Below are 57,671 nucleotides of genomic sequence, written 5' to 3' on the forward strand. Positions count from 1 at the left end.
CAAGAACAAGTTCTTAAGAATCTCAGGAATAAAGCTCATGCTCTCGGCCTTGAACTTGTGCCAATTTCGCAAGATACGCAAAATACTCCATTCTTTTCAACCCTTGCTACATAAGCCTTACGCAAAGTGTTTCTTCAGAGATGAGAAAAGTATACTTTTGTAACATTTATCGAGGGTTTGTGTAAAAGTTCCGCTTTCTAAGCGAGAGAAATAGGGATTCGCAACCAAGTGCGATGATATTCGAGGTCTTTTATGACTAACGACTCGTCGAGAAAGCAGCTAGACAAACAACTTAAAGAATTAGCGCTTTTTGCTCAACTACACTCACAGTTAAGCAAAGAGCGACGCATGTCTTTAACACAATTGATCGATACCATTTGGCTGTCAGGTAAACTTTGCCGTCCCTATAGCGGTCAATTTCAAACAATTTATGAAGATATTTATGAAGAAGCAATACAAAACCTATTTTTTTATATTTGTCAAGATAACAATATTAGCAAATATGACCCTAAGCGCGGCGAATTTTTAACCTGGGTAAATGTATTGCTAACTAAACGTTTTTTTCCAGAGGCTATACCTAAAATTATTGGGAAAGAAAATGAAATATCTTTAGAAAAGTCTCATATAGAAAATATTGCCTGCTCTGAATCTGTATCTTTGTACGATCAAATAATTCAATGTATAGAAGACGATCCAGAAGGTATTTTTATCAAAGAGTATATAAAAAATCGTCCAGAAGTAAATTTTCAAGCAATCGCGAGAAAAAGGTATTCTGGGATTCCCTGGAAAGATATATCGGTCGAATGGGGAATCGGAATTACAACATTAAATACTTTTTTCCAAAGATGTCTAAAAAAATTTGCTCCTTTATTACAAGAGTACTTATAGATTTTATATCATTTCATCAAATAGTCAAAAACTATGGGTAACCAAACAGCTTTTTTAACATTTTCAGGAATTATATCTCCAAGCGCAAGGCAGTTCGCTGAACAATTATGTAGGCAACAAGCTACACCAAAAAAGGGCGAACAAGTTCGTCTCAATACCTTAGCTGTATCGTTTGTGAATTCATATCTACAATACATGAGTGTTGAGACAGATTTAGAAGCGAGTGACTGCTGGAATCCAGTACAGCAGTTACTTATGGATGTTGCTGATTTATCAATAAAAAATATAGGCTCTTTAGAATGTCGCCCAGTTTTGGAAGGAGAAGAGTTTGTCTATGTGCCACCCGAAGCACAATCAAACCGAATTGGCTATGTAGCTGTGCAGATTAGTAAATCTTATCGAGAAGCAAAGTTATTAGGGTTTATTAAAGAAGTATCAACTGATATATTAGCGATTAGCCAATTGAGTTCGTTGGAGAAGTTACTAGAGTATTTAACTCAATTAAATACAGCAAAATTAACCGTTCAATCTCAGATAAGTAATAGTTTGATACAACTAACACAATGGTTTGACAATATTATTGATAATAGTTGGCAAGAAATTGAAGCCCTATTAAGTACTCAAGCAATTTATGCAGATAGCAGTCTCAGAAATACAAAACATGCTTTTATTAGTAGGGGTAAGTTAATTGAATTGAGACAACGAAAGACTGAGCAAACAGTAGTTTTAGTTGTTACTCTCACTCCAGAAAACGAGTCAGAGATGGACGTAATTGTAGAAATACATCCCACAAAAGGAGAAATTTATTTACCCCAAAATCTACAACTCAAGATACTAGACCTGGAGGGAGCATGTGTGATGGAAGCCCAAACGAGAAGTACTAATAAAAATATTCAATTACAGTTTAGCGGCGAAATCGGAGAACATTTCAGCGTTAAACTAGTGCTGGGAGATAGTAGCACAATAGAAAGTTTTGCCATCTAAAGCGAATATAAAGGTTCTGCCAATGAGAAAGTTAGTTGTGCTGAAGCTAGATGGCGATTTAGAAATGGGAGTGCGGGTGACGCTGGAAATTGGCCAAGAAGGTTTTCGTCCCACGACAGAAATCTCTGGATACTTGCCTGCAAATCCAGACATAGCAACAGTAATTGACCAGTGGCAGTCAACTTATAGTAGTCTGTGGAAATTTACCCGCATCAAAGCCAAAAAAATTGTTTACGATGGTTCAATTTCCCAGCGACGGGAGGACTGTTATAACTTAACTAATGAATTGCGATCGCATCTCAATAATTGGTTACTCTCAGAGTCTTTTCGTCCCGTGCGAGAAAAATGGCTCAAACACTTAATGCCAGAAGACGAAGTCAGGATCTTGATTCGCACTGCTTGTTTGCAACTCAAGAAACTTCCTTGGCATTTATGGGATTTAGTGGATCGGGATTACCCAAATGCTGAAGTTGCTTTGAGCGTTCCAGAATCAGAACAAATAGCAACTACATTGCACTCAGCTTCTGATAAAAAGAAAATCAGAATTTTAGCGATTTTGGGCGATAGCGAAGGTATTGATGTCGAACAAGACCGTCAATTACTAGAAAAATTACCCGGTGCTGCTACAACTTTTTTAGTAGAGCCTCAACTTCCAGACCTCAACGATGAGTTGTGGAAACAACCCTGGAATATTTTATTTTTTGCCGGTCATAGTCAGACCGAAGGTGACAATGGTCGCATCTATATTAATGCAACAGACAGCATCACGATCGCCGACCTCAAGTATGCTTTAAAAAAAGCCGTTGCTCAAGGCTTGCAGTTAGCAATTTTCAACTCCTGTGATGGATTAGGATTAGCAAAAGAGTTACAAGATTTGCAGATTCCGCAAATCATTGTGATGCGCGAGCCAGTGCCAGACTTAGTGGCTCAAAAATTTTTAAAGCATTTTCTAGAGGCTTTTTCTTCAGGAACTTCTATATATGCCGCAGTTCGCACTGCCAGAGAAAGGCTGGCAGGCATAGAAAAGGAATATCCAGGTGCTACTTGGTTGCCAGTTATTTGCGAACATCCTGCCGTAGTGCCCATAAATTGGTCAAAGTCCCAACGGTTTTTTAATATTCGTCGCTTCCGGACTTTGCTAATTTTGAGTTTGTTGGCGACCCTTGGCGTACTGGGAATAAGACACCAAGGAGGATTGCAGACATGGGAATTGCAAGCTTACGACCAATTCATGCGATCGCGTCCCCAGGAAAAGCAAGATTCGCGGCTGTTGATAGTTACCGTCACCGAAGAAGATTTTCAACTGCCAGAGCAAAAGCAAAGAAGAGGATCGCTATCTGATTTAGCACTAGCTCGACTACTAGAGAAACTTACACCATTAAAACCACGAACTATTGCCTTAGACATCTATCGCGATGAGCCATCTAAATCTAACCAAGCTGCTTTAGCAGATAACAAATTGTTTGCGATTTGCAAAGTTAAAGAACTCGTACAAGAGCGTCCCGGAATTTCACCGCCTTTAGGAGTGCCGCCAGAACGCCAAGGGTTTAGTGATATTGTCTTAGATGCTGACGGCGTTGTGCGTCGCCATTTATTAGCAATGCAACCAGCAGAACCTACATCCTCTTGTACTGCACGCTACGCTCTTAACGCTCAACTGGCATTTCACTATCTGGAGCAGGAAGGGATTTCTGCCAAATATACCAAATCTGGGGATTTGCAGATAGGTAACACTGTTTTTGTGCGACTGCGATCGCACAGAGGTGGCTATCAACAAGCAGATACAGGAGGCTATCAAATATTGCTCAATTATCGGTCTTCTCAAGGTTCTCCATTAGCAATTGCCCCCAAAGTCACGCTGACAGATGTGCTGAGAGGTAAAGTAAATCCCACTCAAGTCAAAGACCGAATTGTTCTAATTGGGACTACCGCTCAAAGCTTCCGCGATTACATTCCTACCTCTTACATAACTGAGGATGGTTCTCATCAGGAAATACCAGGGGTGATTTTGCAAGCACAGATGGTCAGTCAAATTGTGAGTGCAGTCAAAGATGGACGACCTTTATTATTCATTTTGCCTGTTTGGGGCGAAGTGTTATGGATTGGCAGTTGGTCTTTGATTGGTGGCATAATTGCGTGGCGCGATCGCTCAGGTATACGTCTGTTAATAGTTGGTAGCGGCGTAATCGGCGTTTTATACTTGCTCTGTTTTATTCTTTTTTGCTCTGGTGTTTGGGTTCCTCTTGTCCCGTCAACATTAGTTTTAGTAGTCGCTGGCAGTACTATGGCGATTTACCTTAATTCCCAACCAAGTCAGCGACAACTGATTGCTACAGCGTAAAAGGATTGGGTAAAAAAGTCGAGGTAGAAATAACAATGAAATTATCTATTTATAAGATTCAACTTTTTCTTGCTATCAGTTGCATACTTCTTAGCCATACACAAGTACATGCACAACTTAACCAATCGTTGATATTTGCTGCACCACCTCCACCAGCAGACATTGGCGAACCAGGTAAGCGAGCAGAAGCAGGTAGTCGCGGTTGCGGACAAAACATTAATCAGTCCTCAGTTGCTGTTCCTGCAAAGCAACTTACAGCCTTAGTGCCTGTTTATTCAAAGTCAGAATTGGTATTTGCAACTGCGATCGCGGAACATCCTAGTTTTTGGTTCTATGTTCCTTACTCCTCGTCCTTTGCATATGGAGAGTTTGTCCTAGAAGATGAAGCACAAAATCAGTCTATTTACAAAACTTCTTTAACAAGCACACCAGGAGTAGTTAGCCTTGGCTTGCCAGCAAAAGCAGCACCTTTGGAAATAGGTAAACGATACCGTTGGTATTTCAATATTTACTGTAAAAAAGATAACCAAATTATTGCGAATGTTGAAGGATACGTAAAACGAGATCAATTGAATTCTACTCTGAAAACTCAACTGGCAAAAGCGACACCAAGCCAGCGTGTAACTCTTTATGCTGCTAATGGTATTTGGTATGATGCGTTGAGCGCTGCTGGAGAACTACGTCGCACCAATCCGCAAGAGCAATCTTGGACGGCGCTGTTGCAAGCTATTGGTTTAAATGATGTGGCAACTGAACCAAAAGTCGAGTGCTGCAACCTAGAAAGTTAGCATTAAAGGGCGATCGCATAACTTGATGTTAGACAAGAATGTTTAGTGTTGTATCCGCTACAGTTACCAAAACTGCAACAGTTATGAAATCTCAAGCTGCTCAGGACTATTCTAGGTAAGTGGAAACTTCAAATGTTAGCAACCCAGTCTAAAGAGATAGGGCTTCCACATATTCCACGAGGTTTTGAACCGATACACAAATTTAGTGTGAGGATTTAGCCATGTCTTACCCGATTCCATCCAAAATGTGGCAGCGAGCTAGTATTGTAACACTGTTATTATTGATACCGTCAGTAGGAATTGCTGTTTTACGTCAGTCTGCTACAGTTGCGGTTCCAGCCAATCAGACTCCTCTTAGTTCTAGCCCAGCAACATCCATTCTACCCAATCACCCTGACTACCAAGCACTCCAGGCATTGGTACAAAAGTATAGTTGTGTCGTCTCCGTCCAAAACTTTGGCACTCTTCCTGTAAGCCGAACTGAGTTTGCCACAGTCTTGAATGCCTGTGTGAATCGGAGCAATGAGCTAATAGCGACTAACCCCAAGATAGTTACCCAAGGGGATATGAAAACCCTACAACGCTTGCAGGAACAATTCGCACCAGAGTTAGCAATCCTAAGAAGTCCGATAGATGAATTAGAAGCTTCTACTCCGACTCAGACTCCTAGAGAACGTACTCAAGCCGAGTCTACCCGAAATACTCAACTCTTACCCACGGCTCCACCCCTTAGTATTCCGTCTGATTCATCTGTGCAGGATCGAGTTGTTAACCGTGCGAATATGCCCAAACTCCAAGCTGGTAGCAGTATTGGAAGGGCTGCCCCTGAAGCCCAAACAGGTAGCAGATTCAATACAGAAAACTACAATCGGATTGAGGATAATCCTTTTCATCGCGTCAGTAATGACCCTCTTTCCACTTTTTCCATTGATGTAGATACAGCATCCTACAGCAACGTGCGACGGTTTGTTACTCAAGGGGAATTACCACCCAAGGATGCAGTGCGAATTGAGGAACTGATCAACTATTTTACCTACAATTATCCCCAGCCAAAAGGCGATCGCCCTTTTTCTGTCACCACTGAAGTTGCTGCTGCTCCCTGGAATCCTCAACACAAGCTGGTACAGGTGGGTTTGCAAGGTAAACGCCTAGAGAGCGCAACCTTACCACCCAGCAACCTAGTATTTCTGATTGATGTCTCCGGTTCTATGGATGACCCCAACAAATTACCCTTGGTGCAACAGTCCCTGAAATTACTGGTGAATAAACTGCGTCCTGAAGACCGGGTAAGTTTGGTAGTCTATGCTGGAAATGCTGGATTAGTGTTACCTGCTACTCCTGGTAGTCAGAAATCCAAAATTCTAGCGGCGATCGATCGCCTGGAGGCTGGAGGCTCTACTGCTGGTGGTCAGGGCATTGAACTTGCCTACAAGATAGCTAAACAAAGCTTCCTCAAGTCTGGTAATAATAGAGTAATTTTAGCTACCGATGGAGACTTTAACGTCGGGGTTTCCAGTGATGCCGACCTGACGCGATTAATTGAACAGAAGCGAGACCAGGGAATTTTCCTGACGGTGTTGGGATTTGGCACCGGCAATTATAAGGATGGAAAAATGGAGCAATTGGCTGATAAGGGTAACGGCAACTACGCTTACATCGATACTCTATTGGAAGCCAAAAAGGTTTTAGTTAACGATCTCAGGGGAACTCTGTTTACCATTGCCAAGGATGTAAAAATTCAGGTGGAATTTAATCCAGCGAAAGTTCAGGCATATCGCTTGATTGGCTACGAAAACCGCCTGCTGCAAAATCAGGATTTCAATGACGACAAGAAAGATGCAGGGGATATTGGCGCTGGTCATTCTGTGACAGCGCTTTATGAAATAATTCCCATCGGCACAAAAAGCGATGTGAAACTACCGAAAGTAGACCCCTTGCGGTATCAGCGTTCTGGTGTAACTGCGCCGGATGCTGCTGGCAATGAGTTGATGCAGGTGAAACTGCGCTATAAATTGCCCAAAGACAGCACCAGTCAACTAATTACCCAAACGATCCAAGATGATGATTTGAGAACTGACCAGATACCCTCCACAAACCTGAGATTTGCTGCTGCGGTAGCTACCTTTGGGATGGTGCTGCGTGACTCTGAGTATAAGGGGAACGCTAACTATGATTTGGTGATGAAATTGGCGACTCAAGCGAAGGGGGAAGACCAAGAGGGCTATCGGGGTGAGTTTATTCGTCTGGTGGAGCAATCTAGGGGGTTGATTACCAGGAAATGATTTGGATTGGAATACGGTACGAAAAGGCGTTTTAAAACCCACACAAAAGAGCGATCGCCAACAGTGTACCGCAGGCGATCGCTCTTTCTCAATCGGCAGCGTGACTAAAAAATCTGTCTTCTCTTGCGGAATGTCCAAGGCAAGCAAACTCTCTAGTCAACTAAGACACTTTTGGTTGTTGCCATAAGATAAGGTTCAATTCCGAGCAGTAGCAAGCCCCATTACTAATTTGTGGTTCGTGTTCAGCTATCCAATCATAAATTTGTGTAGCTTTTGCTAATGCCACTTTTTCTGAACGATAAAGCTGAGGAGTAGGGCAATAGGCTTGGCCATTGATATGTATAGCTGCAATCTGCCAATAGTCGCTGTCTTCACCCTCTGGTACAACGTCTAAAAACCCGTTACTGTAAGGCTCGATTATTCCTATGTTCATCTACAACCATCGAACTCTAAACCAAAGCCGATGCCAGCCAATTCTTGCGAATCAAAGCTGGAATCATCAGGGAATGCAGTAGCAACCCCTGCTAATGATTTTGTGTTCATAACCAATGGAAATCTGAATTCTTGGTCACTTTTTAGCTTGATTCCGTTATTGGCAGTAATAATGTTAAGAGCAACAAAGCAATCGAATAGCGGATAGTCTGCCCACATCAGTAGCGGCAAAATTCTGTGCGATTGAAGATTTGACCATTGATGTCTAATATCAAGTTCGGATAAATACTTATAATAAAACTGGAATCGTTGCAGTGTATCTATATTACGTCTGATGCTCAAACGGATTGCGATCGCAATCCACATTCGTACTGAAGAACTGTTGGTTCGTTATCCTCAAGCAAAAGAACTGAATATCATAATTACAGCCAATTACCTAGCAGAATGTATGGTGCCCAAAACCTAGGACGCTTGTACTTTGGACTCTGTAAAAGAGCCAATTGAGCGCTACGGAGTGCTTCAGCTTTAGTTAACTTTTTATCTGCTAACTCTTGGTAAAACTTACTCATCAATACGGCAGTAGACTCATCATCCAAATTCCACAGAGAAGCGATCGTACTCCGCGCTCCTGCTTGAAAAGCGACACCAGCAATCCCCAGTGCGGCTCGCGTGTCCCCAGCAGCTGTTTGACAGGCACTTAAGACAAGCAATTCAATCGCTTCTGGTTTGTTTTGCTCTATAGTTCGCACTAAATTACTCAACTCATTGACATAAATGCGATCGTCCCAAGCGACGATAAATGTCTCCTCAGCTTTGGAACTAAATTGACCATGAGTTGCCAGATGAACGACAGAGAAAGGTAGAGAATTAATGCGGTTTTGTAAAGACTTGCTGGTAAATTCTTGATTGAGAAGAATACTGCTGGGTAACTCAGAACTGATTTCCCTGAGTTCTTGCTTGACGTTTGGTAGTGCAGAAAATCCAGCACGTGGTTCGCTCAAGCCTGCGGCTATTGCCCTTAATTCTTTTTGCAATGGTTTAGGTTCAATTAGTTGCAGACTAGGAGTCAGTGCAATATTATACTTCTCAACTAAATACTGTTTACCATCGTAAAGAGCCGCCATTGGAATATTTCGCAACCAACCATCCAGCACAAACACTAAAGTTGGAGCCTTAGTTTCAGCTAAGGCAACTTCAGCAGGTTGAATCAGCCAGTTGTATACTTTTTCGGATAAAGACTGAACTTGTCGCAGTGTGTGGGGTTTGGGTAAATCTTGCTGTAGTTGTTTTAAAGTAGTTTCTACTTCTTGTTGACTCACATTGGTAGCGTAGTGCAACCAACGCTGTTGCGGCAAGCGTAAGATTACTTCTAGTCGATTTGGCAAAATAAATGGATAGATGACTGCTGCTGTTGGATCTTGTTTTTTACTCTGCAATCTTAAATTCAAGCAATTGTTGCGAAAGAAGTTGTTTAGTTCGGCTATTTGTAACGATTCTATTGTCTGGCTTGCTTGTGCTATGGACTGTTGACTGGGTTGGGAGTTTTGCCCTGGTTGCAGAAGTAATTCTACTAACTGTCGGTACACTGGTTCGACTTCATCTTGAAAGGAAAACTTCACCTGTGAATTGACGCTAAATAAGTCATTACGTAGGTCTTGGAGGTTGTTAACTGCTTCAGTGTAAGCGGCGATCGCTCCTTTATTATCTCCCCTGACTTCGAGCAAACGTCCCAATTGCCATTGCCATCGATAGGCAATATCTTTAGCATCAATAGTTTGAGCCATGAGCAAGGCTTGTTGAGTGAGGTTTTGGGCATCACTCCACTGTTTGGTTTGTTCGTACACTCCACCCAAAACACCAATAGCATAGGATTGTGTTCGTTGGTCTTGCAGATTTCTTGCTTGCTCGATAGCAACTGACAGTAGTTGGGCAATATTCAACCATGAAGGAGTATCGGTGGCGATCGTCTTTTTGGATTGCGTGAGAGTTTGGGCAAAGTTGATGCGGGCAAAGATAGCTGTACGACTAGCAGGTAAGTCGCTAAGTTGAGTTTGGATTTGAGACGACAACGCTGTAAAAGCTGGGAATTGTTTGGTTTCTAGTAGCAGTCTTAGTTGATTAACTTGAGCTTGAATGCGAGTAGTTGCTGAGGTGGCAGTATTAGCAGCTTGTCGGTAAAACTCTATAGCTGCTGGCACATCTTGCTGGGCGCGGGCTGTGTTGCCTAAACTGAGTAAAATATCACCTACTGCTTGCTTATCTGGCAACGATGAAGCTACTGCCAAACTTTGCTGCAATATTTGCCGTGATGTTTTTAAATCTCCCGTAACTTGCACGACGTTACCGAGACTACGCAACCCCGTGACTTTCAGAGGTGAGTTGGGTTGCTTTTGCAGAATCTGGATACTTTCTTTTAAAGTCTTCTCAGCTTGACGATAAAATCCCAACGTTTGTAAAGCTTGAGCTTGGTTGATGCGATTGCGAAGAATCAAGTTAGTATCATCTATTTTTTGATAAATACTAGCTGCCTGTTGCCAAGTATTGAGGGCATCTTCAGCTTTGCTTTGAGCCAATAGTAAGCGACCTTTAATATCTAATACTTGAGCCAAGATTTGGGAGTTATCTTTTTGATGTAATAAATTCAGACTTTGAGCGCGAAGCAAAGCGATCGCATTACGAATCGCATCTTCTGCCTCAGCCCAACGTCCTAGTTGTTGATAAGCTAATGATAAATTGCCCCAAGTCATAGCTTGTCTCAATTCATCTCCCTTGGCTTTAAACGCAGAGATAGCTTGTTGCCAAGAAGTAGCCGCTTGGGCAAAGCGTTCCGCTTCATAATCTTTTCTTCCTTGTTCTACCAAGTTTTGGGCATCAGGTAAGCTTTGAACAATAAAATTTGCTGTTGTCTTATGGGCGAAAGTGGGCGGCAAAAACCCTGCCCCCAAAAGCATAGCCAAAAACAGCAATACACTTACAAGGTGTTTTATTTTACGGAATCTCGATTTTTTTCTTACCATCTTCTTGCCTCCATCCACCCTTACTTCTGGCAACTAACAGTGTGGGGAGTATTGGCTGTGAGAGTCACATTGCCATTGGCATCAATCACCCAACCCTGAGCTTCTACGATAGAATTTGGTGTTGGGCTAGTAGTACTTGGGGAAACTGCTGCTGTAGAGTGTTGAGCAACTTCTGGGTTGAGAGTTACCAAATCTACCTGTACTGCATCAGTGTTGAGAGCTTCACCTGGGTTAGGGGGCAAGCCGCCGCGACCAATAATGTTAAATTCGCTCTTAGCTACAGTTCCACCCGCAGTACAACCTTGTACGATTTCAGTATCAACTGTTATATCTGGCAAGTTAACTAATCCTTGGTTGGGATCGACATCAGGTGTGTTAATTTCTACGAAACCGTTTATCCCAAACTCAGAACTAGCAGTTATGTCACTTAAAGAAGTTAAGTCAGAGCGGGGCTGAATACCAAAAATACCCCTAGCTGTAATGTCAACTCTGCCACCTCTACCTGTGAAAGCATTGGCGCTGATGTCGCTATCTTCACTAGGGACAGCAACAATAAAGCCGTTAGGAGTATTAATTTGGATATTTCCGCCATCTCCGCCCTGCTGGGCAGTGCCCGCAGTGGTAGAAATTTCACTGCCTTGACGCATCACTAAGAAGTCTGCAATATTCAGCGTTAGATTGCCACCATTGCCAGAGAAAGTTTGTCCTGTGATTCTTCCATTGTTGAGTTCCACAGAGTTAGCAGTGATATCGAGGTTGCCTGCTACTCCTGTTGCTAGGCTGCTGACTGTAGCTTGTCCACCATTAAATATTAGTAATTGCGGTGTATTGATGCTCATATCTCCTGCTTTTCCTGTCCCTTGAGTTTGAGCAGACAAGACACTAATAGACTGACCGCCAGCTGAAGTGCCAATCACTTGCACTGTTTTAGAAGCATTGATATCTAAACTTCCTCCCTCACCCGAACCAAAGGTACTTGCATCAACCTGTCCTCCATCAAGGACAAATAACTCAGGAGTATTTATTGTTAAAGTACCCGCCTTTCCCATACCCTGAGTTCTGGTAGTCAAAACGCTAGCAGATTGACCATCGGCTGAAATGCCATTCACTTGCACCGATTGTGAGGCATTGATATTCAAACTTCCTCCCTCACCTGCACCAAAGGTACTAGCATCGACCTGTCCTCCATCAAGGACAAGTAATTCCGGAGTGTTAATTGTTAAAGTCCCCGCCTTTCCTATTGCTGTCTGGCTAGCTTGAGTAGACAAGGTACTGACAGCCCGACCATTGACTGATTCTCCGATCGCTAGCACCGATTTGGAAGCATTAATATTTAAATTTCCTCCTTCACCTAAGCTACGAGTACCAGCTGAGATTAATCCTCCATTTGAGACAACTAACTCAGGAGTATTAATCGTCAAAGAACCCGCCTTTCCCATACCTTCAGTTTCAGTGAATAAGCCGCTAGGGGATCTTTCATTGAATGAAGTGCCAAACACTGACACTGATTCTGAGGCATTGATATTCAAACTTCCCCCCTCGCCTGCACCTTCGGTACTAGCATCAATCTGTCCTCCATCAAAGACAAACAAATTGGGAGTGTTTATCGTTAAGGAACCCGCCTTTCCTGTTGCTGTCTTTTCAGCTTGAGTAGTCAAGGTGCTGACATTTGTACGATTGACTGATTCTCCAAACACTAACACTGATTCTGAGGCATTAATATTTAAATTGCCTCCCTGACCTGAACTGGAAGTACCGGCATCAATCTGTGCCCCATCATAGACAGACAACTCAGGAGTGGTAATTGTTAAAGAACCTGCTGTACCTGCGCCTTCGGTTCTAGTAAATAAGCCGCTACCAGACTTACCATTGACTGAAGTGCCAAATATTTGTACCCATTGGGAGGCATTGATATTCAAACTCCCTCCCTCACCTGTACCAACTGTACTAGCGTCAATCTGCGCCCCATCAGCAAGGAGTAGCACAGGAGAGGTAATTGTCAAAGAACCTGCCTTTCCGGAACCTGTGGTTCTGGTAGACAAGCCAGTGGTGAAATTCTCATCGGTGGAGATGCCAGACATCAGTACAGATTCGGAAGCATTAACATTTAAACTTCCTCCTTCACCTGGGCCAAGGGTAGCTGTACTCACCTGTGCGCCATCAGACATGAGTAATATGGGAGTGGTAATCGTTAAGGAACCTGCCTTTCCTATACCCGCAGTTGCAGTGGATAAACCGCTGGAGTATCCATTTGAACTGACTCCAAAGATACTAACTAACTCAGAAGCATTAATTTGAATAGTTCCTCCTTGTCCTCTTCCCGCAGGAAGATTGTTACGTGAATTCTCAACATTTGCTCGGATTTGCGAGCCATCTTTTAATTGCAGCGATCGCGTTTGTATATTAATATCTCCTCCATCTCCTTGAGATCCTGGTGCGACGGCGCTGGTAATCTGGCTATTGTTTGCCACAGTTGAAAAGTTGTTAATTTGCAAAAATATATCTCCAGCATCCCCTTTTCCACTCGTAGCAGTAGTCAAAACCGTATCATCTAAAGCCAGCGAATCAGCAATAATACTGATGTTACCGCCTTTACCTTCTGCTTCCGATTCTCCGAACCCTAAAAATTTTAAGCTAGTACTAGCACTCAAAATACTGCTGTCACCAGCAAAGGAAACGTAACCACTGGCATTGATAGATACATTACCTGCATCTCCCCATCCATAAGTACTACTACTGAGTCCAGATTCATCGTTTAAGAAAAGCGACCCAGTCAGAATATTAATGTCTCCTGCATTGCCCGCTAATTCTCCGATATTTGGATCGAAGATTTCGCCGTTACTATCACTATCAATGTCGCTATTAACCAGCGAAATGGAGTCACTTGCTTGAATGAATACGTTGCCAGCATCTCCTTGTCCGCTCGTACTAGCCCTCACTCGAGAGTCATAAACAGACAGCGAGTTAGCTTTAATTTCAATATTGCCTGCATTTCCCCGTCCAGAAATGTCAGCATTTAATGAAGCATTGTCTGTCAACAACAATGATGTGGCTTGGATACTGATGTCTCCTCCATTACCTACAGCCTCTCTTCTCACAGTGCTATCGATCGAGCTATTAGCGAGAAACACTGAGTCTCTGGCTTGCACAGATATCTTACCGCCGTTTCCTCGTCCATCAGTACTCGCATCCAGTCGCGCTTGATTTTCTAAGGAAAGCGACCCAGTTTGGATATTGATATCACCGCCCTTTGGCACTGCTCCCTCTACTACAGCGGGAAAGTTGCCCAAAATTGTGCTGTTAACGCCACTATCAATAAATGCAACCGAATCATCGCTGACAATCGAGACGTTGCCACCATTTCCCTGTCCGAAAGAAAAAGTATCAATAGAAGCTTTATCAGTGAAAAAGAGCGACCTAGCTTTGATTTCGATATTACCGCCATTACCTACAGCTTGCTGCAATACACTGGTAGTAAACGAGCTATTGGTGAGGGAAATTGCGTCGTCAACCTGGATAGATAGATTACCTGCATTTCCTCTTCCTAAAGTGAGAGTACCAACTGTACTGTTATCAAGGAAGAGTGACCCCCCAGCTTTGATATTGATGTCGCCGCCTTCACCGATTCCATTCTCCGATACACTAGTGGCAAAGAAGCTATTAGCGATCGCTACTGAATCGCCAACCTGGATAGATATATTACCTGCATTTCCTAAGCCATTAGTAAAGGTACTCATACTAGTCTTCTCAAAAGAGAGCGACCTAGCTTTAATGTTGATGTTACCGCCTTTACCTACTGCTTCCTCACTTAAAGAGTTGAAAATCTGGCTGTCAAAGTTTTCGCTACTAGCAACTGTAATGGCTCCTGTAGCATTGAGTGTAATATCTCCTGCTTGAGTATTCACAGACCCTCGTCCCGAATTGATACCAGCAAGCAGGAAACCTCCAAAAATATCCAAGTTTCGGGCGTTGATGGCAATACTTCCACCGTCTCCAGATACATTAATCAATGCCGACTCTGTTAGGGCGACATCAGCTAATGTGATACCATCAGGAAAACTTAAGCTGAGACTGTTGCCATCTACATTTAATCCAACCGTTCCTGCTGCGGTTAAGCCTCCGAGTTCAACTCGTCCACTGGGAGCAGATAGAAACCCTTCATTTAATATTGCTCCAGTAGCAGTCAGGGTTGGAGAGATTTTACCCCCTACTAGTAACAGGCTTTGACCATCAGGAACCGAGAGAAATCCTCGATTTTCAATAGAATTAATTGGCTGAGTTGCAATTTGATTGAATAGAAAAGCCGAGGGTTTGATTGTCAGTAAAGGTGGAGCATTTGGGTTAGAAGCACTGAATATGCCTTGATTTTGGAATTGCAAAGCATTAGCTGTTGTGGCTATAAACGACCCTCCAACATCTAAACTGGCATTTGGCCCAAAGACGATGCCATGAGGATTAATCAGAAATAAGTTAGCATTACCCAAAACACCCAGTTTACCCAAGATATCGGAGCGGCTACCTCCCGTCACCCGACCAATAATATTCTCAACCCCCGTGGGATTGGTAAAATAGGCTCCTCGTCCTTCATCTATATTGAATTCGCGAAAGCTATGAAAGAGGTTAGCGCCACGAGTTGCTCCGCCATCAATTAGATCGCTAGGAATACCTTTAATATCAACGTCAGGTGTCACAATAGAACTTTCAGCGCCTAGTGTATTATCCGGTGTAATCTGAGCTAGGGCGCAATCTGCCCAAAAAGCGATCGCTCCATTCATCGCTAACCAAATTGCTATTACTAATTTCCAGTCCCAATGTCGCCTGTATCTAGTTGTTCTAGACATTTTTTCCTCTCGATTGGCAGTAGTTTTGCGAACTACGAGCATTCAGGATTTATGAGTATCCAATAGTTCAATTGGCAAGAAATTTTTACTAATATTTATGTGCAGGTATTACCCGGATAATGTGCTGAAAGTAGGTTTATTGCTCTGTTTCGGTGGAGCGTTCGCATTTCCCCTACAAACACTACAACTAATTGCTACACTTTCCAAGTAGCTACAGCAATCCTATTTGAGTCGTCAGCATAGGTTTTGCAAGAACTATCGAGAACTTGAAAGCAAAGAGAAGAAATCAAGAGTTCGCAAATTTCAAAATTATTTACACCAAGGTCTTGGTGGTGCTAGTGTCAGCACTGAAGGAATGCGTGTTGGTTCTGCAAGTCGCAGCAATTCGTAACCAATACCAGCAAGTCCTGTCATGAGTCCGGGTGTTTCCACTCCTTTTGGCACTCCACACAACCAGCCATATTGATTGATGCTTTCCAAGATGACGGCTGTAAGGCGGTTGACTTGTGAATCTAACTTTGGGTCGTTAAGGATAAGACTTGCCTGTAACAACATCTCTAAATTACCCAAATCCCCATGACACAAGCAGTGGTTGAGACCAAAGCCCTGATTTACAGTAGTGTTGATTGCTGTGTCAATTTCTGAGCGGATTTTGGGATTATCGAGGTAGGGTAGCGATCGCAATCGACCTAATCCAATTCCCGGCGCACCATGACACCAAGCTGTCATAAAGTTAGGTAGTTCTTCGTTTTCTGAAAGAACTGTATTTTCAAACTCGCGCAAATCCGGCCAATTACCGACTTGACGACACAAGAGACTTTGCTCGTAAGCAATAGCTTCTAAAGCTACTTTGCGAAAACGTTCCTCACCCGTAATTGCCGAGAGTTCCAGTAACGCCGAGGCTATACCAGCTACTCCGTGAGAAAATCCTGCCAGTGGCTTTTTACCCATTCCTGGGGCAATCCAACCGATGCCATGTTCCATTGTTTGGGTACAGGCGATGAGGCGATCGCCACATTGAATTGCTGCTGCGAGTATGCGTCGACTAGGCGCAAAGCGATACAAGTTGAGCAAACTAGCAATGCAACCAGCAGCACCACCAATAATATCTAATTGTTCATCTTTGGCAATCAAATCTGGAAGCAAATCAACCAGAGATTCAGCCTGTACTAGTAGTTCCGGTTCATCCCATAAAACCCCCAAGTGAGTCAGGGTATAGATTATTCCTCCCCAGCCATGAAAGCCACCGATGGCAGCGATGAATGCTTTGTCATTTTCTAGTTGACGTTGCATCGTCGTTAAGGCATTTTTTGCCAGAGTAGTGTAGCGTTTCTGTTGAGTAACACTGCCAAGATAGGCAAGAAATAAAATCACTCCTGATAGACCATCGTAGAGGTCGATTCCCAAAGAAGCGAGAGTCCAATGCTTTTGCTCGATTAGCGTCAAGCCAAGCCAAGAAACATTTTTCTCATCACGTAATGCCAATGATTCCAAGCGATCGCCTACTGCCAAGGCTGCTTTTATCAGTTGTTCGCGGTTAGCACTATTTTGCGGTTCGCTTAGATAATAGCTAGGCCAATTTACTTGTGCTTCTCCCATTACCAGAGTTGTCAAAGACGCACGGATAAACCACAGTTGTTGTTGCAAGTCAGTTTCACTAAGTTGCTGAATCCGATGTTGCACTCCTTGCATACCTGTTTCGTCAAAGAAATCGGCAATTTCCCGATGAGAACTGCTCCAAATAGCACGGGAGTTAGGGCGGGTTGTAAACATGGGAATGTCCCCTTGCCATAAGTCGTGGCGTTCAGCAGCAATTACCTTTGCTAGATATGGTTGTTGCTTGATTCCTGCCCACAATCGGTCGAAGTGGCGATCGCGATCTAAGGCATTGCGTAATAAATCAGGATGGAAACTTTCAGACAGTAACAAACTATAAGTGCGGGTAGATCGCAAAATAATCCGAACTTCGTCCTCAGCAAAACAAGCTAAAGGCCCATCTGCTGATAACAACTCATCTCGATATTGCAACAGTAAGCGATAAATGGCGGTAAAGCCAGTAGCGATCGCCTCAGTGTAATCCAGTACATTTACCGGAGTATCATTCAGAGTTGGTCGATTCTGGCTGCCTAACATTGGCATTCGTTCGCGCACAAACCGCATTTCATCGGTTCCAATTGCTTCCAATTGGGGAACGCGATAGGGTGTGAGTTGACCGGCTGTTCCTCCTAAGCCACTCAAGTCAACTCCCTCTGACTCAGCATTTGCCCAAAGGCGTTGAGGTAGTAAACCAACTCTTAAAACGGAATAAACTATTTGATTAACTGTAGGCAAGTCTGACCGTGTAATTTCCATGCCTTCAGTCCGCAGATGAAAAAGTGATTCTAGGTCAACTAAAATCGGGTGTTCTCCTGCTGCAATTAAATTTTCTAAGTGAAAGTCGGTGGCTTCTAGGGCGTATAGTAGTGCTAAATATGCACCCTGCCGTTCGTAAAATCGCTGGATAGCTTCTGGTTCGGTACAGCCTTGAGCAACTACAAATTCTACCCAGCCGTGAGTTTTGCGATTTAATATTTTCAAAGTGCGGAATGGTGGATGATTTCCCCGCTGATTTAGCCAAGTTAAAAGTCGCTGAAAATGTACTTCAATATCCAGCGCTCTGGGCTTATAGACTATTTGTAAACCAGAACTAAATTTAGCAATTAATACTGACCTGCCGCCTCGATGAGTATCACCAAGACCACCATCTATTTTTAGTAATAAACCTGGGTCATTATCTGGATTGAAGGTATTAACAATTTCTCTCCAATCTGTACAAAGATGTCGGATAAATTCTAAACTAACAGTTACCCAGCGGTTAATAGTAATTACTAGTTGACGGGCTAATACGGGATATTCTTGCAACAGAGAAAGTACAATCTCACGTTGGCGTAGGCGTTGTAAAAAACTCTGGAATCGCTCTTGTTGTGTATTACCTGATAGTACTCCTTGCAAACGAGCCACATTAAGTTCTAAAACCATCGTGCGTCCCAACATCGACAGTAGTTGTTCTGGAAGACTGTTAAATAATAAAGCTACAACGGTATTAGAATTAAAGGGAAGATGAGACTGTGTTGGGATGAGTTTTTGAATTTCTTGATACAAGCGATCGCATCCTTGATTAATTAAAGGTGCAATAGCATCTAAAAAACCAGTTAATTCTGAACTTTCAAATTCTTCTAAAGACGGCATGGCAATAGAATCAGGATGAGCAAACGCTTGATTTAGCTGGGTTAACCAGTCTGGAAATTCGCTGCAACGATTCTGTACAGCTTCAATCGGTTCGCCTAGAAGTTGGCAAAATTCATCTTCTGTAACACCGTCTATAGCTAAACGCTGAGAAAAATAAGAGTTATTGCTGAAAGGAGATTGTGATTTCCAACGCTGCATCTGTCGTTGTTGCAGTTGGGTGTTAATGTTGGTGCGATCGCATTGAATGGTGTGAAGAGATGCAATGCGTTCAGTTAAGGTAGTAGCTTTATACCAAATAGCAGATTGAAAATAAGATTGACTCATGATAATACTAGTTTAAATTTTTGAGAATATTCAACTAATAAAGATGAAGAGGGATTATAATCCCTCTTATTTTCTATGCGATTATTAACCAGTACTGTTAGTTGGTCAAACCACGATAGTCTCTTGATTTTTATTTAGTAAACTTTCAATGGTTTTAGAACCTGAACTAACATTAAAAGTTAATTAAAAAGGACATCGACAGCGCCCAGTTAAAGTCCAGCGGCAACCACACTCAGCAGTAATAGTAAGAAAGCGACCCCAAGACCATCCTCCTTCAATTCCATTTATTTCTTCATCCGTTAAATCAACTAGTCCAGCAGGGTTTTCTGGAAGTTGAGCGCGTTGAACTTCAGTAAGACTTGAGCGATACTCTTCATCTTTCCAAGCGCGAACGACATCGATATCTGAAATATTGATCTGACCCATTGTTAATCTCCTTGGTTGTTAAGTTAAAATCGAGATTATTGACTGAGTAAATAAATTAGCAACTGATTCATAAATGGCAAGATAACAATATAAATTGCTATCTCGGTCATTTAACTGAGTAGTGAATAATTAAATAGAGATTATTTTTTAATCTCTAGATTTTATATTTTCTGAATTTAACTTTAGTAAGTCAATATTTTAAGCTTCATTATAAAAACAAAACTAGAGGAGTAATGTTTTTAAAATTATTGATTATTTGATACCAGTTATTTTGTGGACGAGGCTGAGTAATTAAATCAAAATCTAACTAACGGTAATTAATATATGAATCATCATAGAAATCAGATATCTTAAATAATACATTTACTCACCAAAAAACAAAATATTACCTTTTTTGTGACTAAATTAATTTATATTCGTTTTAAATTAAGTAAAAAAAATTTTATGGTGACAAAAATAATTTCTTGTTTTATATAATATATAAAATAAAAAAATACCTCTAAAATGGATTAGAGGTAACTAAAGCTTAATTATTTGTACTGACAAATGACTTGTATTGAATCTTTCAATTCAAACAAATGATTATCTGATTATCTTAGTCAACAGTGGAAGATAAAAACTATTAGTGCTGTTCGGTACCCGAAGTAGAGGTAGTATTTGCTTGTAGCCAATTTTGAAAGAGAGATTCTAAGACTTGCTCTCGACTTTCACTGAATTCAGTAGGGAAGCACTTCTCAATTTTGAGGATGTGATAACCCAGTTTTGTATGTATTGGCCCAATCGCCTCACCTTCTTTTGCTTGAGAAATAGCTTGTGCAATCTCTGGCATTAATTCTGAAAGAAAGCGAACGCCAACAAAGCCACCATTTTGTTTAGACTGTTTACCTTTCGAGTACTCTAGTGCTAAAGCACAAAAAGACTCATTTGATTCTTGAATTGCATAAGTTACTTTCTTAGCCTCTGTTAAATCGCTGACTAAAATTTGAGATAGGGCAACACGTTGATAATCTTTACGGTTGCTCAAATAATGAGCATCAACAGCATCCCCAAACAGATATTCTTTTAACTTTTTCGTAAGTATTTCTAATCTGATACCTTGAGACCAATCGTCTACAGTAATTCGTTGTTGTTGAAGCCAAGCTAAAGTTTCAGAAACTCCTAGTAACTTATGTTCGAGTCGAAATGCATCTCCAACTGTTTGCAATTCCTCATCAGTAACAGTCAAGTTGAACTGTTGACAAATATTTAAAATAAATGCATTGCGTTCGGCTAAAACTGCATATTCAGCTATTTTGTGAGAATAGCGCAGGTAAGCAATCACATCTTCATCTGTTGCTACAATTTCTGGAAGGGATATTAATTCTGTGTTTGCCAAAGTTTCTGTCATTGTTTTGTTTCCTTGTAAAAGTTGATTTGGATGAAATTATTCGCGATTAGCTGCGATAAATCAGTTTTTCGGGTGAAATTTCTAGAATTTGTTGATTGCGATGCAAATCGCCGTAAAGATTCAAATATTCAACTTCAGCGGTCGTTAGTTTACCTTGCTGAACGCCTGCGATCGCCGCATCAATTTCTTCACGTCGAGTCAAACCTGTTAAGCAAACATCAACACAATTCTGCGTTAACGAGTATCGATATAGATCGGGAACAGTAGGTCGCCAGCATTTTTCTGGTAAACTACTCGGAACATCCCAGAGTGCCCCCGTATGAGAACCTGTAGACTTGAAGGTAACGATACCTGGTCGAGAAGGGTCTTGCGCGTCCAATTGATTAAATATTCGACTTTGAGCAGACCGATGCGCGACATTGTGTCTGACCATCACTACATCTAACAAATCGCTATCTAAGCACTGTTGCGCTAAATTAATATCGTGGAACGAAGCGCCAATATAGCGGACGGCTCCCATCTTTTTGAGTCTTTCGGAAGCACCAAACATTCTTTCAATGGTGCGCTGATAGACGCTATTACTGCCTCTTAAATCAGGCGAAAGTTGCAAGCAATCCTGTAAAATTGAGCGATCGCTAGAACCAATCCACCCCCAGAACAACACATCAATATAATCAATATCTAGCTCTACGAATTGATCTAATAGAGCGGCTAGCGCCATTTCTGGACTTTTGATATAAGTCACAGTTGCCAGCACCACTTTCTCTCGGACTGAGGAGCGACGGCTACACATCTGACGCAGCGCTCCAGACATGGAACTATAAATATAGTGGTGCAAATCGCTAGAGTAGAAAAAGTAGTTAATCCCCCGCTCGAAAGCGTAAAGAGTATCCTCACTTGAGATGCTACCACCACCACCCAAGCCAAGACAGCTAACTGTTAAATCAGTCCGTCCTAGTTTGCGATAAAACGGTAAATCGGATTCTGGAAAATTATTTGTTACATGACTAACTTTGCTGGCTGAGGCTACTTGAGGCGATGCAAGATCGGTTAGTTTCATTGGTCTAACGGTGTGTAGATATCTTCAGAGTTGGCATTCAGGTAAGAATGCTGCCAGTCAATTCCTAGAAGGGAGAAGTGCTGATATATAGATACCATGCGGCTTTGGGGCGATTCATCACCTTCTTGACGAGCTTCCAGCAAGGCATTAGCAACAATTTGACAGCGATTCATCCCAAAACTTTCAGACTCAGCAAATTTAAAATCTGGTTCTTCTGCTAGAGCAATTCCAGGTGCAAGTAACTTTGTAAATAGAGGTACTTCTGTACGGAAATAGGAGCGCTTTTCTGCATAAACACTTCTTAGCACTTGCTGAATTGCTTGATAATTACTTTTCTCAAAGTAGAGAACCCCACTGTCATAGCGTCCGTAGTCAGAAGGGTTGTATAGCACTTTAAAAGTGAAGGGAATTCTAATTTGATTTAGTTCCCGTGTCAGGCTTTCCATGACAGCGATCGCCCCTTCAGGTGTCAAGTTAAAATAAACTCTGACTGTCTGAGGAGAAGTATCTGGCCCGGCATCGCTAACAGCCATGTAAAATCCGTTTTGAACTAGATTGCGAGGCATACGGATGGCAACTATACTGCCTACAGACGCTGATTGTTCGGCAGGTTGTAAATAGCGATCGCGCTCAATATGCAAAGTCAAACCGCCTTTAGTAACAGCAAGACTTTCATCACTTTCTTGCCGCAGCACAGACCAACCTTGATCGAAATAACCTTCACCAAGATTACTTTTATGTAGGCGATCGTAAAACTCTAGGTCTACTCCGAGAAAAGTATTGTTCTCTAGATTCTGATGCCGTAGTACTGCATCAGTTGTTAAGTTAGCTCGTAGAGAGCCATTGTAATAAATACCGTAGAGAAAATTTTGCAGTTGCAGGCTCAAGTACTTATTTTGCAGTTCCAAAGGTGTTCGCTGAAAGCGGGCTACTACCTCAGCAGGAATATCCAAGGGTTTATAAGCTGGATGGCTAATACAAAAGTCGGGCTTGATTTGAACATTGTCGGCTATGTCTTGCAGAGAATCTAGTACGCTTAATAGTGAACTTTGAGGAGAATCCAGTAGTTGCATATTACAAATTCCGAATTACAAATTACGAATTACGAATTAGTATGAGTTCAGATTCTGCTATTCCAAAAACTGTCGGGATTGATTGTTCTGGACGACACAACAAACTTTTGGCAACCTGAAGCATACAGATACCCATATTCCCAAAAGATTTTTGATGCTGAATCATTGCTTGAATTTGTTGAATTATGGCAAGACCAGAAAACTGCACAACTCGTTTCAAAAAATCAGGGCGATGCTTTAAAATTTCTGGAAAGTTTGCTAAGTACCCTTTAGTCAAAGCAGAAATTGAAGGCTGAAGCTGTTCGAGCGGTGTCATCGCTAACCGCAAAGATTCTTCAACATCAATAGATTTACTCACAACCAAGCTATTTAGCCAGAGTTGTAGATAACTGGCGATGAGCATTCCTAAGTCAAATGCAGGATCTCCCCAAGTGCCTCGCTCCCAATCAATAAGTCGAATCACACTATTAGTTGATTGCTCTGCTGTTGCTAGGACTTCTTGCCAATTGTTGTGTAGAAGAATATTGTTTAGCTTGAGGTCATTGTGCGTGAGACAGCAAGGCACAGATTCAGCGATGAGTTGTGCGATCGCTTTTCCTAAGCTGTCGTAACGCTGATAAAGAACAAAGAATTTCAGTCCGTCTGCGGGAACCCGACCGAAAACTTCAGGGCTAATCTTTTCTAGTCCTAGACTAAAATTAAGAGCTTGTTCGTTAGGTGTGTCATCAGATTGCTGATAGAAAAATTCTTGGTAGTCGTGACGTTGGAAAGTAGCATGATGGATTGTAGCTAAAGTTGTGCCGATTGAAGTTGCGATCGCAGTTGGGAAAATGTTCTCCTTTATGTAGAAATCAGCTAAATCATAGTAGTCATTGAGGTAGTTAAAAACAATCACAGAATGCTCCACATCAAAATGTAAAGCCTCTGAAAGCATTAGGCGGATGTGATTGAGTTCAAGAGTTTGTTGAAAGAACTGATGAATTCGCCATTCACTCAAAAATTCACCCGCAGTTTTTCCTTCTTGATTGTGACGCTCCTGTTTGACGAGGAGTTGGCGATCGTCTTCTAAACTTACTAATAGATTAAAGTTTTTGGCAACTTTAAGTTCTACTTGGCTCAAATCTTGCTCTTGTTGAGTAAAGATATTCTGTGCTGCTAAATATTTAAAAACGTTTTTTGAGCTTAATAAAAGTGCCATACACGTCCTTATAAATCAAGTTTGTTAAAAAATATATATAAATAACGATTGCAAAATAATAAAATATAATTACTAATCCTATTTAGGAAATAAATTTATATTTTTATGATTTGAATTAAAATTCAAAATATATTCGATGAAAGGTGGGCTTTGTCCACCTTTCATTTTATTTGTATCGGTCTATAACCAGGCTATTATCCCCTTATTCTTATCATGAATTTCCCTAGCAGCCTTAGATGCCTCATAGCCGGCAGAAAATGCCCCACTTATAGCCACTATAGCCAGCACAGGAGTGAATCCACCATAAGTCAAATTCAACTCATCATCGTTGATTTCATTAAGATAGCTTTCTTCACCTGAAAGTAGATCGAATCCTGATACATTGAGATCGTTGATTAGAATGTTTGTCATGATAGATTTCTCCAAGTAATACGTTACTTGATTAACTCAGTTGCTAGGTGATATTTAGTTAATCATTTCCCGGCAGTGAACCAGCCAGAAATTGCACTACCTACAGCAGCAATTCCTGCACCTGCGGCGATCGCACATCTAGCTGAGGAAAGTCGAGCTGCAACAGTAGCCGCAGACCACACAAGCGCTGGTGTTAAACCACCGTAGATACCATCAAATTCACTGTCCCCCAGATCGTTCATGTAGCCTTCAGAATCAGAAAATAGATCGGAACCAGTAGGACGCAAGTCAGAAATGTTGATAGTAGCCATTGTTTGTTCTCCTTAATTGCTACAAGGTTGAGAAATTCAAGTTTTTAACCTCTTTTTTCGATCTGCACCGTAAGTATGCGAATAGGTGGATAGATAGGTCGTGGTGTAGGAATAGGACGACAATAAGGACTAAACCACGGACGAGAAATAAATCCACCCTGAATGTTGAGTTCTTCTTCAGATAAATCGTTGATGAATAGTTCAGAATCAGAGAACAGATCGTAACCAGCAGAATGCAGATCAGAAATATTGATGTTAGCCATTGTAGTTTTCCTCTTAGATGAAATGGCTTGAAATGGAATTAGCTGTAAACTGCTTTGTTACAGGTTAGTTAGCTCTTCCTTCTAAAAGAAGTAAGGTGCCACTAATTATACTTCCCACAAGACTAAAACGAAGTGACCATCCTACGCACCTCAAGCTGGAAAAGCCACCTTGGATAGTGCCAATCTCACCGTCAACTAAATCATCCATATAATCTTCAGAATCCGAAAACAGATCGGAACCAGGAGGATGCAAGTCAGAAATATTAATAGTAGCCATTTTTTTTCTTAGATGAAATTGCTTGGAATGGGATAAGCTATGTCTTGCTTAATCACATCTCAATCTTCTGAAATTCAATCTGTTATTTCAAGGGCTTGAGACTTCTTTTCTATGCATAACTAAAAGAGTTATGTTTTTGTTTTTAAAATATTTTATATTCAAAAAAAACTACTTTTGTCTGATAAATGAAAGTGCAATGACGCGCTCACACTACTTTGAATCATGCAATTTGAAACTGAGACTATTTCTCTGGTCTTAGCTAATGCTGCTTCTGTACTGTCACAGCACTAACGCCTAAACAGCCACACTTGTGACCCCGGACAAAATTATTGTGTAGTTTTGTAACAAGTTGTGGAATTCCCGGAGTTTTGATTCAGAGAAGTAACAGAGGTTTTCGAGGATAAACCAGATTAATTTCTATCTGGGCATTGCAAGTTATACCAGGAGGAATTGCTGTGGACAAGCAAGGTCTATACTTAACAACTTTTCAGCATAAGCTTTTGCTCAAGAGTTTAGAAACAGATTTACGTCTGGAATACCGCCGTCGTATTGAAATTATGTTGTTGGCAGATGCAGGCCAATCTCAGACTCAAATTTGTGAAGCGTTGGGATGCTCTCAGGAGACGGCGCGGCACTGGATTACTATGGCACAAACAGGTCAGGCTCACCATTGGAGCGATCGCCCGATGGGTCGTCCCAAGGCTGTGAATGAGCAATATCTAGCTCGTTTGAATGAGCTGGCAAGCCATAGTCCGCGCGAACATGGCTATTCATTTGAACGCTGGACAGGACAATGGTTAAGCAAGCATTTGGCAAAAGAGACGGGAATTAAAGTTAGTGCTTGCCACATTAACCGCTTGCTCAAGGAAATGGGACTTTCAACTCGACAGACACACAAAACTGCCGACAAAGAAACTGATAACACAAAGAATTCTCGGATTACTATTGGCAACCTGCGACCAAACCTAGAGCCTGATTTTCGGTGGTCATTGAATTTCGCTAAGACCAGTAACTAATGCCGTTAAACTCCCAACAAATCATGGTTCAAAACAAAACAGAATTTTCTACTCAACAGCTTGCCCAAACTCTGGGTCAGACTCTTTCAGAACAGGAACTTTCAGACTGCATCAAACAAATTGAAATTTTACAACCAAGTGCAGGCAAACTATTCTGGCAGACAGCAGACGCAAGTGTTGGCATTTATATAATTCTGGCAGGTAAAGCCAGATTGCTCGATCGCAGCGATAATTTAATCGCTTCTATAGGTGCGGGAACATCATTCGCCCAACTAACGCTCTTTCCAGAAGAACAATTTCAACCTTACGCTGCGAGGGCTTCGGTAAATCTCAAGCTTGGCTATATTCCAGGAAATTATTTGCGATCGCTCATCCGCAAATATCCCTCCATTGGGCAGCATCTCCACTGTCAAGCTGTACTTTGGGATTTACTGCTGTTATGTCGCCAAAATGCTGCGCTGAATAATGCTGCTTACGAAAGCGTAATGCAAATCCAACCACTCCTAGAACAGCACAATCTCCAAATTAGCAAACTTCCATCTTCTCTACTCAAAGACCAGCAACTTTGGATATTGCGTCGCGGCGAACTATCGCACGCATCAGGACTCAAACTCACTGCTGGCAATATTTACAACTTGTCTCAGTTACCTAAAGAACGTGGTTGGCAGGTAACTCAAAGTTCGCAACTATACAGTCTCAGCCGTTCGCATTGGGAAACTGCATTGCAATATCTGCCACAATTGGCTGAAATCGATGCTAACAACCATCCCGTCACAGCATCTGAACCTGTTATATTTCCCCAATTTACTGTTGAGCCAAAAAACCAGTTAAACAAGAAAATTAGTAAAGCCTACTTTCCTAACCCAACCGTAAAAATCGGTCATCTATGGCAACGTATTACTCGACGCTATCCCTTCTTTGAACAGCAAAGTGCATCTGACTGCGGTGCGGCTTGTTTGGTGATGGTTGGTCGTTACTGGGGTAAGCGTTTTAGCGTCAATCAGCTACGGGATATTGCCAACGTTGACCGCAATGGGTCATCGTTGCGAGGTTTAGCAGCCGCCGCAGAAAGCATTGGGTTTTCGACTCGACCAGTAAAAGCCAGCCTGGATAAACTTGCACAACAAAACTTGCCTGCTATTGTGCATTGGGAAGGCAAACATTATATCGTTGTCTATGAAGTCAGAAGCGATCGCGTTATCGTTGCAGATCCAGGTATTGGTCAGCGTACCCTCTCTCATACAGAATTTAAAGCAGGTTGGACTGGCTATACTTTATTACTCCAACCCACAGCCCTACTCAGAGAAACAAAAGAAGCTAGTACTCCTTTCTGGCAATTTTTTGAATTAACCAAACCTCACTGGCTGGTATTACTGGAAGTATTCATTGCTTCCATCCTCATTCAAATTTTTGGCCTCGTCACACCACTATTTACGCAATTATTGTTAGACCGAGTGGTTGTGCAGCGCAGTGACCTAACATTAACGGCTGTAGGTGTCGGCTTAATTATCTTTAGTCTTTTTAAAGTTGCTATAACAGGACTGCGGCAATACCTTTTAGACCACACAGCTAACCGCGTGGATTTAGCTTTGATTGTGGGTTTTATAAGCCATACCTTCCGTTTACCTCTGAACTATTTCGAGTCTCGCTACGTTGGCGATATTATTTCCCGCGTCCAGGAAAACCGCAAAATCCAACGTTTTTTAACTGGTGAAGCACTATCTATCTTCCTCGACTTACTAACAGTATTCGTCTATGTAGGATTGATGTTTTGGTATAGCTGGAAGATGGCATTAATGACCTTAGTGATTGTGCCACCATTCGTATTGTTGGCGCTGATTGCTACACCTTTTTTACAGCGTGTTTCTCGCGAGATTTTTGGGGCACATAACGAAGAAACTGGGTATTTAATCCAGTCTCTCACTGGCATCCGCACGATTAAGTCTATGGCAGTTGAGCAGACAGTACGCTGGCATTGGGAAGAACTTTTTGGAAAGTCAGTGAAAAAGACTTTTTCCGGTCAGGTAATTGGCAACACGCTGCAAATATTTAGCTCTGGTATTGAAGCTGTAGTCACCGCAGCATTACTGTGGTTTGGGGCGTGGCAAGTGATTCAAAACGAACTCACCATTGGGCAACTGATTGCTTTTAATATGTTGCTGGGTAATGTGATTAATCCCTTTCAAAGACTGATTTTGCTGTGGAATGAGTTGCAAGAAGTACTGATTGCTGTTGAGCGGATTAATGATGTGATTGATGCTGAACCAGAAGAAGATTTACAACACCAATCTCATCAATCTTTACCACCAGTTCGCGGTTACATTCGCTTTGATAAAGTAACTTTCCGCTATCACCCAGAAAGCGATGTCAACACCTTAGAAAACATCAGTTTTGAAGTCCAACCAGGACAGACGATCGCACTTGTAGGACGCAGTGGTTCGGGAAAAACAACGATTTCTAAGTTGATATTGGGGCTGTATCCGCCCACAGAAGGGAAGATTTTAATTGATGGCTATGATGTCACTAGTTTATCGCTGCGATCGCTGCGCCAGCAAATTGGCGTAGTTGACCAAGATACCTTTTTATTTGGCAGTACGATTCGGGAAAATATTAGTTTAGGTCATCCAGAAGCTTCTTTAGAAGAAGTCATAGAAGCCGCTAGACAAGCAGGAGCGCATCAATTTATTAAAGAACTACCGATGGGCTACGAAACTCTTATCGGTGAAGGGGGAGGAACACTTTCTGGTGGACAAAGACAACGTCTAGCGATCGCTCGCGCCCTTGTGGGAAATCCCCAACTACTGATTTTAGATGAAGCTACCAGCAGTCTGGATGCTGAGTCTGAACGCATCATCCAGACTAACCTCAACACAATTCTCCAAGATAGAACAACAGTGGTAATTGCACATCGCCTTTCAACAATACGCAATGCTGACAAAATTTTGGTACTAGATAAAGGCTTATTAGTTGAAAGCGGCACCCACGAGCAATTAATAGCTAAACGCGGTCACTATTTCTATCTCAATCAACAACAACTGACTCTAGCAATTTGAACCTGTTATTTTGCCTTCATTAATAAGACAACCAACAATGACAAACGAATTTACTACACAAGAGCAATTCAGTCAAAATGGTCATTACCATAGTAATCAATCGGACTTAAAACCTCAGTCAAAATCTTCTACATCTCCCAGTGAAGATTGGTCTTCTTTAACCAAAGAACTGATTGATACATTGCCACGAGTTTGGACTCGCGGACTGCTGTATTGGCTAGTAATATTTGCGGCGATCGTTTTACCTTGGGCGATGCTATCTAAAGTAGACGAAACAGGTAGTGCCAGAGGACGACTTGAACCTCAAGGCAGAACTCTGAGATTGGATGCACCTGTTACTGGAAAAGTTGTAGCCATCAAAGTTAAAGAAGGTCAAACAGTCAAAGCTGGACAAATTTTATTAGAGTTAGAATCAGATTTAACTCGCACGGAACTACAACAAACTCAGGCAAAGCTTGAAGGTCAACAAAATCGAATAAGTCAGCTTCAGTTACTCAAAAATCAACTAACAATATCTTTACGCACTCAGCAATTACAAAACCAAGCCCAAGAATCCGAACAACTTGCTCAACTCGACCAAATTCAGCAACGGCTGAATTCCAGTAGACAAGTATATATTCTAGAAAAAGGTCGGCTGAAATTAGCTAATAACGAAATACAACGTTATCGATATCTTTGGCAAAAGGGCGCTATTTCTAAAAGTAAATTAGAAGAAGTAGAAGGCGCTATGTTTGAACGCCAGAGACTTCTAGAACAAGCGCAATCAGATATGCAACAGTCTACTACCGAAATTACTAAACAACAAAGCACCAATCAACGCATCAGTCGTACAGGTGAACTCGCACTTTTGGATAGTCAAAAACAAATTAAAGAACTCCAATCTCAAGTTGTCGATGTGCAATCAGAAATTGACCAAACCAAAAAACAAATTCAGTCTTTGCAATTTCAACTACAACAGCAAACTCTTCGCGCCCCTATCGATGGCATAATTTTTCAGTTATCTATAAATAATGCCGGAACAGTTGTGCAACCAGGGCAAATGATTACTCAAATTGCACCTCAGGGAGTGCCCTTGATATTTAGAGCTGAGATGCCCAGTCAGGAAAGTGGTTTTCTACGTGTAGGAATGCCAGTCAAAATGAAATTTGATGCTTATCCTTTTCAAGATTATGGAGTAACCGAAGGCAAACTTCGCTGGATTTCGCCAGACTCTAAAGTTGTAGAAACTGCCCAAGGCAAGCTAGAAAATTTTGAACTAGAAATTGAAATGTCAAAAACTTATATTGACACTAGAAACAAGCGGATTTTATTAACTCCAGGTCAAACAGCAACTGCTGAGGTAATTGTTCGAGAGCGTCGCATTATCGACTTCGTATTAGATCCGTTTAAAAAGTTGCAAAAAGGCGGTTTAGAACTCTAAGACTTTTTACTTGTATTAATCGGGAGTTGCTTTATGTCAGACATTCTTTGTGTTTCCCAAGACGAAATTATTCACCAAATCAAACTTTCTTACCAAATTCCTACTATTGCGGAGAGTATTATTACTCGCAAAATTATGATAAATGCAGCGCAAGAAGCAGGCATTAAAGCTGAGACAGAAGAACTTCAAGAGGCTGCCGATAGCTTGCGGTTGATGAATCAGCTTGAGAGTGCTGAAGCAACTTGGGCTTGGCTACAAACACACAGGCTTACTTTAGATGATTTTGAAGAGTTAGTTTATTACACTGTTATCTATTCCAAGTTGACAGAACATTTATTTGCCGACAAAGTTGAAGAGTTCTTTGTTGAACATCAATCAGATTATGTTCAAGTAGTCATGTATGAAGTTGTCTTCGATGATTTAGATTTGGCGATGGAGTTATTTTATGCAATTCAAGAAGGAGAAATTAGTTTTACTGAAGTTGCTCATAAATATAGTCATGATGTTGAAATACGCCGCTGTGGAGGATATAAGGGAATACTGAGCCGCACAAATTTAAAACCAGAAATATCAGCAGCTGTATTTGCAGTAACTCCTCCCCAACTTCTTAAACCAATTGTTACCTCTAAAGGCGTTCACTTGATTAATGTTGAGGAAATTGTCACACCGCAATTAAATCAAACTTTACGCCTAAAAATTATTTATAACTTAGCTTCACAATGGCTAAAAAAGCAACTTGAGCAAATGAAATTTGAAGTTGTCATAAGTTGCTAGTACAGCACGGCTTAAAGCGAACCCGAAGAGTGTCGGCGATTGGACACATTTGAGTGTCTCAATGACGGCTTGAGTGTTCACGGTCAATTAAGCTAAAGGGTGGTTAAGCGCAAAAATTATATTTGAGTTCTTAACGCATCATCAAATTTGTTCTTTACCTAAGTTGTTTAGGTAAAATTCTTTTTCACAAAATCATTGGAGATTAAATCATTTAAGCTTATATAAAAATAATTTTCAATTACTATTGCTCATTAATTATTTTACTTGTCTTAACTGTCTTAACTGTCCTTGAATTTTATTACCGATTATAAGATGCTGGAAAAGTAATACTCAAACAAATTTACAGGCAATTAGCAGCTAAAAATCAAAACTTATGTCTGAAATCGGATTGTTTCAATGCTCGTTTTTTAAATAACGCTGAAATCAATTAAGTAAGTCGGTGAAAATAAACCTAGCTATGTAACAGAATGTAAAATCGATATAACCCTTGCGATTGCTTCATTCCACTTCGTTCCATTCGCAATGACATAGCGTGAATTATTTCAGCCGTTCTACTTAACTGTATTTTAAACAGTTAATTTTTTTAATCGTAATCATTCTGTAATTTTTTCCATACATCTACCCTAGCAAGGATTTACGCAAGAGCGCAATTAGTAGGATGCGTTAGGAAACGCACTCCATACATAGAGTTAGTGCGTTAGTCCTCAATTGACTATTACCATTAATTTTGAGTAAAAATTATGACAAATCAGCAAACTCCACAAATAGAAATTACCAATATTGTCTATAAGAATAAGGTCAAGAGAACTCAATCTGACGAATACGTTGAGATTACCAATCAGGAAAAGACACCTGCCGATGTATCTGGTTGGCAAATTGCTTCAGGGGTAGGACGCAATAAAGCGTTCACTTTTCCCCAAGGAACAATATTAGCCCCAGGTCAGAGCGTACGCGTTTATACCAATGAGGTACATCCAGAGTCAGGCGGCTTTAGTTGCGGTAGCGGTGTATCCCTTTGGAAAGATTCAGGAGATGAGGTCAGACTATTAGATGCTCAAGGAAATTTAGTATCGGGTTTAGCCTATGACAGCAAAGGCAATTTCACGAAAACAACCACTGCTAACGAGAAGACATCAGCCGTGGACACAGTTGTCGAAAATCAAAGCACAGATGCAAAGCTCAATGAGCTACTAAACAAAACTGTTCTCATTGAAAATCAAGAGACAAAACGGTATCTGTTTTCCGTTGGAGAGCCAATCAAAGGACAACGAGGAGATGAAGGTGGCTGGCTAGCATCAAGCGGCTTTGCAAGTCCTAAAGTTGTTGGTGCTGATGCTAATTACTACAACCGTGCCCTATGGAAGATCGTACCAAGTGGTGATAGTTTTCTCATTGAAAATCAAGAGACAAAACGGTATCTGTTTTCCGATGGAGAGCCAATCAAAGGACAGCGAGGAGATGAAGGTGGCTGGCTAGCATCAAGCGGCTTTGAAAGTCCGAAAGTCGTTGGTGCTGATGCTAATTACTACAATCGTGCCTTATGGAAGATTACAACGATATAGTGCAAAACTGCTACACAGTAGCATAATTCATTGAAAGCTCTTACCCAAAGGTGAGAGCTTTTTATGTTTATGTATAAAAAGAGCCTCAACCTCGCAGGAAAGTTGCGTAGTATTGGCTCTCGAAAGCTATGATATTACTTGGTTATAAGAATCAAAGAAAGAAATCCTGTATTGAAGTTTCTTAGTTTAGGGTTTTTGAAAGCATTTTTCCCTCTGCTCTTTGGCGGTGATGCCTTTGGCAACGTCTCCTGGTTACCTCAGACGCATATAATAATCGACAATAAGTAGAAAGGTGCAAATAAACATAACTATGTAACGAAAAATAAACTTAGTTCAAACCTTCTGCCTTGTCTCAACGATAAATATTCCGACCGATCTACTTACACCTTGCTCTGTTAACGCTTTATTGATACAGACCTGACCTAACGTGCAACTTAAGCTACTATGTCTCCTATTGCCTTTGTGCAATTAAGTGAGGAGTAGTGCAGGTCAAACATGAACATAACAGAAAATCTCAAAACGCAGGCTACGGACAATCTTGTTGCCATTGCCAACCAATTCACGCTTCAGGGAAAGGTTACGAGCGTTCAAGCATTTGGAAGTGGTAATATCAATGATACGTTCCTGGTTACTCTAGATTCTCCCAAAGAACAGCATTTTGTCCTGCAACGCATCAACACGCAGGTGTTTCGTCAGCCCCAACTGATCATGCAGAACATGTGTACCTTTACTGAGCATGTTCGCAAACGTTTACAACTCACCCCCCTGACTCGTCGCTGGGAAGTGCCGCGTGTCTTGTTGACTCAAGATGCTCAAGACCATTGGCGGGATGCTGAAGGGTCATTCTGGCGGGCGATTAGCTTTATTGAAGGCTCGCAATCTTTTGACACGATGCACGATCGCTCATACGCCAAAGAAATCGGTTATGCTCTGGGGATGTTCCACAATCTGATTAGCGACTTACCTCCAGAAAAACTCGCCGACACACTCGAAGGATTTCACATTACACCGCTTTATCTGCAACATTACGAAGAAGTACAGGCGAAAACTAGTGTAGGTAAGTCGCCTGAAGTAAATTATGCCTTGCAGTTTGTTAGCGATCGCCAAATCTTTGCACATATTCTAGAAAATGCTAAAGCTGAAGGTAGGTTGCCGTTGCGCTTAATGCATGGCGATCCCAAAATTAATAATGTCATGTTTGACACTGCTACCCAACAAGCCGTCAGCGTCATCGACCTCGACACGGTTAAGCCTGGTCTGGTACATTATGACATTGGTGATTGTTTGCGATCGGGCTGCAATCCTGCCGGCGAAGAAACAGAAAATTGGCAAAGTGTTTATTTTGATACCGACCTGTGTCAGGCAATCCTAGAAGGATATCTTTCTGTAGGTAAAGCGTTTCTCACTGAGAATGACTATGCATACATGTACGATGCCATTCGTCTCATCACCTTTGAGTTAGGACTGCGATTCTTTGCTGATTATTTAGCAGGAAATGTCTACTTTAAAGTCAAGCATCCAGAACACAATCTTGAGAGGGCACTAGTCCAATTCAAGCTTACCGCAAGTATTGAATCCCAAGAAACAAAGATTCGTTCTATTATCCAGGATATGAAATGAACGAGCAGACATTTTCTCTGCAACCTTTCCTTAGCGAGTTCCTGCCTAATTTGCAAATCGCAGGCAATATCGCCCGACATGCTAATAAACTTACCATCCATTACACGTTGTCGGGCGATTTAAAAGAAGTCATTATTGCTCCGTTATCAGACACACCAGCACGAAAGCACCAACTGTGGGAAGATACCTGCTTTGAGTTCTTCATTGGCATCAAGGATTCTCAACGGTATTGGGAATTTAACCTCTCTCCTGCTGGACATTGGAATGTCTATCTCTTTGATGGTTATCGTCAAGGAATGCAAGAAGAAACAGCTTTGATGACACTCCCGTTTAGTATCCAAAATCAATCTGATAGTTTAACACTGGCCTTGGATCTTGATTTGGATAAAATCGTCTCGGCAAACCAAAACCTCGAAGTTGCCATTACCACTGTCATCAAATGCAGAGATAGTAACGTGACTTATTGGGCATTAACTCATCAAGATACAAAAGCTGATTTTCATCTACGAGATAGTTTCATTATTGATTTGTGAGATATGTTTTTGTGTAGCTTGTAAAGTTAGGAAAATTAGCTGAGCGGTATCTACTATGGAAGAAAGACTACAAAAGCTTCAAGAAGAAAACGACAAATTGCAACAAGAGATTCAAGAACTAAAAGAGGAGAACTCAAAATTAAAAGTATCCCCAATAAATAAATTTCTGGGTTTAGGAAAATTACTTTTCCATGTCACAACTTCTTTTGGGTTGAAGACAGCAATACTAGATTACCTAGATAAAATTAGTCCTAACAATCCATTTCCAAAAGATGAAACAGCGACGTTAGCTAACGCATTGATTAGCCGTTTGCGCTTTATTACATACACAAGACTTTTCTTTACGTTGCTTCCATTTTCTGTAGTAATTTATCAGTCTTGGCTTCTGACGAATCAAAACAAAATAATCAATGAGCAGTTGACTGAGCAAGCCAAGCAAAACGAATATATTCTTGAATCATTCAGAAATGATGCTTATATTGCAGTTGTAGATAAACAACTGGAATTAAATAAGCTTCTTGTAGAGAACCCAAGCTTTAATAAATTCTTTATTTTAGATAATCAGCTAGTTGAGAAAAATAACCCAAATTATCATGAAATTTTAGCTGTATCTGACTTTTTTTTAGATTATTTCGATTTGTATTATAGTCAATCAAACTATTTTCTTCCAGCAGATGATGAATTTGCTATAGAGTCAAGACGAACTTGGGAGAAGTACATAAAAGACAGCTTTCAAAATATCCCCATATTATGTAAGAGATTAAATGAGGTTAAAGATTACTATACAAAAGATTTTAAGAATTTTTCAGGTTGCTCTATAGATACGGCAGATTAATTGAAAAAAGCGCGATCGCTGCTCATGACTACATTCTTCTCGACCATCATACTTAGCAAAATTCAAGTAAGATTCCTATAAATATATCTACTCAGGATGAATAATGAACTTGGAAGAAGGATTAAAAATTTTAGATGGAGTTGTCTTTAGCAAAATTAATAGACATTTGAAAGATGTAGAGATAATTGTCCTTAAAGGCTCATGGCAAGGTTTAAATTATGATGAAATTGCTAGTAATGAAGGTTATGCAGCTAAGTATCTCCGACAAGACGTAGGTTTCAAATTGTGGAAGTTACTTTCAGAAGCATTAGGAGAAGAGGTTAATAAAACTAATTTTCGTGCCGCTATTGAGCGATCGCATAGCCTCTCTTCTGGAGAATCGCAATTTATAGATAGGAATATTCTACCAACAGAAGTACAGCAGTTGGAGTCTTGGCATCAAGATAGTTGCAGTACCGTCAAGAATGAATTATTGCCAGAATACCCGGAAGGCTCAGTTCAGCTTACTTCTGCATTTTACATCCAGAGAATGCCAATAGAAGAACGCTGTTATGAAACAATTCTCCACCCTGGCTCGCTGATTCGGATTAAAGCTCCTCACCAAATGGGCAAAACATCTTTGCTTGATAGAATCATCGCTCACTCAAATCAGCAAGGATACAGTACAGTCCGCCTCAACTTGTTACAAGCAGAAACAACAGTTTTTAGTAATTTGGATAAATTTTTGCGTTGGTTTTGTGCTTATGTTAGTTACAAATTAAAACTATCTACTTTGTTGCAAGAATCTTGGGATGAATATAGAGGTAGCATTATTAATTGCACTACATATTTTGAAGATAATATTTTGATAAAAATCAATAGTAATTTAGTGTTGGCATTAGATGAAGTAGATAGAGTTTTTCAATATCCGGAAATTTCTCAAGGTTTTTTTGCCATGTTACGTAGTTGGCATGAAGAAGCTAAAACTATAGAAATTTGGGAAAATCTACGGTTAGTTGTAGTACATTCCACTGAAAACTATGGTTCGTTAGACATAAATCAATCACCCTTTAATGTGGGGTTAGTGGTTGAATTAACAGAGTTTACCAAAGAACAAATAGAAGACTTAGCCCAGCGTCACAAACTTGATTATAATCAAACCCAAGTTCAGCAACTAATGTCTTTGCTAGGAGGGCATCCATATTTAATTAGATTGGCACTCTATCGTCTTGCACTTGGGGATATAACTCTGGAAAAATTATTACAAAATGCTTCCACAAATGCCGGAATTTATGAAGAACATTTACGGCGATTTTTGCATACTTTTAAAGTAAATACTAATTTAACAGAAGCATTTATTAAAGTAGTGACAGCAACAGAACCAGTTGATATAGAAACAATGTCGGCGTATCAGCTATATAGTATGGGCTTAGTTAAAAGATTAGGCGATAAATTAACACCAAGCTGTCAACTATATCAACAATATTTTCGGGAACACTTGAAGAATTCAAACTGAGACACTGAAAAATACTATTGAGGACAGCTTGGACTTGGCCCTTTCAAAGAATAGTTATCAACTTGCACCCAGCTATCTTGTCCTAAAGCCCAAAAGCCTGTAAAGATGTTATAAGTTGAAGCGTTACCAGTGCGGAACTGTAGCGTTAGTTTCGTATATTGTGGCAAGCTACCAAACTTGAGTTCAGACCAAACTTTCTGCTGGGTATCACGAACCCCGAAGTATCCATCTGTGACATTAGCTGATGTCCGCACATAAGCTTCTAATGTATAGTTAGAATTTGGCTTGAGACGTACTTGTTGACGAATGGCATTCCAATCAGAAACATTCCGTATCCAGGCATTATTTTGACCCCTAAAACTATATCCTTTATTAATGTCAAAACCTGCACGCCCTTCAGTTAACCAATAAGATGAGGGCTGTTGTTCAAAATCTAGATTGCCATAGGGTGCTGCACATGAAGCTTGTACTTGATTTATGGAAATATTGGTTAATAATATCGAACCAACAGCCATACCCAAAATGTTAATTAATACGCCTTGAGTAAGTAAATTTCTACTTTGATTTTTAATCAATTTCATGATATTCTCCGATATTTTGTAGCCGTGAATATTTTCTGAAACCTTTGTAGTTTTGTGGCCAGAGATTTCTGGTGCGTTAGTACGTTCCGTACATAACGCACCCTACTAAATTTACGGTGCGCGGAATATTTGTCCCTTAGCATTAACTACCCAAGGATTACCGCTAGCATCAACGGCAATTTCTACCGCCGCACCTGGAACTAAATCCCAATTAGAATTGTTCATAGAAAAGATTTCATAGCCACTACTACCATTGCTGGCACAACCTAGAATCCACACTTTACTACCACCAACCGCGATTTTCTTGGCACAACCAGGAACGAGTGTCCAAGGATCGCCTCTTTTTACAACGTCTCCACTAGTACGAAAATTGATGTTACGAAATATCTCTCCCCGCCCGTTAACTGCCCAAACGATATTCTTAGAGTCAACAGCTAAGTCTTCAACCGCACCCCGAATTAAATCCCAACCAGAACCGTTCCAAGAAAAGATTTGATAACCATCACTGCCATTTCTGTCACAACCTAGCACCCAAACTTTACTACCAGCTGCGATTTTTTTGGCACAACCGGGAACTAGTTGCCATGAGTTACCACTTCTTTGAAAGATTTGGCCATCAGCATTGACTACCCAAGGAGTACCGTTACTTTCAACAGCTATGTCTACAGCCGCACCCGGAACTAAATCCCAATTAGAACCGTTTCTAGAAAAGATTTGATAACCACTACCACCACCGACACAACCTAACACCCAAGTTTTACCGCCACCAGCAGCGATTTTTTTAGCACAGCCTATGACTTGTTGCCATTGTTGTTCTACAGCTTGCGGTGTTGGTGCTACGCCAATTACTTCATATTCAACTACGTAAACATTTCCCTCGTCAGGGTTGTAGACAATTTTTGTTTTAACGCCGCCAGCTTCAGACTCATTAACGCTTAAACGTCCGAGAAAATCATCTCCACTACCACTGTCATACTCCCAGAAATTCACATCAATGGCGTTGGAGAAATCAAGTTTGAGATTAGGGCGAACGATTTGACCTTTACGAATATCATAGTCTTGTCCTCGTGCTGGCCAAATTGCTAAATCTCGCTTTGGTTGGTTAGAGAGACTTAAATAAAGATCGTCTGGATCTCCGCCACCAGAACTATCAATTGCTTGCGCTACATCGGGAATTTCAGCTATTACTTTACTGGCTTCGCTTAAGTCGCCTGGAAGGGCTGTAGAAATTAGCACTTTACTAACAGCAGCCAGTGGTTGAAAAATTGCATTTAAAACACCGGCACTAATACCAGTAGATACAGATTTACATTCGATCGCTCGAATAATTAGTTGAGCCGCTTGACTAGGATTTGCAGAAGTTAAAATTGCTGCAAAAATTAATAATGTGACGAAGTTCTTGGTAATAAAGTTAGATTTCATAATGTTTCTCTTAGTTGGAATTGTTGCTTAACTAAGATTATGTGTTTTTGTTAGATTGCTGTCGATACATATAATGTCAGTAGTTTAACTGGGGTCTTTTAAAAGAAAAATATAGTTTTGATGAAAAAATCAGTAAATGTCATAAAAAGTCAGGTAAACCAGGAAATATATGTTTTTATATGAAAATTGTCTTAAATTTAAACGCAGAGTCATGCGAAAGGGCGCGGAGTGTTTGAAAGGTTATGACTGATTTTAAATACTATAAATTAGGGGGCAGTCTTGAATATCAACACCCAACTTATGTAGTGCGGCAAGCTGATTCTGAGCTTTATGAAGGGTTGATAAATGGTGAATTGTGTTATGTCTTAAACTCGCGACAGATGGGTAAATCTAGTTTGCGAGTTCATATTATGAAACGGCTGAAGGAGCAAGGAATACAATGTGCATCAGTTGATTTAACTAGAATTGGCAGCCATGTCACACCTGCTGAATGGTATGGCGGATTTGTGTCTGAGGTGTTGCGGGGGTTTGGTTTATCAAGAAAGGTGAATTTTGGGACGTGGTGGCGATCGCATGAATTTTTACCACCGAAACAACGGTTGAGTGAATTGATTGATGATCTACTGTTAACAGAATTTTCGGGTAATTTAATTATTTTTATTGATGAAGTTGACAGTATTTTAAGAATCAGTTTTAAAGATGATTTTTTTGCTTTTATTCGTGCTTGTTATAACTACCGAGCAGATAATCCAGAATATCAACGTCTCACTTTTTGCTTGTTGGGTGTAGCGACTCCGGCTAATTTAATTGGTGATAAAAATCGCACACCTTTCAATATCGGTCGCGCTATCGAATTAACTGGGTTTCAATTAGATGAAGTAGCAGTTTTAATTCGAGGTTTAGAGGGAATAGTCGCCAGACCTCAAGCGATAATAGAAGAGGTGTTAAAGTGGACTGGCGGACAACCTTTTTTAACTCAAAAGCTTTGCCAATTAATTTGTAATTCTGCTGATTCATTCCCAGCGCATCAGGAAGAAGAATGTGTGGAAAGATTGGTACAAACGCAAATTATCCAAAACTGGGAAGCGCAGGATGAACCAGAACATTTACGAACTATCCGCGATCGCATTTTGCAAAGTTCACAAAATCAGACTGGGCGATTATTAGGACTATATCAGCAAATCTTACAACAGGGAGAAATCCCCGCAGATGACAGTCCCGAACAAACACAACTCCGTCTGACGGGCTTAATTGTCAAGCAGCAAGGCAAACTGCGAATTTACAATGACATCTATGCACAGATATTTAATCGAGCATGGCTCGATAAAGTATTGACAAATATTCGACCTTATGCACAAACGTTAAATGCTTGGGTGGATTCCCACTTTCAGGATGAGTCGCGTTTGTTAAGGGGGCAAACTTTGCAAGATGCGCGCAATTGGGCAATAGATAAAGGTTTGAGTGATTTAGATCGAAAATTTTTAGATGCCAGTCAGGAATTAGAAAAGCGGGATGTGCAGAAAAGATTGCAAGCAGAAGCAGAAGCAACGCAGATATTAATCCAAGCCAATGAAGTCTTATTGGCAGCCAACCAAAAAGCTAAACGACGGATTCAAATTGGAGGAGGAGTGTTAGCGATCGCCCTAATTTTAGCAGTATTTGCCGGACTATGGACTTCGAGAATAATTAAACAAGCGCAATTAGAAAAAATTAAATCTTCAAGTCTATTTGCAACTGCATTATTTGTTTCCAATCAAAAATTTGATGCCTTATTAGAAGCACTAAAAGCAGCTAAACAAATCAAAAGTACCCATGGGGTTGATCGAGCTACTCAAATTCAAGTTTTAGAAATATTACAGCGGACAGTTAATTTCACCAGAGAACGTAACCGATTAGAAGGATTTAAAGCTGCTATTAGGGGCGTAAATTTTAGTCCAGATGGAAACTTTTTAGCTACTGTCAGTGAAGATAAAAGCATTAAAATCTGGAGGAGTGATGGCAAATTATTCCAAGTTTTTGCTCGACAACAAAATGCCATCCTAGCTTTAAGTTTTAGTCCAGATGGAAAATTATTGTCTACAGTTGATGAAACCGGAGCAGTAAAACTTTGGAATTGGCAGGATGGCATTTTACTGCAAACTCTCAAAACAGAGGGTAAAAATGTTTGGAATGCTAGTATTAATTTTAGTCCAGATGGTGAAAACATCGCTGCAATTGATGATAGTAATGAAACAATCAATATTTGGAGTAAGAATCAAAACTGGAAATTAACTAAAAATATTAAAGATGCTGAAACTAACATTTTGTATGTGAATTATTTGCCAAGTAATAGCTCAGATGAACAATTACTAGCTTCAGCAAATAAAGATGGAACGGTGAAAATTTGGAGGAGCAAAGATGCAACGCTTCTGAAAACTATTAATGCTCATAATCAAGCAGTTTTGCATATCAGCTTTAGTGAGGATGGTCAATTTTTAGCTACAGCTAGTGAAGATACAACAGTTAAGATTTGGAGAACTGCGGATTGGCAATTAGTTAAAACATTAACATCTCATGGTGATTGGGTAAACAGCGTGAGTTTTAGTCAGGATGGTAAACTCCTAGCAACTGCAAGTGATGACAACACTGTGAAAATTTGGCGGAGGAGTGACTGGCGATTACTTGAAAGTTTAGCAGGACATAATAACAAGGTTTATAGTATAAATTTTAGCCCAAATAGTCACACTCTAGCTTCTGCTGGTGAAGATAAAAAAGTTATCTTCTGGAGTTTTCACGAACATTTACTAAAAATTATTACAGACCATAGTGATGTAATTAGAAAAATGAGTGTTAGCCATGACGGCAAAATTGTGGCTACAGCCAGCAACGATCGCACAGTCAAACTTTGGAGCAGCCTTGATGGCAAATTGTTACAAACTTTGAAACACGAAAATGCTGTTGAAGGTGTCAGCTTTAGTCATAATAATGAGTTCTTATCTTCTGCCAGCGTTGATGGTATAATCAAATTTTGGAGAATTAGCAATGGGAAATTGCTGAATGAATGGAAAGATAGTAATGTCATTTTTGATATAAGTTTTATTCCCAATATTTACAACGATCAATTTTTAGCCTCAGTTGGTGTAGATCGAGTTATAAAGCTTTGGAAAACAAGTGATGGGAAATTACTACAAATTCTGCAAGGTCATAATGATAAAATTCTTAGTGTTAGCTTTAGCTCTAATGGTAAAATTTTAGCTTCTGGCAGCAAAGACGGAATAATTAAGCTGTGGATTAAGAGTAAAGACTGGCAATTATTTAAAACTCTAGACAGCCATAATTCTGCGGTTCAAGATGTAAAATTTAGCCCAGATGGGATGTTTCTAGCATCTGCTAGTGTGGATGGTACAGTTAAGCTTTGGAAGACAACCGACGGAACTTTGCTAAAATCTTTATCTACCCATCAGGGTCATGTATTAAGCGTAAGTTTCAGTCCGAATAGTCAACTTTTAGCTTCAGGTGGTGAGGATGGAATAATTAAGCTTTGGCAGATAAGTAATGGGAGTTTACATTACAGTCTTCACGGTCACAAAAGTGCAATCAGGAAAGTAAACTTCATCAAAAATAATATTTTAGTATCTGTTTCTGCTGGTTTGGAAAAAACTGTAATTTTATGGAATTTACAAGATATTGAACTAGATAAGTTACTAAAAAATGGATGTAATTGGGTGCGTGACTATCTAAATAATAATCCTAGCGTTAACAAAACGAATAAACATATTTGCAATGAAAGGTGAATTGTTGAATCTATATTGCTTTACTAACTGCAAATATTTTATTTTTGAGAAACTATACTTAGAAAAAAATAATAAAGTGAATTTTAACGTTATAGAATACCTTACACTGCGCTTTAACGCATCCTATATCTGGGTGCATTGCGTTACGAATATTTATTTTCGCTATCTTTTAGTGACCTAATGCCATAACACAACGGCAATAAAGCAACAGAAATATTTTGTCTACCTGACTTGAAAAAGCGCGCTTGTGCTGAGCAAAAAATACTATTCCCTAGTCTCTAGCCTCTAGTCCCTTTTTCATGTGTTTTGGTGTACGCAGTTCATGATGGCTACTTAATATTTTATTTATAAATAGCCTCTGTATCAATGCTTTTGGTATTGTTTTAAATAAGTTGTATAAATCTGGAAAAAGATGCAGCTATTAGATAGCTGTAAGGAGGCAAAGTTTAGACTGAGGAAAGAGAGTTAAAGTAGCAAAATTGAGAGGTTCCCTAGCCAATAAGTCGCTTTCTATAAAAAGTATAAAATATTTCTTTAACAAGTTATTTTTTAAGTAAAGTTGCTTAAGTACATGCTTTAAATGCATGGCTTTCTTGCAAAGAATAAATCATTTAATAGAGGAGTATTAACCTTTGGTATCGTTCTTTTGTCGGATAAACACCTTTGTTACCTATAGGACTCCTATTTGATTTTTGTGAAGCTAGGTACAACTACAAGGCTTCTTTTTGCCTGCCTATCGCGCTTGCGCTGCGCTTCGCGCACCACGCAAATAATTTCAGAAATCAAAGCGGATTGCTATAGCACTGTGTTATGGAATAAACATGAACTTTTATCAGTGCAAGATATAAGACTATTAAATTTACGTAAATAACGAAAAAAGTCGTAAAAAGTCCGTTAAAGTCATATCTAAAACAAACTTTGTTACTCTTTTTAAAAATGAATCTTGAAGAAGCATTAATTATTTTAGATACGTTTCTTGAACAAAGCTTAAATGACGTTCAGGAGTTAGTATTTCGCAAAGCTTGGGAAGGGCAAACTTATCCAGAGATAGCAGAAAGCTCCGGCTATGATGCTAATTACATCAAAGATGTTGGTTCTAAGTTGTGGAAGTTACTGTCACATGCTTTGGAGGAAGAGGTCACAAAAAGTAATTTTAGGTCAGTTTTGAGACGGCGATCGCAAAGTAATATCCTGCAAAAAAAACAGCAGCACATACAGACAGCAGTCTTGAAGCATCATCAGCCGTCAGGTGGGGTAAGAGAAATTGAGATTATCTCTAAGGATAGTGGCATATCGGAGTTGCCTGTAGCAACGAAGGTAGAAGAAGAGAAAAAATCCGTCATCTTCAATCCTGACTTCTTAGAAATTCCTAGTGGCTCAGTACCGCTTAACTCCAGCTTTTATATCGAGCGTCCGCCAATTGAAGAACGCGCCTTTGCCGAAATCAATAAGCCTGGAAGTCTGATCCGAATCAAAGCCCCCAGCCAAACGGGGAAAACTTCCCTGATGCAAAGGATTCTGGCTCATGCTAGACAAAGTGGGTTACACACTGTGCAAATAAGTTTGCAGCGGGCAGATAGTCAAGTTTTTACTAGCTTAGAAAAATTCTTACGCTGGTTTTGTGCAAATATTAGTCGGCAGTTGAACCTAGAGCCAAAGTTACATGATTATTGGGATGAGGATATTGGTAGCAAAGTTAGCTGTACATTATATTTACAAGGGTATGTCTTGCAGGAAATCGACTGTCCGGTAGTCTTAGCTTTGGATGAAGTAAATCGAATTTTCGAGTATCCAGAAATCTCTGGCGACTTTTTACCGCTACTGCGCTCCTGGTACGAGGACGCTTCCGAACTGGAGATTTGGCAAAAACTCCGACTACTGGTAGTTCATGCCACTGAAGCTTATATCCCGTTAGACATCAATCAATCGCCTTTCAATGTCGGGCTACCAATTAAGTTACCAGAATTTACTTTAGAGCAAGTGCAGGATTTGGCATTACGCCATGGACTGGCTTGGGCTGAAAGTGAAACCGGAGCTAAAAAACTGGCTCCACTAGTAGCGATGATCGGCGGTCATCCTTTTTTAGTACGTCTTGCTCTTTATAATTTGGTACGGCAAGAAGTAACTCTAGAACAGTTACTACAGAATGCTCCGACAATAGCAGGAATTTACAGCAACTACTTGCGGCATCATTTAGCAAATCTGCAAACGCATCCTGAACTGAAAACAGCACTCAAAAAAGTAGTGACATCAAAAGAAAGCGTGCAATTAGAAGCGATCGCAGCCTATAAATTAGAAAGCATGGGATTGGTAAAACTTGAGGGAAATCAAGCAATACCCAGTTGTGAGTTGTATCGACTGTATTTCCGCGAACAATTGGGTTAAAAAATTAAAAATTAAAAATTCAGTACGGAGTGTAGTCTTAGCATGTATTTTGGCTGTTCCTATGTGCAAATTAAATGGGTGACGGCGGATGAATCAATATGAATATCAAATCGGCGGCAGTCTCAAAGTAGAGGCTCCTAGCTATGTAGAACGGCAGGCTGACCAAGAACTTTATAATGCTTTGATGCGGGGCGAGTTTTGTTATGTATTTAGCTCCCGGCAAATGGGCAAGTCTAGCTTGCGGTTACGAACGAGGCATAGATTGGAACAAGCAGGTTACAGTTGTGCCTCTATCGATATGACCAGAATTGGTAACGGCAATATTACGCCTTCGCAGTGGTATAAGGGTATAGTTGTTGACCTATTAAGGAGCTTTAACCTTTTTGGCAAAGTTAATTTAAAAGCTTGGTGGTCAGAGCGAGAAGATTTATCAGCATTACAGCGATTGAGCCAGTTTGTTGAAGATATTTTGTTAGTTCAACTTCAAGCTGAAAAAATCTTTATTTTTGTTGATGAAATTGATAGCGTTCTCGGTCTGAATTTTCCAGTTGTCGATTTTTTTACTCTGATTCGATCTTGCTACAATCAGCGAGCAGAAAATCCCGAATATAACCGCCTCACCTGGGCGCTGTTTGGTGTGGCAACGCCTTCAGATTTGATTGCTGACCGCAACTGTACCCCTTTTAATATTGGTACATCTATTGTCCTGGATGGCTTTAGTTTGTCAGAAGTTCAGCCATTAGCAGCGGGATTAGAAGGTAAAGTAGCTAATCCGATGGCTGTTCTCAAAGAAATTTTGGCTTGGACGAGTGGACAGCCGTTTCTCACTCAAAAGCTATGTCAGATAGTCGTGCAGGAAAGAAACAGTGGCAGCAAGGATATTGAGGAACATAGAACTCTGGAAGCTGATGAGCGTTACAAGTTGGACGACCATTTACCAATCGTTAATTATCATCTCATCAGTTTTTATTACCAATTTCCTTCGTTGATTCTTGAAAAGCTAGTGCAAACACACATCCTAGACAATTGGGAAGCCAATGATGAGCCAGAGCATTTAAAGACAATCCGCGATCGCCTCCTGAGAAACGAGCAACGTGCTGGAGGTTTACTGGGATTATACCAGCAAATTTTACAAGGAACTCAGGTATCTGTTGATGATGGAGAAGAACAAATCGAGTTGCTGTTGTCGGGATTGGTGACCAAGCAGCGGGGGCAATTGATCGTGAAAAACCGCATTTATCAAGAGGTTTTTAACCAAGCTTGGGTAGAAAAACAATTGGCAAAACTGCGTCCTTACTCTCAAGCATTAAATGCCTGGGTAGCTTCAAAGCACTGTGACTATTCACGACTGTTGCGCGGAACTGCCTTGCTGGAGGCTCTGGCTTGGTCACAGGGCAAAAGTTTGAGCGATTTAGATTATCAGTTTTTAGCCGCTAGCCAAGAATGCGATCGCCGAGAAGTTGAGACGTGGTTAGAAGCCGAACGTGCTAAGGAAGTCAAAGCGCGACTGGTTCAAGAGCAAAAAGCTGCTAGACTGCAAAGATTATTTTTTGTTGGGGCATTCAGTTGGGTATTGATAGTTGCTTTAGGGTTTGGGATGGTGACTTTCTTGGGCTATGGACAGCAGTGTTCAGTAAGATTAAAGGAATTGCTACATTTCCAGTAAGTAGGATGCTGAGCTTAACAGCTTCGCTGGTTCTACCATGCACAGCGATCGCATAATATCATTTGCCTATTTTAAAACATCCTTATCAGATTCTTCTTCCTCAGCTTCCAGAGCGATTGGATATTTGTTTGCAAGTCTCTTAGTGCCATTCCCGTATGACATTTTCTGACGAAATAATACCTAACAATTTGCATCTCATTTTTAAACTCCTAACTATTTAGGACTTTTTCAGGCTGCATTTATTTAACGAACAGCTTAATTTAATTTCAGGATTTAAACAAAACCACCCCCAAGTAAAAATAAACCTTACTACACAAATTGAATCAATTATTTACTATTGGGTAACAAATTGTTTGTGATGTTATTAAACCAATCTTGTTAAGGAAAAAAATTATGGCTTTTAATGTAACTCTGGAAACAGATAATGGTATTGCTAGAATCAAGTTGTCAGGCGAACTGGATGGGCTGAATGCGCCAGTTTTCCAAGCTGAAGTTGCTAAAGCAGTATCTCAAGGAGCAAAAGACCTTGTTTTGCTGATGCAGGATTTAGACTATATGTCTAGTGCTGGTTTAAGGGTACTGATATTCGCCAAGCAAAAGATGGGTGCAAAAGCTAATATTTATGTAGTTGGCGCTCACGAGACGGTAATCAATACCTTGCAGAAAACCGGATTTGACCAAAGTTTAATTTTACTAGATAAAGATAACATCGGCGAACTCGAAAACGTTTAGTAGGAAGCATATTAATTAGTTTCTAACAAGGCAATTGATATGCAACCTTCTTTAACAGTGCCTGCAACTTTAGATTCACTTACTAAAATCGCTGAATTCGTGATGGCGGCTACCGCAGCAGCTGGTTTAGATAAAAAAGCTGCCTATCGTTGCCGTTTAGCAATAGACGAAATAGCTACCAATATTATTACCTATGGCTATGGTCAAGCTGGTTGCGAGGGGTTATTGAACTTGCAGGCGGATATTGACGAGCAAGCCCTGACAATTTCTATCGAAGATACAGCCATAGCCTACAATCCCTGCCAGGCTCAACTTCCAACTGAAGACGAGTTAAGGCTACCATTAGAGGAGCGTCCAATTGGTGGTCTAGGTGTATATCTTGCACTCCATGATGTCGATAAGTTTGATTATGAACGCGTCGGCGACAAGAATCGCAACATATTCACTATGTACCGCACGGCATCAGCACAGTAAAAGTGCTAAATACAGACGCGATTATACTCTTACGAGAAGCCGCTCTTACGAGCGTCTACGCGTCTGTACAAGAGTTAGAAGTTTTATCTTCCCCTGCCTCCCCTGCTCCCCCAATCCAAAAGGAGACTCCATGAAAACCGAGCATGAACTTCTGCTCGTCTATGAGCGAGACTTACAGATCGCTCACATGATTCAAGCCGATTTCTTGCCAGAGGTTTTACCACAAATGCCTGGGTGGGAAATAGCAGCTCGCTTTCATCCAGCACGTGTAGTCAGTGGAGACTTTTACGATGCTTTTACCCTTGCCAATAATCGAGTTGGCATTGTGGTTGCGGATGTTTGCGACAAAGGGGTGGGCGCTGCGTTGTTTATGTCCCTTTTTCGCAGTTTGATCCGAGCTTTTGCCCAACAGCATTATAATCTGAGCTGGTTAGATATACTTAACGATGAGCGTGGCAAACCCAGCAAGGGGGTGCGATCGCAGGCTCCCAGAATTGGCACTACTGCCCTGAAAAATGCCGTTACTCTCACAAATAACTACATAGCCAATAATCACAGTCGGATCAATATGTTTGCCACGCTGTTCTTCGGCGTATTGAATCCAGCTACAGGCTTGTTACATTATGTTAACGCTGGACACGAACCCCCACTAATTTTTAGTGCTGATGGTGTAAAGACGAGGCTAAAACCTACAGGCCCAGCTGTTGGTATCATCCCTAATCGGGAATTTGGTATTGAGCAAGTGCAGTTAGAACCTGGTGATATCTTAGTAGCTTACTCCGATGGTGTAACTGATGCTCGCAACCCTAACGGCCAATTTTTTGGTGAAGAAAAATTACTATCTTTACTGCAACAGCCTGCGCCTTCAGCTACTGCGGTACTAGACCGAATTGAAGCTAGTGTGTATGCTTATATTGCTGATGCCGATCAGTTTGACGACATTACCATGCTAGCTGTGCATCGTGCCTGATTTCAGGCTGACTGTTGCGATCGCAAGGATGAATGTGTGATTTCTAAGTTCTCTCAAGCAATTAATTCTGTGTGGCCGCGTTTGCAGGGAATGTACGCAGCATTATTCGTCTCAAGTGCAAGCGTAATTTTCACGTCGGCGGTCGCCACAGCTTTGGTTATGGGGGTGCGACAAGCTGGTTTATTACAAACACAAGAACTCTGGGCTTTTGACCAGTTCATCCAATGGCGTGGCGATGAAGGTCCCGATCCCCGCTTGCTGATTGTGGCAATCACTGAAGATGATATCCAACAGCAAAAGAAATGGCCATTACCCGATGGTATATTAGCACGAGCTTTGGGTAAAATCGAGCAGCAAAAACCGCGAGCCATCGGTTTAGACCTTTATCGAGATTTGCCCTTTGCACCCGGCACTACAGAGTTAACTAAACAATTGCAAGAAAGCGATCGCATTATTGCTGTTTGCAAAGTCAGCGATACTTCTGGTAATTCAGGAATTGCGCCTCCTCCCGGTGTTGCAGAAAGTCGGGTTGGATTTGCTGACTTGCTAATCGATTCTGGTGGTACTCTACGCCGTAGTCTACTCTTTCTCAATCCTCCTGCTGTAGATAAGCCCAGTGGACAAAAGCCGCATCTATGCCAAGATTCCTCCGCCGATCTTTACTCTTTCAGTCTCCAGTTGGCACTCAATTACCTGAAGGTAGAAAAAATCCAGCCAACACTCACTCCATCTAAGGAACTAAAGCTAGGCTCAACAGTATTTAGACGTTTAGAATCCAATTCTGGCAGCTACCAAAATGTTAATGCCGCAGGTTATCAAGTTCTGCTGAATTATCGCTCTCCCAGGCGCGTCGCCCAACAAGTAACCCTGACAGAAGTATTAACAGACAAGGTCGATCCTAACTTAATCAAAAACCGCGTAGTCCTCATCGGCGCTATATCAGACAGTATCAAGGACTTTTTCTACACACCTTACAGCGGCGGAGAGGACAAAGACCAAGAAATGCCAGGAGTTGTGATTCATGCACAGGCAGTTAGTCAAATCCTCAGTGCTGTCTTGGATGGTCGTCCCTTGTTTTGGTACTGGTCAAACTGGGGCGAGACTGTATGGATAGGAGTATGGTCGCTCCTAGGAGGAACACTGGCTTGGAAGATTCGCCACCCTGTGCGCTTTGGTCTCGGTAGTGGAATAGCACTAGGAGGCTTATTGGTGGTATGTTTCGGTTTCTTTTCCCAAGGTGCTTGGATACCGCTAGTACCATCTGCATTGACATTCATGACCACTGCTGGAAGTGTCGTGATCTTAGACCGATTTAATAAAGCGGGATACACAAAAGCAATTTACGATCGCCTAAAAAATCCTTTCAAAGTCAATGTCGAGATTGACCAGTCTAAACGAGAACGCCAAGTAGCCAAAATTACACAGTCTGAATACTTCCAAGACTTACAGAAAAAGGGGAAAGAACTGAGAAATAAAAAAACTCAAGTTCCCCCAGACAGTAACTCTGAAGCATCTACTGATGTTCGTGAGACTAAGAAAAACGGTTCAGCTCCTGGAACTTTAGATAAAGAATATTTTCAACAGATGCAAAACCAGGTAAAAGAATTGAAAAAAAGAGGTAGTAAAAATGATGAGTAATGTACAAACTGCTGATTGATATCCCTATCAAATTATAAAAATCAGCAAAAAAATTAGTCTATTAAAAAATGACTTTACTTTGATGAAAAATCTCATAATTTGCAGTGCTGAAAGTTTATCAAAAGTAGTTTTCTGGTATGATAAAGATCGGCTTTTTTAAACGTAGAGTTCAGCGGTGATATAGCTCTTTTGCTAGGGTAGGTAATGCATTGCTTTGGGAACCCCCATAACGCAATGGCTTCTTTCTACTCCCCCAATCCATTTTCAAGATAAAGAAGATAATAACAAATAATTGGATAAATAATTTAGGAATGATATAAATTGAAGTTGTATTTAATATATGAAACATAATTAAAAGAGGTAAAAATGAAAAATAATTATTGTCGGACTTATACACCATTGTCTTTATTTATATCCCTAGGAATAGGTGCAGTTACTATTTATCCTCAAGCCTTGATGGCTCAGACACCATCGAATTTATTGAGCCAAAAAATAGTTGAATCCCAAGATACATTTGAAACGAAAGATAATTTGAAGATTCCGAGAGTTGGAACGCCTGAAAATCTCAAAGGAGGAGCAGTGCGCTTCAAGCCTCCTAAAGTAGATGCACCTGAAAATCGCAGAGGAGGGGCATCGCGTGGCGATAATTGTAGCTTAAGTAGTAAATCTATTAAAGCTTTACTGCCAGCAAATAATCTAGGATTAACTGTAGAAAAATACCCGACTTTTTTTGTATATATTCCTCCAACTTCGTCGCATGTAGTAGAGTTCGAGTTACATGAAGGTAGCAAAAATCAAGTAGTTTATAAAACAAGGTTTATAGCTCCTAATAATGCTGGTGTTGTTAGTTTGAGCCTCCCTAATAATAAAACCGTAGAACCTCTACAAATTGGCAAGAATTATCGTTGGTTCTTTTCCGTAATTTGCAATCCTGAAGATAGTTCTGAAAACCTTTTGGTACAAGGTTGGGTGCAAAGAATCCAGCCGAGTGCTACTCTAGTGAGTCAATTACAGAAAGCAGCACCACGCGATCGCCCACGCATATATGCAGAGGCTGGTATTTGGCATGAAACTCTGACAACATTAGCTGACCTACGCTACTCTAATCCGCAAGATTTAAGTTTGGTCACGGACTGGAAGGAGTTGTTAAAGTCAGTAGGACTTAATGATGTTGCCGAAGAACCTTTTAGTCATATTGCGGAAAAATCTTTAAGTCGTTAGTCTGAAAACAGTTTGAAACGCCAAAAGGGATTGGCAAAGAGGCAGAAGGCAGGAGCGAAAAGAATTGTCTTCCCTTCGGGTGACGCTCGTCCCTCGCTACCGCTAGCGCAGTCGCCCCTTCGGGGTTTGTTAGTCGCTCATGGGGGGAACCACGCCAGATGCTCCACTTGGGGAGACCCCAAGACCGCACTGGCTCCCCAAGAGCGCTGTCTCACCTTGTCTGGCTGCTCCCCCTGCTCTCTAATTACCAAGGGCTGCCAATCATTGTAAAACCTGCCCAATAGTAAGGATGGGATAAATTTAAATCTCCAAGTTGTGATAATTCTGGCGGTAAAGGCGTTCCTGTTCTTAGCCCTGCTTGGCGCAATTGCCCTTGCTGAATCTTAATTTGCCCTTCGATCATTCCTATCTGTGTCTGCTTTAGAGCTTCTGCTTTCAAGGGTGATGTTTTCAAGTGCTGATAAAATTCCGTCATCAGCACTAAAGTTCCTGCATCACTTACGTTCCAAAGACTACCCATTGCTGACTTGACTCCTGCTTCCAGCGCCAATCCGGAGAAGCCTAATTCTGCTTGCCGATCTCCCAAGGCAGTTTTGCAAGCACTCAATACTAACAAGTCTACAGGAGGATTATTCAATTGCAACTGTCGCAACTGGTTTAAGCGCAGCTTGGTATTCCACAATTGAATGTAGGAATTACTAGCTGTCCCTGGTTGGAAGACTCCGTGAGTTGCCAAGTGAATAATTTTATACGATCTTTGTTGGCGTTGCGATCGCAAATTGTTTAAAGTGAATTTATCGTTGAGGAAGCTGCTCCCCCCTTTATTCTGCACAATTGTAGATAACTCTATAGGTACAGCAGGAAGAGGCTGGAGGTCTTTAAATTCGGATGCTCCCATAGCTAACACTGAGAAGTCGCGGATATCAGTGTAACGAGTATCTGTCAAACTAAAGGCAGGAATCAAACTGATACTGTAATTTTCCACCAGAAATTTCTTGCCATCATGCAATGCTGAAAATGGTACAGAGCGCAAGCCAACACCTACGCAGAAAACTAAAGTATCTATATTTTCAGCCTGAAGTTCTTTTTCAATGGGAGCAATCAACCACTTATAAAGTTGTTGTCCAGAAGCCAAGTAGCTAGTAGTGTCAACTCTTCTAGGGTCGCTCAGCTCAGTTTGAAACTGTTTAGTTATTTTAAGCAAAGCATCTCTATTAGCTGCTTGTATACTCTTAGAAACAGGCTTATTTCTAGAAGTGACTAATAGAATTTCTAGTTGTTTTGGTGTCGGTATTAAATAGACGACAGCAGATTTTTTTCCAGTTTGTTTTTCAATTGTACTTAAGGTTTCGCTAATAGCTTTAGATGACATTAAAGGGTTGGGAAAAGTTGTTCCTATGTAATCTTCGTAGTCCTTTTTCCAGTCTTGTTCTTGTTCATCTACTGCACCTCTTGTTCTTTGTAGTTGAGAGGTATTGGGTATTGGTTGGGTATTGAAAAGATTCTTCTTTATTCTCCAGATTCTATTCTCCTGTCTCCTGTTACCAGTAGCAGGAGTGGTGTTCCTGCCCTCTCTACTAGATTGAGCGATGGAAATCCTCGCCGTGACCTGTTGAGTATTAGGATATTTTAAACTTATATCACCAATAACTTTAGCAGGAGCTACAATGGGACTAATTATTCCTGTTATTAAAAAGGTGACAGCTAGAAAATTAAATTTGTTCATAACTGCTTGTCCCCGATTTATATTTGTGACTATTTTACGTGAGAATTTGTTTAGCGATCGCTTCCACTATTTGGCTCAAGGGATGCTTAGGATAGCGTAAGCAGAAAATATCACTACTAGCTAGCTGAGCCACTTCTTCACAAAGAGGAAGGATGCCTGCAACCAAGGCATTGTATGAACTCTCCATCTGTTCCTGTAAAGCAGTGAAATCCAAATTTGACAGCGCTTTATTAACTACTAATAACATCTCAGGCACTTCTAATTGACGAGCTATATCGACAGTTACAGCAGTACCCTGAAAATCTTGACGATCTGGACGTAGAATGATGATTAAAGTATCAGAAATTGTGATTGATAGTAGAGTTTCTTCATTGAGTCCAGGATGGGTATCAATAAATAAATAGTCTAATTTTAGCCTGTCTATTAGTTCTTGAAAGCCGTCATGTAGTAAGCCTACATCGTATCCATCTCGTATAACTTTAGTAATTTCACCAAGATTAAGAGAAGAAGGTATAAGGTAAATGGCGCTATCTTTATGGGCTACATCCTTCAAAACAGAACTGACATCATAAGCAGTCTCCTCAATATCACAGCGACCCCATAAGTAATCATTCAAACACAGATCCATCATTTCCTCATCGAAACCGAAAACGACATGAATTCCTGGTGATTGAATGTCAGTATCAACAATGCCAACTCGATGTCCATAACGAGCAATGGTAGCAGCCAAATTAGCAGTTATATTTGATTTACCAGTTCCCCCCCGGAATGAGTGGACAGAGATAATTTTGGACATGTTAATAATTCGTAATGACGCTCGAGGACTCGCTAACGCTACGCTAACGTAATTCGTAATTAAAATACACAGAAAATAAAGATGAAGGATGAAGACTCAAACTTGGACTTCATACTTCATTCTTCATCCTTATTCTACTTTCCCACTAATATGACCACAGAGCGATCTGCGATAAGTATACCGTATTGATTTTCTAGTACTGGTTCTGTTCCTGGTTCCCAACTTTGTGCTGGTGGAGTGGCACCAGTGTTAGCAAAGACGTGCCACTGCATTCCTGGAGGAAGTCCTGGGATGTCAAACCAGTGACTGTCCCAATGCATGTTCATCGCCACGTAGATGTAATTGTCAGTGACCGTCCCTTCTTTGGCGTGTTTCCCACAGAGCATAAAAGCGAGGACACGACTGGAATCAGACCAGTCAGCATTCCATGCTTGGGTTCCATGCCAAGTGATATCAGCATAGCCACTGCCGACATAATCTACATTCCGGTAGTGATATTTGTTTCTCAACACAGGATGGGCATTACGAAAGGCAATGCAATGTTTAAAAAACTTAAACAAATCTGCATTGGTTTCCAACAAATTCCAGTCCAGCCAGTTGAGTTCGTTGTCGTGGCAATAGGTATTGTTATTACCATATTGCGTGCGTCCTACCTCATCACCCATGAGGATCATAGGCACACCTTGGCTGACGAGCAACATGGCGATCGCATTTTTTATTTGTCGATGGCGCAGGGCGTTAATATCTGGGTTATCAGTCGGCCCTTCCCAGCCACAGTTCCAGCTATCGTTATCATTAGTGCCATCGTTGTTGTTTTCACCGTTGGCTTCGTTGTGCTTCCCGTCATAGGAAACCAAATCCATCAGTGTAAAACCATCATGGCAAGTAATAAAATTAATTGAAGTTGCTGGTCCTCGCCCTGCCCCAGCATAAAGATCCGGCGAACCCTGTAGTCGCTGTGCCATGTTTCCAACTATTCCAGGCTCGCCTTTGAGAAATTTGCGAATGGTGTCGCGGTACTTACCATTCCACTCTGCCCAACGCCCAAACGCTGGAAAAGAACCAACTTGGTAAAGACCGCCAGCATCCCAGGCTTCAGCAATCAGTTTGCATTTAGCGAGAATGGGGTCAAAGGCGAGAGTTTCCAACAATGGCGGGTTTGCCAGCGGTGCACCCCAAGGATCGCGTCCCAGAATTGCCGCCAAATCAAAGCGGAAGCCATCAATGTGATACTCAGCTGCCCAATAACGCAGGCAGTCAAGTACCATATTGCGAACGATGGGGTTGTTACAGTTGAGGGTGTTGCCAGTGCCACTGAAATTAAAGTAGTAGCCATCTGGGGTAAGCATGTAGTATGTCTTGTTGTCAATTCCCCGGAAAGAAATAGTCGGGCCATACTCATTGCCCTCCGCCGTGTGGTTAAAGACAACGTCTAGAATTACCTCAATGCCGTTTTTGTGCAGGAGTTTAATCAGCGTCTTGAGTTCATCCATTTGCATCCCAAATTTACCTGTGGCGGCATAGCCTGCCTTGGGCGCAAAGAAACCGACGGTGCTGTAACCCCAATAATTCAGCAACAGTTCCCCTGTTTGGGGGTTAGGACGACTGTTTTCAAATTCATCAAACTCATAAATAGGCATCAACTCAATAGAGTTAACGCCTAGCTCCTTGAGGTAAGGAATCTTGTCGCGGATAGCAGCAAATGTTCCTGGATGCTTAACCCCAGCCGAGGGATGGCGGGTAAAGCTGCGGACATGCATCTCGTAAACAATCAGATCCTCTGGTGGGATTTCTAAAGGACGATCCGATTCCCAGTCAAAATCATCGAATGCCAGACGAGCTCGATGATGATACATGTTGTACCAATCAGGCTTTTCTCCCCAAATATCTCTGCCACCAATAATTTTGGCGTAGGGATCTAAGAGAACTTTGGTAGGGTCAAACCAATGACCTTCTTTGGGGTTGAAAGGCCCGTCCATGCGGTAGCCGTATTCGAGGTTTTCGTAATCTAAATCAAATACGGTCATGCTGAAGACATTGCCAATGCTGAACTCTTGTGGAAACGGAATTTCCGCCATTGGTTCTGAAGAGTGCTTTTTGAACAGCACTAGGGTACAGGATTTGGCATGTCGTGAAAAGATAGAAAAATTAACACCCCCTGGTACTAACGTTGCTCCAAAAGGAATCGCACTGCCAGGACGTAGTTTGAAGTCCCCATAACTATGGGTGGGATGAATATCGATTCTATCCATTGTGTTTCTTCTTTTGTTCCTATATGGCTAGGTGCGTGTAACCTGAACTTGCACTTTGAGAACTTCTAAGGCTTGTTCAAGGGTGTCGCAAGTCTTAAAAAAGTCGAGAAATCCAGTGTTATCCATTGTGTCCCGAATTTCTTCAGAAAGCCCCACCAAAATAATCTGCCCACCTTTAACGGATATTTGGCGGTAG

Annotated in this window: 41 protein-coding genes (1 of these 41 running past the window's edge); 22 read left to right on the forward strand and 19 right to left on the reverse strand. The window is 41.0% G+C overall.

Features of this window, described 5'->3' with window-relative positions:
• The first annotated feature begins 252 nt into the window (after positions 1-252).
• The 5 genes from RMY31_RS20330 to RMY31_RS20350 all read left to right on the forward strand — a co-directional run bounded on the left by RMY31_RS20330 (position 253) and on the right by RMY31_RS20350 (position 7,283).
• Entirely contained in the window at positions 253-888 is a 636-nt protein-coding gene (locus tag RMY31_RS20330; RefSeq protein WP_409878128.1) for a sigma-70 family RNA polymerase sigma factor, read from the forward strand.
• A 33-nt stretch (positions 889-921) separates the two neighbouring features.
• Entirely contained in the window at positions 922-1,872 is a 951-nt protein-coding gene (locus RMY31_RS20335; protein WP_409878129.1) for a DUF1822 family protein, read from the forward strand.
• Positions 1,873-1,894: 22 nt separating this feature from the next.
• Positions 1,895-4,213: a CHASE2 domain-containing protein gene (locus RMY31_RS20340; RefSeq protein WP_409878131.1), complete on the forward strand. Its 2,319-nt coding sequence runs from the start codon at positions 1,895-1,897 to the stop codon at positions 4,211-4,213.
• 35 nt (positions 4,214-4,248) lie between these two features.
• Positions 4,249-5,001 carry a DUF928 domain-containing protein gene (locus tag RMY31_RS20345; RefSeq protein WP_409878132.1) on the forward strand — a complete coding sequence of 251 codons (753 nt, stop codon included), beginning with the start codon at positions 4,249-4,251 and terminating at the stop codon, positions 4,999-5,001.
• Between the two features lie 221 nt (positions 5,002-5,222).
• On the forward strand, positions 5,223-7,283 hold the full coding sequence (locus RMY31_RS20350) for a von Willebrand factor type A domain-containing protein (protein ID WP_409878133.1): 2,061 nt from the start codon (positions 5,223-5,225) through the stop codon (positions 7,281-7,283).
• 160 nt (positions 7,284-7,443) lie between these two features.
• On the opposite strand, the gene RMY31_RS20355 is transcribed toward RMY31_RS20350, so the two are convergent.
• The 13 genes from RMY31_RS20355 to RMY31_RS20415 all read right to left on the reverse strand — a co-directional run bounded on the left by RMY31_RS20355 (position 7,444) and on the right by RMY31_RS20415 (position 25,531).
• The gene (locus RMY31_RS20355; protein ID WP_322661811.1) at positions 7,444-7,716 is read right to left on the reverse strand and encodes a hypothetical protein; all 273 of its coding nucleotides are present in this window, start codon (positions 7,714-7,716) and stop codon (positions 7,444-7,446) included.
• A 421-nt stretch (positions 7,717-8,137) separates the two neighbouring features.
• Complete coding sequence (locus RMY31_RS20360) at positions 8,138-10,645, reverse strand: CHAT domain-containing protein (protein WP_322661807.1); 2,508 nt, start codon at positions 10,643-10,645, stop codon at positions 8,138-8,140.
• Between the two features lie 107 nt (positions 10,646-10,752).
• On the reverse strand, positions 10,753-15,573 hold the full coding sequence (locus tag RMY31_RS20365) for a filamentous hemagglutinin N-terminal domain-containing protein (RefSeq protein ID WP_322661805.1): 4,821 nt from the start codon (positions 15,571-15,573) through the stop codon (positions 10,753-10,755).
• A 309-nt stretch (positions 15,574-15,882) separates the two neighbouring features.
• Positions 15,883-19,125: a type 2 lanthipeptide synthetase LanM family protein gene (locus RMY31_RS20370; protein ID WP_322661804.1), complete on the reverse strand. Its 3,243-nt coding sequence runs from the start codon at positions 19,123-19,125 to the stop codon at positions 15,883-15,885.
• Between the two features lie 183 nt (positions 19,126-19,308).
• Positions 19,309-19,551, reverse strand: a complete 243-nt coding sequence (locus RMY31_RS20375) for a mersacidin/lichenicidin family type 2 lantibiotic (protein ID WP_322661802.1) — start codon at positions 19,549-19,551, stop codon at positions 19,309-19,311.
• Between the two features lie 622 nt (positions 19,552-20,173).
• A complete protein-coding gene (locus tag RMY31_RS20380; protein ID WP_322661800.1) occupies positions 20,174-20,938 on the reverse strand; it encodes a peptidylprolyl isomerase in 765 nt (254 codons plus the stop codon).
• Between the two features lie 46 nt (positions 20,939-20,984).
• On the reverse strand, positions 20,985-21,998 hold the full coding sequence (locus RMY31_RS20385) for an aldo/keto reductase (protein ID WP_322661796.1): 1,014 nt from the start codon (positions 21,996-21,998) through the stop codon (positions 20,985-20,987).
• The gene (locus RMY31_RS20390; protein ID WP_322661794.1) at positions 21,995-23,071 is read right to left on the reverse strand and encodes a T3SS effector HopA1 family protein; all 1,077 of its coding nucleotides are present in this window, start codon (positions 23,069-23,071) and stop codon (positions 21,995-21,997) included. Before RMY31_RS20390 ends, RMY31_RS20385 begins: the two co-directional genes overlap by 4 nt.
• 22 nt (positions 23,072-23,093) lie before the next feature.
• A complete protein-coding gene (locus RMY31_RS20395) occupies positions 23,094-24,269 on the reverse strand; it encodes an aminoglycoside phosphotransferase family protein (protein WP_322661792.1) in 1,176 nt (391 codons plus the stop codon).
• A gap of 180 nt (positions 24,270-24,449) precedes the next feature.
• A complete protein-coding gene (locus RMY31_RS20400; RefSeq protein WP_322661790.1) occupies positions 24,450-24,680 on the reverse strand; it encodes a hypothetical protein in 231 nt (76 codons plus the stop codon).
• Positions 24,681-24,742: 62 nt separating this feature from the next.
• On the reverse strand, positions 24,743-24,991 hold the full coding sequence (locus tag RMY31_RS20405; RefSeq protein WP_322661788.1) for a hypothetical protein: 249 nt from the start codon (positions 24,989-24,991) through the stop codon (positions 24,743-24,745).
• Positions 24,992-25,035: 44 nt separating this feature from the next.
• Positions 25,036-25,254: a hypothetical protein gene (locus RMY31_RS20410; RefSeq protein WP_322661786.1), complete on the reverse strand. Its 219-nt coding sequence runs from the start codon at positions 25,252-25,254 to the stop codon at positions 25,036-25,038.
• 64 nt (positions 25,255-25,318) lie between these two features.
• Positions 25,319-25,531, reverse strand: a complete 213-nt coding sequence (locus tag RMY31_RS20415; RefSeq protein ID WP_322661784.1) for a hypothetical protein — start codon at positions 25,529-25,531, stop codon at positions 25,319-25,321.
• 455 nt (positions 25,532-25,986) lie between these two features.
• On the opposite strand from RMY31_RS20415, the gene RMY31_RS20420 reads away from it, so the two are divergent.
• The 9 genes from RMY31_RS20420 (at position 25,987) to RMY31_RS20460 (ending at position 37,839) form a co-directional block, all read left to right on the forward strand.
• Positions 25,987-26,547, forward strand: coding sequence for a helix-turn-helix domain-containing protein (locus tag RMY31_RS20420; protein WP_409878136.1), 561 nt, complete (start codon positions 25,987-25,989; stop codon positions 26,545-26,547).
• A 23-nt stretch (positions 26,548-26,570) separates the two neighbouring features.
• On the forward strand, positions 26,571-29,600 hold the full coding sequence (locus RMY31_RS20425; protein WP_409878137.1) for a peptidase domain-containing ABC transporter: 3,030 nt from the start codon (positions 26,571-26,573) through the stop codon (positions 29,598-29,600).
• A gap of 37 nt (positions 29,601-29,637) precedes the next feature.
• Positions 29,638-31,020: an HlyD family efflux transporter periplasmic adaptor subunit gene (locus RMY31_RS20430; protein WP_322661778.1), complete on the forward strand. Its 1,383-nt coding sequence runs from the start codon at positions 29,638-29,640 to the stop codon at positions 31,018-31,020.
• 33 nt (positions 31,021-31,053) lie between these two features.
• Positions 31,054-31,794, forward strand: a complete 741-nt coding sequence (locus RMY31_RS20435) for a peptidylprolyl isomerase (protein ID WP_322661776.1) — start codon at positions 31,054-31,056, stop codon at positions 31,792-31,794.
• Positions 31,795-32,534: 740 nt separating this feature from the next.
• The gene (locus tag RMY31_RS20440; protein ID WP_409878138.1) at positions 32,535-33,356 is read left to right on the forward strand and encodes a lamin tail domain-containing protein; all 822 of its coding nucleotides are present in this window, start codon (positions 32,535-32,537) and stop codon (positions 33,354-33,356) included.
• Positions 33,357-33,851: 495 nt separating this feature from the next.
• Positions 33,852-34,976: an aminoglycoside phosphotransferase family protein gene (locus tag RMY31_RS20445; protein ID WP_322661769.1), complete on the forward strand. Its 1,125-nt coding sequence runs from the start codon at positions 33,852-33,854 to the stop codon at positions 34,974-34,976.
• Positions 34,973-35,509: a DOMON-like domain-containing protein gene (locus tag RMY31_RS20450; protein ID WP_322661768.1), complete on the forward strand. Its 537-nt coding sequence runs from the start codon at positions 34,973-34,975 to the stop codon at positions 35,507-35,509. Before RMY31_RS20445 ends, RMY31_RS20450 begins: the two co-directional genes overlap by 4 nt.
• Positions 35,510-35,564: 55 nt before the next feature.
• Positions 35,565-36,344: a hypothetical protein gene (locus RMY31_RS20455; RefSeq protein ID WP_322661766.1), complete on the forward strand. Its 780-nt coding sequence runs from the start codon at positions 35,565-35,567 to the stop codon at positions 36,342-36,344.
• A gap of 103 nt (positions 36,345-36,447) precedes the next feature.
• Positions 36,448-37,839, forward strand: a complete 1,392-nt coding sequence (locus tag RMY31_RS20460) for an AAA-like domain-containing protein (RefSeq protein WP_322661764.1) — start codon at positions 36,448-36,450, stop codon at positions 37,837-37,839.
• Positions 37,840-37,853: 14 nt separating this feature from the next.
• Here RMY31_RS20460 and RMY31_RS20465 read toward each other — a convergent pair whose 3' ends face one another.
• Positions 37,854-38,420, reverse strand: a complete 567-nt coding sequence (locus RMY31_RS20465) for a hypothetical protein (protein WP_322661762.1) — start codon at positions 38,418-38,420, stop codon at positions 37,854-37,856.
• 111 nt (positions 38,421-38,531) lie between these two features.
• On the reverse strand, positions 38,532-39,842 hold the full coding sequence (locus RMY31_RS20470; RefSeq protein ID WP_322661759.1) for a tectonin domain-containing protein: 1,311 nt from the start codon (positions 39,840-39,842) through the stop codon (positions 38,532-38,534).
• A gap of 242 nt (positions 39,843-40,084) precedes the next feature.
• On the opposite strand from RMY31_RS20470, the gene RMY31_RS20475 reads away from it, so the two are divergent.
• The 8 genes from RMY31_RS20475 to RMY31_RS20510 all read left to right on the forward strand — a co-directional run bounded on the left by RMY31_RS20475 (position 40,085) and on the right by RMY31_RS20510 (position 52,701).
• Positions 40,085-43,615, forward strand: coding sequence for an AAA-like domain-containing protein (locus RMY31_RS20475; protein WP_322661758.1), 3,531 nt, complete (start codon positions 40,085-40,087; stop codon positions 43,613-43,615).
• A 936-nt stretch (positions 43,616-44,551) separates the two neighbouring features.
• Positions 44,552-46,000, forward strand: coding sequence for an AAA-like domain-containing protein (locus RMY31_RS20480; protein ID WP_322661757.1), 1,449 nt, complete (start codon positions 44,552-44,554; stop codon positions 45,998-46,000).
• A gap of 88 nt (positions 46,001-46,088) precedes the next feature.
• Positions 46,089-47,666: an AAA-like domain-containing protein gene (locus RMY31_RS20485; RefSeq protein WP_322661755.1), complete on the forward strand. Its 1,578-nt coding sequence runs from the start codon at positions 46,089-46,091 to the stop codon at positions 47,664-47,666.
• Positions 47,667-48,059: 393 nt separating this feature from the next.
• Positions 48,060-48,398, forward strand: coding sequence for an anti-sigma factor antagonist (locus RMY31_RS20490; protein WP_322661753.1), 339 nt, complete (start codon positions 48,060-48,062; stop codon positions 48,396-48,398).
• A gap of 39 nt (positions 48,399-48,437) precedes the next feature.
• Positions 48,438-48,872, forward strand: a complete 435-nt coding sequence (locus tag RMY31_RS20495; RefSeq protein ID WP_322661752.1) for an ATP-binding protein — start codon at positions 48,438-48,440, stop codon at positions 48,870-48,872.
• Between the two features lie 130 nt (positions 48,873-49,002).
• Complete coding sequence (locus RMY31_RS20500) at positions 49,003-49,842, forward strand: PP2C family protein-serine/threonine phosphatase (protein WP_322661748.1); 840 nt, start codon at positions 49,003-49,005, stop codon at positions 49,840-49,842.
• 36 nt (positions 49,843-49,878) lie between these two features.
• Complete coding sequence (locus RMY31_RS20505) at positions 49,879-51,480, forward strand: CHASE2 domain-containing protein (protein WP_322661746.1); 1,602 nt, start codon at positions 49,879-49,881, stop codon at positions 51,478-51,480.
• Positions 51,481-51,846: 366 nt separating this feature from the next.
• Positions 51,847-52,701, forward strand: a complete 855-nt coding sequence (locus tag RMY31_RS20510) for a DUF928 domain-containing protein (protein ID WP_322661743.1) — start codon at positions 51,847-51,849, stop codon at positions 52,699-52,701.
• A 244-nt stretch (positions 52,702-52,945) separates the two neighbouring features.
• On the opposite strand, the gene RMY31_RS20515 is transcribed toward RMY31_RS20510, so the two are convergent.
• From RMY31_RS20515 to RMY31_RS20530, 4 genes are all read right to left on the reverse strand, one after another.
• Positions 52,946-54,427, reverse strand: coding sequence for a CHAT domain-containing protein (locus RMY31_RS20515; RefSeq protein WP_322661738.1), 1,482 nt, complete (start codon positions 54,425-54,427; stop codon positions 52,946-52,948).
• Between the two features lie 34 nt (positions 54,428-54,461).
• Positions 54,462-55,223, reverse strand: a complete 762-nt coding sequence (locus tag RMY31_RS20520; RefSeq protein ID WP_322661736.1) for a MinD/ParA family protein — start codon at positions 55,221-55,223, stop codon at positions 54,462-54,464.
• 134 nt (positions 55,224-55,357) lie between these two features.
• The gene (glgX, locus tag RMY31_RS20525; protein ID WP_322661734.1) at positions 55,358-57,475 is read right to left on the reverse strand and encodes a glycogen debranching protein GlgX; all 2,118 of its coding nucleotides are present in this window, start codon (positions 57,473-57,475) and stop codon (positions 55,358-55,360) included.
• A 27-nt stretch (positions 57,476-57,502) separates the two neighbouring features.
• Positions 57,503-57,671, reverse strand: the 3' end of a protein-coding gene (locus tag RMY31_RS20530) for an anti-sigma factor antagonist (RefSeq protein WP_322661730.1). The gene runs 242 nt beyond the window's last position; the window shows 169 of its 411 coding nt (coding positions 243-411); its start codon lies beyond the right edge, outside the window; its stop codon occupies positions 57,503-57,505.

Origin of the sequence: Dendronalium sp. ChiSLP03b (genome assembly GCF_034531165.2) — a bacterium.
Lineage (GTDB): Bacteria > Cyanobacteriota > Cyanobacteriia > Cyanobacteriales > Nostocaceae > Dendronalium > Dendronalium minutum.

Excerpts from the sequence above, each read along its gene's own strand:
- RMY31_RS20330 (WP_409878128.1), top strand. The coding sequence starts at position 253 with ATGACTAACGACTCGTCGAGAAAGCAGCTAGACAAACAACTTAAAGAA.
- RMY31_RS20335 (WP_409878129.1), top strand. The coding sequence starts at position 922 with ATGGGTAACCAAACAGCTTTTTTAACATTTTCAGGAATTATATCTCCA.
- RMY31_RS20340 (WP_409878131.1), top strand. The coding sequence starts at position 1,895 with ATGAGAAAGTTAGTTGTGCTGAAGCTAGATGGCGATTTAGAAATGGGA.
- RMY31_RS20345 (WP_409878132.1), top strand. The coding sequence starts at position 4,249 with ATGAAATTATCTATTTATAAGATTCAACTTTTTCTTGCTATCAGTTGC.
- RMY31_RS20350 (WP_409878133.1), top strand. The coding sequence starts at position 5,223 with ATGTCTTACCCGATTCCATCCAAAATGTGGCAGCGAGCTAGTATTGTA.
- RMY31_RS20355 (WP_322661811.1), bottom strand. The coding sequence starts at position 7,716 with ATGAACATAGGAATAATCGAGCCTTACAGTAACGGGTTTTTAGACGTT.
- RMY31_RS20365 (WP_322661805.1), bottom strand. The coding sequence starts at position 15,573 with ATGTCTAGAACAACTAGATACAGGCGACATTGGGACTGGAAATTAGTA.
- RMY31_RS20370 (WP_322661804.1), bottom strand. The coding sequence starts at position 19,125 with ATGAGTCAATCTTATTTTCAATCTGCTATTTGGTATAAAGCTACTACC.
- RMY31_RS20375 (WP_322661802.1), bottom strand. The coding sequence starts at position 19,551 with ATGGGTCAGATCAATATTTCAGATATCGATGTCGTTCGCGCTTGGAAA.
- RMY31_RS20380 (WP_322661800.1), bottom strand. The coding sequence starts at position 20,938 with ATGACAGAAACTTTGGCAAACACAGAATTAATATCCCTTCCAGAAATT.
- RMY31_RS20385 (WP_322661796.1), bottom strand. The coding sequence starts at position 21,998 with ATGAAACTAACCGATCTTGCATCGCCTCAAGTAGCCTCAGCCAGCAAA.
- RMY31_RS20390 (WP_322661794.1), bottom strand. The coding sequence starts at position 23,071 with ATGCAACTACTGGATTCTCCTCAAAGTTCACTATTAAGCGTACTAGAT.
- RMY31_RS20395 (WP_322661792.1), bottom strand. The coding sequence starts at position 24,269 with ATGGCACTTTTATTAAGCTCAAAAAACGTTTTTAAATATTTAGCAGCA.
- RMY31_RS20400 (WP_322661790.1), bottom strand. The coding sequence starts at position 24,680 with ATGACAAACATTCTAATCAACGATCTCAATGTATCAGGATTCGATCTA.
- RMY31_RS20405 (WP_322661788.1), bottom strand. The coding sequence starts at position 24,991 with ATGGCTACTATCAACATTTCTGACTTGCGTCCTACTGGTTCCGATCTA.
- RMY31_RS20410 (WP_322661786.1), bottom strand. The coding sequence starts at position 25,254 with ATGGCTAACATCAATATTTCTGATCTGCATTCTGCTGGTTACGATCTG.
- RMY31_RS20415 (WP_322661784.1), bottom strand. The coding sequence starts at position 25,531 with ATGGCTACTATTAATATTTCTGACTTGCATCCTCCTGGTTCCGATCTG.
- RMY31_RS20425 (WP_409878137.1), top strand. The coding sequence starts at position 26,571 with ATGGTTCAAAACAAAACAGAATTTTCTACTCAACAGCTTGCCCAAACT.
- RMY31_RS20430 (WP_322661778.1), top strand. The coding sequence starts at position 29,638 with ATGACAAACGAATTTACTACACAAGAGCAATTCAGTCAAAATGGTCAT.
- RMY31_RS20435 (WP_322661776.1), top strand. The coding sequence starts at position 31,054 with ATGTCAGACATTCTTTGTGTTTCCCAAGACGAAATTATTCACCAAATC.
- RMY31_RS20440 (WP_409878138.1), top strand. The coding sequence starts at position 32,535 with ATGACAAATCAGCAAACTCCACAAATAGAAATTACCAATATTGTCTAT.
- RMY31_RS20445 (WP_322661769.1), top strand. The coding sequence starts at position 33,852 with ATGAACATAACAGAAAATCTCAAAACGCAGGCTACGGACAATCTTGTT.
- RMY31_RS20450 (WP_322661768.1), top strand. The coding sequence starts at position 34,973 with ATGAACGAGCAGACATTTTCTCTGCAACCTTTCCTTAGCGAGTTCCTG.
- RMY31_RS20455 (WP_322661766.1), top strand. The coding sequence starts at position 35,565 with ATGGAAGAAAGACTACAAAAGCTTCAAGAAGAAAACGACAAATTGCAA.
- RMY31_RS20460 (WP_322661764.1), top strand. The coding sequence starts at position 36,448 with ATGAACTTGGAAGAAGGATTAAAAATTTTAGATGGAGTTGTCTTTAGC.
- RMY31_RS20465 (WP_322661762.1), bottom strand. The coding sequence starts at position 38,420 with ATGAAATTGATTAAAAATCAAAGTAGAAATTTACTTACTCAAGGCGTA.
- RMY31_RS20470 (WP_322661759.1), bottom strand. The coding sequence starts at position 39,842 with ATGAAATCTAACTTTATTACCAAGAACTTCGTCACATTATTAATTTTT.
- RMY31_RS20475 (WP_322661758.1), top strand. The coding sequence starts at position 40,085 with ATGACTGATTTTAAATACTATAAATTAGGGGGCAGTCTTGAATATCAA.
- RMY31_RS20480 (WP_322661757.1), top strand. The coding sequence starts at position 44,552 with ATGAATCTTGAAGAAGCATTAATTATTTTAGATACGTTTCTTGAACAA.
- RMY31_RS20485 (WP_322661755.1), top strand. The coding sequence starts at position 46,089 with ATGAATCAATATGAATATCAAATCGGCGGCAGTCTCAAAGTAGAGGCT.
- RMY31_RS20490 (WP_322661753.1), top strand. The coding sequence starts at position 48,060 with ATGGCTTTTAATGTAACTCTGGAAACAGATAATGGTATTGCTAGAATC.
- RMY31_RS20495 (WP_322661752.1), top strand. The coding sequence starts at position 48,438 with ATGCAACCTTCTTTAACAGTGCCTGCAACTTTAGATTCACTTACTAAA.
- RMY31_RS20500 (WP_322661748.1), top strand. The coding sequence starts at position 49,003 with ATGAAAACCGAGCATGAACTTCTGCTCGTCTATGAGCGAGACTTACAG.
- RMY31_RS20510 (WP_322661743.1), top strand. The coding sequence starts at position 51,847 with ATGAAAAATAATTATTGTCGGACTTATACACCATTGTCTTTATTTATA.
- RMY31_RS20515 (WP_322661738.1), bottom strand. The coding sequence starts at position 54,427 with ATGAACAAATTTAATTTTCTAGCTGTCACCTTTTTAATAACAGGAATA.
- RMY31_RS20520 (WP_322661736.1), bottom strand. The coding sequence starts at position 55,223 with ATGTCCAAAATTATCTCTGTCCACTCATTCCGGGGGGGAACTGGTAAA.
- glgX (WP_322661734.1), bottom strand. The coding sequence starts at position 57,475 with ATGGATAGAATCGATATTCATCCCACCCATAGTTATGGGGACTTCAAA.